This window comes from Halobacillus sp. K22 (assembly GCF_052246795.1).
Classification (GTDB): Bacteria; Bacillota; Bacilli; order Bacillales; family Halobacillaceae; genus Halobacillus.
In genome coordinates this window covers 1-46055 of the sequence record NZ_JBQQCN010000033.1, presented here as the reverse complement: position 1 = coordinate 46055, position 46055 = coordinate 1, and the positions used below count along the sequence as shown (strand labels likewise).

Below are 46055 nucleotides of genomic sequence, written 5' to 3'. Positions count from 1 at the left end.
CTCGAAAACTGACATTTTCCGTTAGATAGCGGTGTACGGCCAAGTGTTTTTCTTGGGAAGTAAGTTTGGACATATGGTGGATCCCTCCTAGGTTTCGTGAGGTGTCCAACATTTGGGGGTCATTACAAGCCTGAGGAGGCTCCGCGCATTCCCGCGGAAAGCGAAATCGTCCCCCGAAGGACCTTCCGCTCAACAATTATCTCGAAATCAAGTCTTACAGAAAAGGGAACTTTACTTTAAATCAACACGGAAGTTTAACAGAGCCAAAAAAGTAAAAAGAGTTATACTAATAATATATAGACCAATTGGTATAATTTAAAGGGTGGTACGTTTATGAGTAAAAAGGAAAATTCCCGGACAAGGTTAATTCAAACAGCTTCAAGATTATTTCAGCTACAGGGCTACCACGGCACAGGTCTGAATCAGATAACAAAAGAGAGTGGGGCCCCGAAAGGATCACTTTATTACTATTTTCCCAGTGGAAAAGAACAGCTGGCGATTGAAGCCGTTCAGCTTACAACAGCTAAAGTAACGGAAAGGATTGAAAGGGGGCTTGAGAAACAGGAGGAGCCTGTAAATGCCATCCAGTACTTTATAAAAGACTTGGCTGATCAAGCCGTGAGGGAAGGAGAAACAAGCGGAGTCCCTGTTGCAGCTGTAGCTCTTGAAACAACCAACGCCAGCGAGCCGATCAGGCAGGCTTGTCACGCGGCTTATGAACAATTCCAGCAAGCATTTGCAAAGAAGTTAAAAAACAATGGATATGCAGAAAAAAGAGCAGAAGAGCTGGGGGTTCTTATAAATTCTATGATTGAAGGAGCATTTTTAGTGTCTTTAACTACAAGGAGTAAAACCCCTCTCCTGTTGGTGGCTGACCAGATCCCCGCTCTGTTGAAGTAATTAGAAAACCTTTACCTGAGAGAAAGGCGTGGAAAACATGACCATTTTAGTGACAGGTTTTACAGGAAAGGTAGGCCAGGAAGTAGCGAAAAAGTTAAAATCCTTCCAGTTATCTATTCGCTGTGCCGTTCGGAATATAGAAAAAGCTAAAAAACAATACGAGGATGAATATGAATTTGTCGAGCTGGACTTATCAAAGCCCGAAACCTTTGCACCAGCCCTAAGCGGTATAGATGGTGTCTTTCTCATGTATCCTCCTGGAGAAGGCATTCAATTTGAACAGTTTGTAGAATCCGCACGTCAGAATAATATCAAGCATATCGTCTATCTTTCTTTAAAGGATGTCCAGTACATGCCATTTGTACCTCATTTTAAGAATGAAAAGACGATCAAGAAATCAGGTATTCCTTACACGTTTGTTCGAGCCGGATACTTTATGCAGAATCTAAATGATTTCCTTCGTAACGAAATCCGGGAAAAGCATCGTATTTTTGTACCTGCCGGAAAAGGAAAAACCAGTTTTGTAGATGCCCGGGATGTGGCTTATATTGCTGCACTTTCCTTGAAAGATTCAGATAAACACCGATTTCAAAAATATGTAATCACAGGGGCTGAAGCTTTTGATTTTTTTGAAGTCGCCTCCCAAATGACCAAAATACTAAAAGTGCCTATTCACTATGACAATCCTACGTTTAAACAATTCAAGAAAACAATGCTCAACCGCGGTGTAGATGAGAAATTTGTGAATGTGGTTATTGGTGTTCATGCTCCGACTAAGTTAGGGCTTGCTGGAGGAATTAAGTATGACTATGAAAAAGTGACCTCCGCGCAGCCAACATCATTACTGCAATATATCATGGACTACCAGTCTCAATGGATGTCTAAGGAGGAGAAATCATGAAAATTATCATTTTTGGTGCAAGCGGCCGGACTGGTCATCCGTTAGTCAGGAAGGCGCTTGAGCGTGGACATGAAGTGACCGCCTTTGTAAGAGGAAAGCACAAATTGATCCACCCTCATGCTGAAAACCTTCAAATCATAGAGGGAAGTGCTCTTACGTATGAGGATGTAGAAAAAGCTGCAGCGGGCCAGGATGCGGTAGTAAGCGTGCTGGGTCATACCAAAAATAACCCTGAAGACCTGCTCACTCAGTCAGCGAAAAACATGACTCGGGCCATGCAGGAACACAGCATCAGGCGAATCATAAGTTTGACAGGTCAGGGATAGCCGTCGAACAGGATGTGAAACAAGGAGCGGTGAGCCGCTTGTTTGGGACAGCATTAAAATGGAGGGCTAGAGACCTATGGCAGGATTCTATGAACCACAAAAATCACCTGGCTCAGACACACTTAGACTGGACCATCATTAGAGCGCCAAGGCTGAAAGAAGGTGAGCTCACTAAACAGTACCAGACAGGCTACTTTAAATTTTCTAAGCCGGTGGTATCAAGAGAGGACATAGCTCATTTCATAATGGAAGAATTGGAGAATCCACAATATATTAAAGAGTATCCGCTGATTGGTTCCAAATAGGGAAGGGCATTAGATTTATGGGAGGTCACCTGGTCTTTTTTCAGCTCAATGTGAAACTCAAAAAGAATTAGAAATTAAAAAATCCGCCTCTTTCCTGAGACGGATTTTTCTTCAATTACAAATGATTTTTAAGCAGGTTCATTTCTTCCAAAATAGTTTCCCATGCAGTAGAGGAAACGTCCGTAAGCATAAAGTGTTCATCTTCTGGAAGTTCTACGTATTTAATAAAGTCACCTAAATTTTCCGTCATCTGGTAGTAGTGATCACTAATACCAACGGGAACATGGATATCAAGTGATCCATGCACAATTACTTGAGGCACATTAAGGGGCAAAAGCTCTATAGGATTGGCTTCCTTAAATCGTGCCGGGTATTCATCGGGAGAGCCTCCAAGCAGTTCCGCAGTTGGATTGGCTGGTTCCAAAGAAAGCGAAGCATCTCTCCTATGATGAACCTCATACATTTTGCGTAAGTCGTTTACCCCTGCTAAACTAACCGCCGCTGCAATCGGGAGGGGAGAACTGTTTGTCACCAGCTCACTAGCTGCAGGGAGGCGATGTCTCCCTGCAAGCCAAAGCGCCAGGTGGCCCCCTGCTGAATGACCGATGGTTACTACTTTTGAGAGATCAAGAGAATGAGAGTTTTTGAGCTGAACCAGGTAGTCGCACGCTTCTGCTGCATCTTTAAGAGTACCTGGCCAGGCCCCGCCTTCCTGCCCAACCCGGCGATATTCAATATTCCAAGTGGCAAAGCCCTGGGAAGTTAAACTTTCAGCGACGTCATTCATGATTTCGAGACCAAAACGATCTCTCCAGAACCCACCGTGGATAACCACAGCTACTGGATGTGGTCCGTCTCCTTCTGGTAAGCGTAATTCCCCAAATTGATTTTCAGTTGTTCCGTAAAATAGTCTTTCCATATGTACACTCCTTCTTAATGGACTACTCTGAAAACTAAAGACCAAAACTCTACTAGTATTTTATTCCATTAAGGGTAAAACTACAAAAGTTTTAGGGGGACGCCTGATACGAGAGATAGTCACCCGCTCGGTTATGATAAAATGAACGTAACCGAATAAAGGGGGAGAAAAAAGGATGTATGAATTAAAAACCAGGGAAAATGATGAAAGTGTACTAGCGTTTATTGAAACCGTGGAGAAGCCTAAAAAACGCGAAGATGCTTACAGGCTCCTGGATATTTTCGCGGAAACCACTGGGTATGAAGCGAAAATGTGGGGGAGCAGTATTATTGGATTTGGGTCTTATCATTACAAATACGCCTCTGGTCATGAAGGCGATGCTCCTCTTGTGGGATTTTCCCCTCGTAAGGCGAAGATCAGTTTATACTTTTCACCGGGAGAGCCCCGCCGGGAAGAATTGTTACAGAAATTCGGCAAACATACGACAGGGAAAGCCTGTGTGTACATTAATAAAGTGGAAGACATTAACCAGGACGTTTTAAAAGAGTTGATTCATGCTTCGATCACCCACCTGCAAAGCCTTTACCCTAAAGAATAATAGTTTGTTATATAAGTAGTTGTGAATTTTAATAAGAGAGTTCTCGAACAATCGGGCCGGATACTGTAAGACTCAGTTTCGAGATATTCTGGTCCGTGGCCATAAAATAACGAGATAACATTTGGAGGAGCGTCCAATTATTATCTCGCTTTTTTATTGGCTATTTCATTTTAAAATGAGCGTTGATCTGTCCTCTCAGCATACGCTCAAACACCTTTTGCTTATCACCGGATCGCTGCATATCTTTTCTGATTTCAAAAGTTTGAACCCCTTCTTCACGCTTGTCTGCAATTTGAAGCAATACTTCAACATCAGCAAAAGAATACTTTCTTGTACCTCTTTTAGTTCTTTCAGGGAAGATTAATTCTCGTTCCTCATAGTATCGTATCTGCCGGAGGGATAAACCAGTTAATTCATTCACTGTCCCTATGGAGATTACTTTTTTATCCTTGTAAGAAGACATCTTTTCTCCTCCTTAAATGTTTATAACCAAAGGACTCCTTCTGAGAATTCAGGGACCAGGCCGATCGAGCCGTTTTACTAACGCTTCCAGTTGAGTTAATGTCAATGATTGTAGAGCCTCATCCGTAGACTGAACCATCCCTGAATTGATTAACTTCTTGATATAGTGCTCTTTCATGGTTTCTACTGCATCGCGTAAATGATTTTTCATAAGGCCCACCTCAACATTCAGATTTAAATTTTTTCAAAGCTATACGGGTGAAAAGAAAAGGCAAATCCACGCCGTCTCCTTTTCATGAATTATCCTTAGGATAAAACATAAAAAATATTTTGTCACTCTTTATGTTAGATAACCTAACATAAATATAAATAAACCACCTAATATGTTAAAAAACCTAACATATAGGATGGTTCTGAAGCTGAATTGAGTCCTCAATTTAACCAGCGGCTAAGTTTCAGATTGATCAGCTGTAACAATTTTTTCAGAAAAATCATGATCTCTGTAAAAAAACCAAATTATTGGAGTTCTTTTTTAATTTAGCTGTTTATCCCGAGCTAAATTAGTGAATGTGTTAAAAGGAAGATAAAGTCAGTAAAATGTCAGGAGAGTGACTATGTGGATTAAGCATCCTTTTTTCAAATATTTAACCGCTATTATACTAGTGTTAATATGTATTTTCTTTTTAAATTTGCTCGAATTCTTTAAACCGATCGCTACAGTCATCGGAACCCTTTTCTATCCATTTCTCATTGCGGGGTTTCTGTTTTATCTGATGCGGCCGTTGGTAGAACTAATATCAAAGCGGAAGTTTTTCCCTCGTCCTGTGGCCATACTAACCGTTTTTGCAGGGATAGCCGGGCTTCTTTATGTAGCTTACACTTTGCTGGCTGAAACGATAAAAAAACAAGTGAACAATATTTCTCAATTGCCTGAGAAAATGAAAAGCGCAGCCAAGGAGGCTGAGCAAAAGATTCAAGAGAATGATATGGGGATGCTTTCTGGTCAATCCCTGACCCATAAGGCTAATCAATTTTTTGGGGATATGATTCAAGGGATTCTGGATAATATTACGGGTATTTTCTCAGCATTCGCAGGTGCTGCAACTGTTTTAATCATTGTGCCTTTCGTTTTGTTCTTTTTGTTGAAAGATGGCCACAAATTAATCCCGTTTATTGGAAATAGGCTGCCCAAAGGACATCAAAAAGAAGGGAAGAAGCTGCTTAGGGATGTCGATCAAACGCTTGCCGCTTACATTATAGGACAGGTGACCGTAGCACTGGTGGATGGTATCCTGTCTTACATTGGGTATTTAATCATTGGGCTTGACTATGCCCTCATCCTTGGTATATTTGTTGCCGTAACAGCTATAGTTCCTTTTATTGGTCCGATTATTGGTGCCATTCCGGCGATTGTCGTTGCTCTCATGCAGGATCCGCAGATGGCTTTGTATGTCATTATTACATTAATTATCGTACAACAGCTGGAAGGGAATCTTGTTGCCCCTGTCGTACTTGGCAGCCGGCTCCATATTCATCCTTTAACTATCATTCTGCTTCTGGTTGTAGCTGCTCCGTTATATGGTTTCATAGGAATGCTGATTGCTGTTCCGTTGTACTCAGTGGTTAAAGTTGTAATAAAAGATCTCTATAAGTTCTATAAAGTGGACACAGGACTTAAAGCATAGCCTCTGCTAAAGTTTGCTGTGGATTTTTCATAATAGGCTTATTACGCAATAGGGCCGGTTTGTGGAAGACTCAGATTCGAGATATTGAGTGGAGAAAGGGGCTCCAGGGAACGGCTCGCTTTCCGCGGGCATGCGCTGAGCTTCCTCGGGCTTAACAGCCCTGCGGGATCTCACCGATCATGTTCATCCCGCAGGAGTCTTCGCCGTTCCCTTCTTTGCGATCATAGAGAGCTCAAAAGTCTTTGCATAAACACCTTCCCATGAACAAGAATCATCTATAATCCACCTTGATTTTTACTGTTTGTTTACGTGTAGGAACCCTGTTATAGAAGCATTTGAGACAGATCCAGCTTGGCTCCTGTCTTCTATAGCAGGGTCCGTTCACTAGCTATCGTTGGGGTGGCGGAGAAAACGATGAGACTCCCAATTTGAAAGCGGAAGCACCTTGGTCAGCGGCGTATGGACTGGACTGAGCTGGCGGAGATAAAGAAAACACGAAGAGCGGAGCGAGGCGATGTTGCCTTATCGTACAGAAGCGAGGGAAGTCTCACTAGCCGCTAGGTGCTGGAGCTGGATAGCACTCCATGCGGTTTAGGCAGTGGCTTATGATTCCATCTGTCGTTAGTGTAAGAACGGGAGAAGGAGCTAGGTGAGACCCCACAAGGAGTGTTAACGACTGAGGAGGCTTATGGTAAAAGAAGGATCGACTAAGATCGCCACGTCCTGTGGCAACGTCGATCGACCCTACTTCGTGTAGGGCCGCAGGAAAGCGAGTTGTTTCCGTAGCCGCCCCATCCTTTTTTGAAAATGGACCCGAGTTAACTCGAAACCGATTCTCCAAGTAATGGGAGCTTTACTTTAATATCAACTTGAAAGTTTAATAGAGCCTGAGCATAAATAAGCCCGATTCCTTGGATAGGAACCGGGCTTATTTTTATTGGCGTTGGACGTTTTTAATAACGAATCCACTTTTCGGTAAGGCTGGCATTTTTCTTAAACTGTAGCTGTAATCCTGTTTCGGCACCTCATAATCGAGATGGTTCGTCATATAACGGAAACTGGTTTTCATTATTTCAATCGTAGGCTGCTCGCCTGGGCAACGGTGCCCTTTATAATAGTCACCGCCTCCCTGAGGAATGAGATCAAATAAACCCCCATTCCAGTTCAGAAAACGATCAGGGTTGAAGTCATCTGGATTTTCCCATAGGCGAGGGTCGTGGTTTGTTCCGTAAATATCAATCATAACCAGCTGGCCCTCTTTGAAATTATACTGCTGCCACGTAAAGTCATGATCGACTCGTGCCCCGAGGAAAGGGACGAAAGGATAGTAACGGCGAATTTCTTGAGTAAATCTCAAAAGGTAGTCATCGTCATTGGCTGCTTTTGCAATCGTTTGAGGGAATTGATAGAAAGCCAAAGCTCCAAAAGTAATAAATTTGGATATAGCAACAAGGGGACGAATGACGTTGATTAGTTCGATGGCAGCCATTCGAGCATCCAAAGGATTTCCGTGCAGGTCTTTATGCATAGCCATTTCGAAGATTGCCGTGCCTTTTTGAGCCGATTGTTTTCCTTCGCGAACGTCGAGAATTAAATCTTCAATCCATTTCTCTGTACGCTTTCGTGCTCTTCGGCTTTCGATATGTTTCGGACCTACAGCGCTAAAACCATCGATCATGTTACTTAAGTCGCGGGTTCGTTTTTCTACTTCTTTTTCCTTTAAAGGTACTCCAGCCCACTCGCAGGCTGTGCGGCATAGTAACTCCCGCGTCTCATCGTAAAGCACCACTTTTTTCTTACCTTCCCATTTACTTGCGAAATGGTCCCAGTGTTTTTCTGTAATGACTTTTAAGGAAGCGAGTGCTTCAGGTGTCATTAAAGACATGAATAAAAGTTTACGGTGAGTGTGAGCTTTTCCATCCATTGTCTGAATAGCGTCTTCTCCAAAGAGTGTTTTCAGCACTCGGCCCGGAAGAGCATTTTTCCGGTTCATTCGACTCGTGTCATAGAAAAGTCTTGCCCCTTCTTCACCGCTGAGAAGCGCGACCTTTTCTCCGAGAACCCTCGTTTCATAAACATCCAGGTGATTGCTTTGCACACGTTTGGAAATGAATTCATAACCATCCTTGAACATTGCAAGGGTATTATCCAATGTCCTGTCTTTCGGAACTTTTACCGTCATATGTAGTCTCCTTTTTTAGTAAGGGTGTAATAGTTAGGATTCCTTTTTATAAGTGAGTGTAAACCAGGAAGAATGACGGAATTTGTGTGAAAGTGGGTAATTGAAGGTTGTTGACTTGACTAGGTGCGGTAAAAGGATAAAATCGTAATCGTTACTATTTAGGTATTGCACTAGGAAGTAGCTGGATCGTAACAGATGCTTAAAGCCAGAAATAATTGAATCTAATAAAATACACTATTTTTTATAAAGAAAGGGTGAGTAAATCATATGGCTAAAAAATCCAAAATCGCTAAAGAGAAAAAGCGTGAAGAGATGGCAGTGTTTTATGCCGAAAAGCGGCGCGAGCTTAAAGAAACAGGGGATTATGAAGCTTTGCGTAAGCTCCCCCGTGATTCATCGCCAACACGTGTGAAACGTCGTTGTGAAATATCCGGCCGTCCTAGAGGGTATATGAGAAAATTTGATATGTCCCGTATTGCTTTCCGCGAACTCGCCCATAAAGGGCAAATTCCTGGTGTAAAGAAAGCCAGCTGGTAATCTAGTGTATATCTTTATAGGAAAAAGGAAGGGCAGGTGTGGGTTAACCAGTACCTGCCTTTCCTCTACATAAACAATTATCCTGCTGACTTATTAAACGGTGGATTTTCCATATCCATTTTTTCTTTGCGCTCAGTTTTTGAGAACAGGCGGTACACCGCAGGGATAAGCACCAGGGTAATTACAGTAGCGAACAGCAACCCGGAAATGATGACAGTAGCCATAGGAGCCTGATAATTTCCGGCAGACCCTGTAGCAAGAGCTAGAGGTAGCATACCGCCGGCCGTCGTGAGGCTGGTCATAAAAATAGGCCGCATTCGATTTTTTCCTGCTTCTATAAGTGATTCTTCAACTCGGTAGCCTTGCCTTCGAAGTTGATTGGTACGGTCAATGTATAAGATGGCATTGTTCAACACGATCCCGATCAACATCACCACACCCATTCCGGACATCACACTCAGTTCACGCTGGGTTAAGAAAAGTCCTAGAATGACACCAACGATGGTCATTGGAATGACAGACATGACGATGAGTGGATGGAACAAATGGTTAAACTGCACAGCCATAACAAGGTAGACAAGAAAGACCGCAATTCCGAGGATAAGGATCATTTCCTGGATTAACTCCTGCTGCTGTTCAAGATCCCCTGCTGCCGAAAGATCGTATCCAGCAGGTGTATTAAAGTTTTCGATTACTTTTTGAACATCTCTGTTTACCGCGCCCAAATCCCTTCCCTCAATGTCAGCAGATACGGATACAAATCGCTCTCCGTCGACGTGGCTGATTTCATTAGGGGTGTCGAAAGGCGTTAATACAATAAAAGAAGACAATTTCCTGTTGCCGTCTTCTGTGGGGATCGTCCAGTCCATCAATGCTTGGCTTGTATCTGCTTCCTCTTGCCAGCGGGCAATGACAGGTACTTGTTCTTCATCGAGCGTTACTTCGGCAATAGATGTATCCAGTAAGGCCTGCTCTATGGAGAGCTTTAATTGCTCAGCTGTCAGGCCAGCATTTTTCACAACGTTTTCTTTTACTTCAACCACTTCTTCCTTAGTGGTGCGATCTATGGAAGTGGTAACCCCTTCCAACCCGTCAATGTCTTTTAACTCATTGGCAAAGTCCTTCGCCAGCAAGTTTAACTCTTCAAAGGAATCTCCTTTAATCTGAACCTCAACAGGGAAACCGCCGCCTCCCGACATTGCACTTTGAACGGACTGGATCGGCTGTGTATCCTGCAGGTCGCGTAAGCTTCGGAATATGTTTTCATTTACAAGTTCCTGATCTTCCGTGATTTCTTTATCTTTCGTCATATTAATAATGGTGTAAAACATACTGCCGTCATCAATAATATAATTGGATTCTACATCTTGAACATTTTTAAGACTGTCATTCATTTGTTGAACGAGCTCTTCTTTATCCTCACTCGCTAATCCTGATTCGAAATCCACAATGACTTCGGCATACCGATTGAACATATCAGGCATGATCGTCATTGGGATTTTAGTGACTAAGAACAGGGAGCCTGCAAACATAAGAATAAAAAGACTGATGACAGCGGCGCTGTAACGCTTTTTCCTGACAATCCACGCTGTCATTTGTCCGTAACCCTTTATCCACGAACTTTCTTTATTAGATTTTTTAGCTCTTTTATGCATTAAGAAACGCTCGGATAAAGCAGGAATAAGCGTAAAAGAAACGATAACGGAACTGATCAGCGTAATGGCCAGTACAATAGAAAGTACGATCATAAATTGACCCATTTCTCCGCCTAGCAGGCCGATAGGCAGGAAGACAACGATGGTGGTGAGCATGGAGGCGAGTACAGCTGTTGCTACTTCTCGGGTTCCCTCTAGCACTGCGGTAATCTGCTCCAGTCCCTGTTCTTTCTTACGGTAAATCGACTCCAGGATAACAATGGAGGAATCGACCATCATACCAATGCCGAGCCCGAGTCCAATCAGGGTAAGAAGATTTAAACTGTAATCTAATATCCAAATGCTTGCCATAGTAAGCAAAATTGAAGTAGGGATCGACACGCCAATAATAATAGTTGCTCGTATGTTCCTTAAAAACAACAGCAGTATCGCAATGGCGATAGCTCCACCAATAAGGATGTTGCTTGTAACCCCGTCTATAGAATCTTTTACATAGTCAGCCTGAGCGACAATTTCATTCACTTGGAAACTCTCCGTCAGACCTTCCTCTTTAATAGATTCAAGCTCACCACGGACAGCTTCTGCCGTTTCAATATCCGTAAAACCATCAGCGCCTCCGATTTGAGCAAAGATAAAGTCTTTAGTGCCATTCTTCCACACGAAAGAAGAGTTTTCTTTAGGCTGTAAGGAGACGGATGCTAGTTTATCGAGCGAGATGAAGCCGTCTTGTGTTGGAATATCTATAGACTTTATATCGTTCAACTGTTCAACAGTGGTATTCCAGCGAAGAGAAGGGGAATCTGTTTCACCGTTTAAGTCTCCTAAAGTACTTTCACTGTTAGCCTGCTGGATAACCCCTGTGACTTGGTTGATATCCAGTCGGTTTTCGTCTAAAGCCTCGCGGTCAAACTCAATCATTACTTCTTGTTCCAGGACCCCTGACAAGTCAACATCTCTCACCTCAGGAAGTTCTTCTAATCTTGGCTCCAAAATATCTTTGGCAAATACCGTCATTTCTTTTAAATCTCCGCCTGATACATCAAGAAAGAATTGATAACTCTGAGTAGTTCCGTATTGACCAGATTCAATCTTTTCTACATCGGGGAGGTCAGGCTTGGAGGCGTTCACTACAGCTTCCACTTCTTTTATGGAATCTTCGCCTTTTCCTTGTTCAAATTCAATTTGCAGGGAACTCTGCCCTGCATAGGTAGTGGAGCTGACTTCTTTAACACCTTCTACACCTTTCAGCTGTATTTCAAGTGGTGTGGTGATCGTTCGTTCCACTTCGGCAGCAGATTGATCACCGGCGTATACGTTGACATAACCCATGTCTACAGTGAATGAAGGGAGAAGTTCTTCATCCAGGTGAAGGACAGCGTAGCCACCAATAAGGACTATAAGTACGGAGAGAAGTCCCACCATAATTTTTCGGCGGATGATGAATTGCAGGGCTTTCATACGGTATTTCCTCCTTTGTTACTGTTTTTTTTGGATTTAGACCTAAAGATAATTATATATCTACCTCATGAAAAAATGAGTGTATTTTCCTCCTAAACAAAAATTTTACAAATTGAATACAAATTCTGATTGCTTTTATCATAGCCTGATTGTACGGTGGCTGACTTTAATCCCTGGACGTATTTTTGATAGGTCTGGAGACGTATTTAATGGAAAAATATCTATACAAAAAAAGCTCCCGTTACTTTAAGACTTGATTTCGAGATAAATTGGGTCCGTTGCTAAAGAAAGGATGGAGTGGCTACGGAAACAACTCGCTTTCCTGCGGCCCTACACGAAGTAGGGTCGATCGACGTTGCCACAGGACGTGGCGATCTTAGTCGATCCTCCTTTTACCACAAGCCTCCTCAGTCGTTAACACTCCATGTGGGGTCTCGCCTAGCTCCTTCTCCCGTTCTTACACTAACGACAGATGGAATCATAAGCCACTGCCTAAACCGCATGGAGTGCTATCCAGCTCCAGCACCTAGCGGCTAGTGAGACTTCCCTCGCTTCTGTACGATAAGGCAACATCGCCTCGCTCCGCTCTTCGTGTTTTCTTTATCTCCCCCAGCTCTGTCCAGTCCATACGCCGCTGACCAAGGTGCTTCCGCTTTCAAATTGGGAGTTTCGTCGTTTCCTCCGCCACCCAACGATATCTAGTGAACGGGCCCTGCTATAGAAGACAGGAGCCAAGCTGCATCTGCCTCAATTGCTTCTATAACAGGGTTCCTACACCTAAACAAACGGTGAAAATAAAGGTGGGTTATAGATGATCCTTGTTCATGGGAAGGTGTTTATGCAAAGACTTTTGAGCTCTCTATGATCGCAAAGAAGGGAACGGCGAAGACTCCTGCGGGATGAACATAATCGGTGAGATCCCGGAAGGCGAAGCCTGAGGAAGCTCACCACAAGGGATGTTCGACTAAGATCGCCACGTCCTGTGGCAACGTCGAACGACCCTGCGTCGTGCAGGGCCGCGGAAAGCGAGTCGTTCCCTGGAGCCCCTTTCTCTACAAAATATCTCGAAACTGAGTCTTAAAGTAAACGGTCCGATTGTTTAATAAGTCACAATAAACATTAAACAACCTCTTTCAACATAGATAACTGGAAAATAGAGCATAAAAAAATCCCAGGTAAGCTTAGGTTTGCTTACCTGGGAATACGTATAACTAGGTTTAAGAAGTGGCGCTCATTTTTCTGGATTTCGTTTTATTATTCTCAGCAGATGCTTCTCTGCTGGCTTCTTTAAAGAAAGAGGCTCCCATCATGAGTAGGACAATAGAGAATGGGAGGGCAGCTATAATTAACATATTTTGCAGTCCCTGGGTTCCTCCAAAATAGATGATAATACCAGCCATGGCGGATAAAGCAAGACCCCAGGTAATTTTAACAATTCCTGAAGGGTTTATAGCTCCTGAAGTGGATAACATGCCTAACACAAAAGTTGCTGAATCAGCTGACGTTATAAAGAAAATTGCGATGACAAAAATAGTAATAAACGACATCAGTACACCTAAAGGATATTCTTGCAAAACAGCGAAAGTAGCCGTTTCCAGAGAATAATCCGATATAGTTGCAATCCCATATTGTTCAAGGTTGAGCGCTGACACGCCGAAGACGGTAAAGAAAACGAAACAGATCAGCGAAGGTACCAGCAGCACCCCTGCCATGAATTCACGGATAGTGCGCCCGCGCGAGATTCTTGCAATGAAGATCCCGACAAACGGTGACCACGACACCCACCAGGCCCAATAAAAGATGGTCCAGTCATTAATCCATGTGCGGTTCCCTTCATTGAGAGGGGCAATATTGAAACTCATGGAAATGAAATTGGTAATATAACCGCCAAGCGTATTGGTGAACATATTTAAAATATACTGAGTTGGCCCTACAATAAATAATAAGATTAATAGAATAACCGCAAGGACCATGTTGATGTTACTTAAATATTTAATACCTTTACTAATTCCGCTCCAGGCAGAAAAAATAAATAAGGCAGTGGAGACTGTAAGAATAATTAATTGATAAGTAAAGTTTGCAGGAACATTGAACAAAAAGGAAAGCCCCTGATTAATTTGAGCCGTCCCAAAACCAAGCGTAGCAGCAACACCGAATACGGTAGCTACTACTGCTAATGTATCGATTGCCTTTCCTGGTATTCCTTTCATGCTTTTTTCACCGAGCAAGGGAATGAGGGTCGCGCTTACGAGACCGGGAAAACCTTTATGGAATTTGAAATAGGCGAGGACAAGCGCTACTAGTCCATAAACAGCCCAGGCACTGATACCCCAGTGAAAAAAAGAGTACTGCAGTGCTTCCTTTATGGCTTCATCAGAACCAACTTCAGCTTCAGGTGCATTTTTAAAAGCGTGTGCAATGGGTTCAGATGTTGTCCAGAATACAAGCCCCATGCCCATCCCCGCACTGAAGAGCATAGCAAACCACGTGGGAAGGGAAAACTCAGGTTTTTCGGTCTTCTTCCCTAATTTCAGGTGTCCAATTTTAGAAAAAGTTAAAAAGACACAAAACAGAAAAATGACCATAACAATTAATAAATAATACCATCCAAATCGATTAGCAATAAAACTAGTCGTTTCGGTAGTTACTTCCTTCAAATTTCCAGGAGCAACGGAACCCCATCCTACCACCAGGACGCATATAGCAAGGGCGCTCCAAAATACAGTTGTTACGTTTTTCATGTCGTCACCTCGTATGTAATGATATTTGTAAAAGCGAATATTCAACCTTGATATTATATAAGTATATCTGTCGCTTCCCTTAGGCTTTCCCTCTCAAACCACGTAATAGCCGTTACCAGACTGGTAGATGAAGGAAAATTTTCGTGTTACATTAGTAAAGATAGTTTGTACTCCATATTTTAGGAGGTGGATTGATTGCCGGAAACTGTGCAACTTGTAGACATCCAAGAATCCCACTTGCAGCCTATGTATTTATGGGAACTTGATAAAGAGATTCAGAGAAATGCAGGGATTGAACATCCGAGAACCTATGAACACTTTCTAAATTCTTTTTCAGAATACTTTCGTGGAGATAAACCTCAATACTTTTTGAAAGCGGTGGAAGTCAATGGGTTGCTTCTTGGGAAAATAGAGCTTTTCTTTGATGGAGAGAAGAATTACCTTGGAATCGTATTAGCTTCTCAGAGAAACCAGGGGATTGGAACCAAGGCTTTGAATCTGTTTTTAAAGGAACTCAAACAGCGTAAGTACGTCAATCAGGTATATGTGGAAGTCTACGATGATAATGAAAGAAGTTTACATTTCTTCCAGAAGAACCAATTCGTTTACACGGGGGAGTCTTCGGTTGAATGGTATAGAAATCGGCAGCGAACACTAGTAACTCTTGTGCGTGATTTATAATATTAAATCAAACTCTGCCCCATATAACGGCTTCATGAGACAGAGGATCCATTTATTTTGAAAGGTTCAATTCCTGCAAATCGACTCGTCTATTTCTTTTTTGTGATAAAGCAGCTCCCTGATTGATTAAAGTTAAATTCCATGCATCAGTCCTGGTGATGGAAGGACTTGTTCTTTCTTCAATCGATGCTGCCCACTGGTGAATAGGAAGGGGGAGTGACTCAGGAATGTCGGCAGGGCTCGTCCACTCTTCTGTGTCCATTTTTGTGCTCTTGATTCGGATTTCCCGATTTTCGATCATCAATGTACCTTCCGTTCCGTATAACTCGAGCTGGAACGGGCTTTTTGAAGAAATAAAACTGGTCTCAAGAACGGCCATAGCCTGGCTGGTATATTCAACTACAGCAACCGATTGGTCATCCACACCCCGGTCTGTTACTTGCTGCAGAGGTCCGGTAACAGTGGAAGGTGTACCTAATAAACGGTTAGCAAGATAAATGGGATGGGCACCGAGATCAATCATAGCCCCACCTCCGCATTGGGCGGGGTTAAAGAATGTTTCCGGAAGCCAGCCTAAAGGGGCTGTGTCAGTAGGAACAGCTCCGTTGTGAGCTGCCCGGCATCTTACCATCGTTATTCGGCCAAGCAGCCCTTGCTTGACGGCTTCCTCTGCGTAGATAAAGTAGTCATCGGTCAGACGAGGGAGGGAAACCATCAGTTCAACGCCTGCATTATCTACAGCGGAGAAGATTTGTTCACAATCTGCTACGGAAAAAGCTAATACTTTTTCTGTGAATATATGCTTCCCATGTTTAGCAGCCGCTAAAATCAGGTTCTTGTGCTGGTTTGTAGGGGATGCGATAATCACTGCATCAATGCTTGAATCAGAAAGAAGGGTGGTAAGATCCTGGACGAATGGAACTCCCAATTCCTCTGCCCACTCTTTCCCTCTAACGGGATCCTCATCCCAGACGGATGAGATTGTAATCCCGGGATTTTCTTGAGCCTGTGCCGCATAGTCGGCAGCGTGAACATGCCATTTACTCAGTAGAGCCACTCTTATCATATTTCCTCTCCTTACTCTTCAGAATTTTTTTAATCTCCTTGGTTTATTGATTCAAGCGCCTGACGAAGATCGCTGTAGGTTTCCAACTGATCAAAATTCATTCCTGCCTGAATGGCGGCCATTGCCATTTCGGTGCGGATACCTGTTAAAACAGTGCGAGTGCCTAGAAGTTCAATTGTCCTGGTTAAATTAAATAGATCGTTGATAAAGATCGTATCAAAGTCTGCAATACCGGAAAAATCGATGAAAAGAATATGGAGACTGTGTTCTTTAACTTTATGTAACGTTTGGTCCATAACTACCTCGAACCTGTCCTGTGAGAATTCTCCTACAAGTGGAAGGACGGCTTGATGATGGTTGATTAGAACAACAGGGGTAGAGATCGCATTTAAATGTTTTTCCATTTCAGCATGTTCTTTTTCTTTTGTTTTATTATAATTTTCAGTGGTTGCCCGAATGGCTGCATCAAAGGCATACACAATTTGTTCGGAAACAATAAATCCTTCTTCTACTCTTCCCTCACTGACCAAGTCGGTTTTGCGCATATGTTTAAGTAAAGAAAGGCGGAAAACGCTGAGGACATCGATGGTTTGTTTTAATAGCACGCCTTTTTGGTAGAAGTAGTTTTCGGAATCATAACCGATTTCCGCAGCGGTTGTCTCTTCATTGGTCCTCAGTAAGCTTTTAGCTACACGGTCTAACAGCTTGCGAAGCATATCATAATGATAATTTAAATCTCCATCAGAATAGTCAATCTCAAGTTGGTCAAGTGTGCGAGGTAAAAGTTCGTTGACGAGTATAGTTTGATGTTCTTTGAAGTAATCGGCCATTTTTTCATTCAAATTTGCCATGTCGGTATCCTCCCATGTGGAAATAAAATAAGTAACGTATAATGCTGCGAAAAAAAGGGGCATTTACACCCCATTCACACCAGGCACAGCCGCATACTGATTATTAAGAAAAGGTGAGAAAAATCCATTTCTAAAAGCCAAAGGTGTCTGAATCAGTCCGAGTTGGTCCGCATTATATCTGCCGACGACTCGCTGCAAGGCATACAGTTCATAGACACCATTGCCATCAAAATCAATGGGATAGAGTTGATTTAAGCCCGAAACCCATCCGTTCAAAGGCTGTTTTAGTGTTCCGTTCTCGTTATAGATTTCTGCTAAATATTCTGAATCACGGTTGCTGAGGTCGATTAAAAAAGTTAGCTGAAGCGTTTTATTTTCAACTTCTACTCTAAATTGATCTTTGTAGGTAACTGTATAATCATACCATTCATTAAAATTCTCATAATCAAATAACAGGACAGCTTGATTGTTCACGAAGGAATAGAGGTAGTAATAACCGAATCCTCCGCTGCCGCCGGAGTTAATACTTATTAAGATATCGTCTATTCCATTACCTGTGAAATCCCCCAGAAAAATCCTGGGCTGGTAACCCTGACCGTTTGGGAGGGGGATGTAGTAAAACTGGTCGGAAAATCCGTCCTGAATTACTAAAGTAATGTGAGTAACATAAGGGCTGCTTTCCACCTTTTGTCCTGTCACGTATATGTGATCCTGGACCTTGTCGCCATTGACATCACCATGAGCATAAGCTTCGATAAAAATTCCAGTACCTCGCTGCCATTCGTTCTGGTTATACAAGAAATTATTCATCTGCGCCTCCATTTTTTGGGTCTCCTAACTGAATGTAAGATAGTGTATGCCCAAGAAAACAGAATTGCGATCGCGGGTGGGCAGCATATGCCCTCAGTTTCAGATACCCATCTTACAGGCGGCTGAATCCTTCTTGCTCTAAAAAGTTCACAGCTTCTTCGTAGGAGTTGAAAGTACCTTCAAGCTGTTCTTCTGCGTACACGTTATAACCATCATCTTCCCTCATAAGAATGAGGGCCTGGTCGTGCTGATTTAACCATTCTTCCATAACTGGATTTTTTTCTGCCTGAGTCAGCGAAAGAGAGTCAATAGAGTGCCGGATAATGGTCCTTAAGTCATCCGCTTCGTAATCTTTAATATTGGTCATCCCTTTTTGATCCGTCGGATAATCCTCTAATTCTCCCGTATATACAAAACCATTTCCATTCGGGTGAAGGCGGTAGACGACGATTTTTTTATCATATTTACTTTCCTCAAAATGATAATTTAACCGTCCTAGTGATACTTCTTTTCTATCCAATTCTTCAAATTCTTCTATAATCGATATTTTTTCTTCAAATGTTAGCATGAGAGCCTCCTGAACCATGTATTAATTTGTTTAGTATAGCATATGAGGTGGTGTCAAAGCACGGCTATTGTAATAATAGGTGATCAGTGGTATAGTAGTATTGCGATGAGCTGTTTGCGTAAGACGAAGTATGAGCTTAAGAGCTAAACGACGAATGTGGTCGTCGGTACATTCGCGGCAATATATCAGAAAAGCCTTCCCATTTAAGTGGGAAGGCTTTTTTAGTGTTTTATTTTCTTTTACCAAAGCTCATATGTTCGTAGCGTCCTCGTATGATCTGGTAAATTCCGTAAAGGATTAGTCCTGCGGCCACTACACCCAGAATCCATTGACCGAACGGGGTCTGAGCTACTTCAGACAGAGCTCCGTCAAGCCCTTTTGCCTGATCCGGATTGGAAGTAAGGGCGGTTTGTACGAAGAAATACCCAATGAGACCGAGAACAGAACCACGTGCGATTAGTCCTGCGGTACCTGATTTTCTAGCCACATTGTATTCGTGGTGATCCATTTCTCCGGTTCTGAATTTCTTAAGGAACTTCTGCGTGGCACCGCCAATCAATTCATAAAGACCATATCCAATAATAATGACTCCAACAGCTCCTATAATCCAGGCTCCAAATGGTTGTGCGAGCAGTTTAGCAGACATTGTCTGCTTGGAACCTCCACCGCCGCTGCTGCTTCCAGCATTTGAAGCAATATTGATTGCATTGAGGGCCAGGGCTCCATATACGACACCGCTCACCATATAACCGATTCTGGAAATAATTCCTTTGGCACCTGTGCCCTCATTTGTAGGATCTTTGATAGCCTTTATAAAAACCCAGACAATATAACAGATAAGTCCAATTCCAATAATCCATAAAATGATATTGCCTGTGGGGACGCCGGCTAATGATCTCAGCATGCCGGAGGTGCCTGTCGTCTTACCGCCCACGCCGATAGCAGCCATAAAGGCCAGGATTCCTACCAGGGCATAAACAACACCTTTGGCCATATAACCGAAACGTGCCAGCCGTCTGATCCACGGTTTAATTTCCTCTTTGGCATCTTTTGCTTTTTGTGCACCAGAAGATGCATTAGAACTCATGATCCAACACCTCACTTAGTAATTTTTCTCTAGGTTCAAATAAGAGTTTCCCTGTTATAGTAATATAGAAACTAAATCATGTGATAAAAATAAATATTAATATTTGGAAATTCGACTTGCTTGCTCATCCTATAAATCAGACGAGCGGTGTAAACAGGAAATACAGGAAGTGCGGCTAACTCCTCAGTCTCGTCTGGAAACATTGAACACTCTACGTCGCACATTTTGTGTGGAAAAGGAGACGTATAATAAATAAGCAGTGAGATGTAACAGAACCATTCCTGAAAAAATGCGGATATAGGTTATGATTTTCCGTTCGTTATTTTATAATGAAAGGAGAGAAAAGAAGGTGGAAAAGTGTATTTAACTATAATTGAAACAGCAGAGTTTTTGGATGTACCTGAGGAGTATGTGAAGAAAATGATTAGAGGGAATAAAATACGAGCTGTCTATGATGGTGAACAATATCTTATTAATAAGAACCAATTCAGTACTCACCTGGAACAGATGGAGAAATACCGGGCAATGATTCAGGATTATTTAAGTGAACCTATCCCGGACGACCCTGACGTTAAAGATGAGGATTAAAAAAGCAGAGCTTCGAGAGCTCTGCTTTTCCTTTTATTGGCGGGAAGCAATGGCTTCAATTTCTACTTTGGCACCTTTGGGAAGTTTGCTGACTTCAACGGCAGCACGTGCCGGGTAAGGTTCGCTTAAGTAACTGGCATAGATTTCATTAACAGTGGCGAAATCATCCATTGAATCCAGGTAAATATTCATTTTAACTAAATTTTTATATGACAATCCTGCTTCTTCTAATATGGCTCCAATGTTCTTCATTACTTGATGAGCCTGCTCTTGAACATCATCCGATACAAATTCCATAGAAGCAGGGTCAAGGGGAATTTGTCCTGAGATAAATACTAAATTACCGAGATCGCTAGCCTGAGAATAAGGTCCAATCGCGGCTGGTGCGTGTTCTGTCTGAACGGGCTTAAACATAAAAGTCACTCCTAACTATATAGTTGAATCTATCCTAACATGAGATGAAAAAAATCAGAAACAGAGCTATTTATTCCCTGGGCAATAATCGACAATTTTTACATCGTCCTTCTGGAGGATTGAACGTCATCAATTTTAATATGAATCCTTCAAGAACAAGTTTAAGGGGAAGTACCGGGGGAAAAATAATTCCAGAAGGGAGTGGAAGTGTGGATTACAAAGCACGCTTAGAGAAGCAGATTGAGGAACTTAGAATTCGGATGTATGAAATATATAATCAGAATCCTACCGACGAAGAACTTGTTCAAATTTCGCAAGAGCTGGATGAACTATTAAATAAATTCGGGAAGTATAAACGGAGTCTTCCATCCAAGCAAAACTAGGAACCTTTTCTTATTCTACCGGCTTGATGTACAGAATAAGCTGTGGTAGGTTTAGGTTAATGCCACTTCAATAATCGTATAAACGACTGCGGGAAACTTAACCATTTTCCATTGAAGTGGCAGTTTTTAAAGTTATGGACCATCCTTTCCATTTTGGAAAGGATTTTTTTATGAGCAAATCCAAGATGTTCATAGTACATATTTGTGAAAAAACAGTCTTAGATAAATCTCCATGTTAATTTTACAGAAAAGCTCCCGTTTCTGTAAGACTCAGTTCCGAGATATTTAGGGAGAGAGTTAGGTCCTGCGGGGAACGACTCGCTTTCCGGCCCTGCACGACGCAGGGTCGTTCGACGTTGCCACACGACGTGGCGTTCTTAGTCGAACCTCCTCTTCTGTGCTGAGCCTCCTCAAGCTAACGCTTTCCGGGGTCTCACCGATCATGTTTATCCCACAGGAGTCTCCCCGTTCCCCTCCGGACCTGGCCGAATGAGAAACTCGAAACGGCTTCATCCTTCACCCGCTTGAGAAGAAATAATCACATGGGCGTAGATACTATTCCAGTCTGGAACTGTGCGGGATAGCCTATTATATAAGCAGTCAGGCGGGGTAAGGAGTAAAGGATACTCTCTTTTCAGAGGGTCCGGTTATTCTCCCGTGACTGGGTTGGTGGGGAAATGGCGAGACTCCCAGCTTGAAAGTGGAAGCACCTTGGTCAGCGGCGTATGGACTGGACTGAGCTGGCGGAGATAAAGAAAACACGAAGAGCAAAGCGATTCGATGTTGCCTTATCGTACAGAAGTGAGGGAAGTCTCACTAGCCGCTAGGTGCTGGAGCTGGATAGCACTCCACGCCGTTTAGGCATTTGCTTATGACTCCATCGATCATGAGTGTAAGAACGGGAGAAGGAATCAGGTGAGATCCCGCAGGGAGTGAAACGAGCGAGGAAGCTCACCGTTCCCCCATAGGAAAGTGTTCAAATGTGCAGTCACCCCGAAAGACACGAACAGCATAAGCCGAGCATCAAAAGGATGGCGGTTTTTCCATCCGTTGATGAACGGCTTATGTCTCGAGTGTCTGGGTGATGGAACAAGCCGAGTTATTTCCCCACCAACCCTATACCTTTTAAGTAACGGACCACGATTTACCTCGAATTCGAGTCTTAACTAACCGGCCCGATTGTTGAATAAATCTCTGATAATAAATCAACCACAACATTTAACAGAGACAAGCAGTAAAATAATCGGGCAACCTTTGAGAATCTAAAGGTTCTACCTGAAATACTGAGGCTTGAGCAGTGAAAAAATTTTCCATAATTGGAAGCTTTCTTAGTAGATGGATATTACGAACACTAGCTAATGATCTAAGTGGAAAAATCCCCCTCAATTCCCTGTAAGATGGGCAATCAGCAATGTAAACGCTTTAGAGATAAGAAAAAAAAGAGAAAAAAATAAATTTTCGGAATTTGGGTTGTCTTTCCTTGATGGTCTAGCTAGAATACTCCTTACATTCATTTTTGAAAGGAGGCTCAGCGATGGTCACATTTATCGCTTCCATCTTATTACTTATTGTCGGTTACATTGTATACGCGAAGGTGGTGGAGCGAATTTTTGGTATAAATGATCAGCAGGAAACGCCTGCCTATACCAAAAATGACGGCTTCGATTTTATGCCTATGAGCTGGTGGAAAGCGAGTTTAATCCAGCTGCTTAATATTGCAGGTCTGGGTCCGATTTTTGGCGCCGTATTAGGAGCTCTGTACGGTCCTGTAGCATTTATATGGATTGTTGTAGGTTCCATATTTGCAGGAGCGGTACACGATTATTTCTCCGGGATGCTTTCCCTTCGCCATAGAGGCGCTCAATATCCAGAATTGGTCGGCAAATATTTAGGCAAGCCGGTGAAAACCGTTATTAATTTACTTTCTATTGCTCTTATGGTGCTCGTCGCTGCAGCCTTTACGGCAGGACCGGCCCAGTTAATGGCCGAGGTAACGCCGCTAGGATTCTTAACATCGATTATTATTATCTTTGCTTATTTTTTGGTAGCCACCTTGCTGCCTGTAAATAAAGTTATTGGAAAAGTATATCCGATCTTTGGTGCTGTATTGATCTTTATGGCCGTCTCTATAGGGATTGGAATTTTCTTTTTCGACCAATCGATTCCAAACCTTACACTAAGCAACCTGCATCCTCAGGAACTGCCGGTTTGGCCTATGCTGATGGTCACCATTTCCTGTGGTGCAATCTCAGGCTTCCATAGTACACAAAGTCCGATCCTCGCTCGTACGCTGAAAAAAGAAAGCGAAGGGCGCAAAGTGTTCTTCGGTGCTATGATTGCTGAAGGGATTATTGCTCTAATCTGGGCAGCCGCTGGGATGACGTTTTTCGGAAGCACTGGGGCTCTGCAAGCTGCACTGGATGCAGGTGGGCCAGCCGGTGTCGTAAACGAAATCAGCAGTACAACACTTGGTACCTTTGGTGGGGTTCTTGCCGTGCTTGGTGTAATTATTCTGCCGATTACCACGGGAGATACCGCGCTGCGTTCTTCACGGATGATGCTGGCAGATGCAGTGAAACCTCTTCTTAGCAAAGAGCTGAATGGAAAATGGGTGCCAGTTCTATTTGCCATTCCTGTAGCCGTTCCAGCTTTCTTGCTTACTCAGATGGATTACAGTTTTCTTTGGCGTTATGTAGGATGGTCCAACCAGGTTGTGGCTACCGTTATGTTGTGGACAGGGGCTATGTATCTGCTTAAAAACCAAAAATTTCATTGGATTTGCAGTGTGCCTGCCTTATTTATGACGGCCGTAGTGAGTTCTTACATTTTCTACGCTCCGGAAGGTTTTGGACTTGCTTACTCAAATTCCATGATTATTGGTGCGGTTATATGGACGGCCGTGGCCTTATGGTTTGTCAGACAGCTAATTAAACAAAAACAAATGATAAATAAAGAAGTGGTGGCTAAAAAAGCCGGATAATTTAACAAAGAGCCGTTCCTACCCAAATAGGAACGGCTCTTTTAATGGAATATTTTCACTTAAGGTTTTTTCTTATATACTGGATGATTTTACGGAGTTCCTTTGGATGCGGACGGCCGAAAGGACTCGTCTGACGCTGCTGATAAAGGAGTTTCCCATCTCCATCGGTTAAAAAATAAGCAGGTTCGCCATGGGTCCCATGATCTTCATAAGGACTGTTTTCATCATGATAGTGAATACCATATTGCTTCAAAACATCGAGTTCTTGATCAGCTAAAACCCGGAAGGAAAGCCCGTGTTTCTTCACCATATTCTGAAGACTGTCCTTATGATCTGCCGATATGGTTGTAAGGCGCACCTGATGTCTATCGAAATATTCTTTGCTTTCTTCTAAACCTTTCAACTCTTCTATGCAGGCCGGGCACCAGGAGCCCCTGAAATAAATCAGCAAGTGCCAGTCATCTCTGTTTTCATTAAGGAAATTCTTAAAGGAAAATTTATTTCCGGAAACGCCAGGCAAGGTAAAATCAGGAACTTGTTCGTTTAAGTTCAATGGACTCATGAGATGACCTCCTTATTTTTCTTTCCTTATCAGTACCCTTTCTTACGGAGCCTCACACAAGGTTTGTTATAAAATGGAAGTGGGAATGTGTAATAAGGATAAGAAAGAAGGAGGAATAATCATGAGTAAATTAAAAGCTTTGTTCATCAATACTTCTTTAAAGAAGTCTGAAGAACCATCCAATACGCAGGCACTTTGGGAAGAAGTAGGAAAAATCTATGATAGAAAAGAAGTCGAATATGAATCTCTTCGTTTGGCAGACTACCATATACCACCAGGTATCAGCGCAGACTTAGGCGGCGGAGATGAGTGGCCGCAAGTATTAGAAAAGATAAAAGCTTCCGACATTTTAATCGTTGGATCGCCTATTTGGCTTGGACAGCAAAGCAGTATTGCTACCAAGCTAATTGAACGGTTGAACGGCAGCGGAAGTGAGACCAATGAAAAAGGTCAGCCTATCTTTTATAACAAAGTGGCTGGAATGGTCATTACCGGAAATGAAGACGGTGCGAAGAAAGTGGCAGAAAGTATTCTTTACCGACTTGCAGCTCTTGGGTTTACTATTCCACCAAACGTAGATGCTTATTGGGTAGGAGAGGCAGGCCCAGGCCCATCCTATATGGAAGCGGAAGGCATACAAAATGACTTCACGAAAAGCCAAGTCACGAAGCTTGGATACAATACTACTCACCTGGCAGAAATTTATCGCAATCATCCTATTCCTGCAGAAGGAAACACGACAGAGTAAACTAGTAATTATGAAAAGCAGTGCCGTTAAAGTGCCCACAACTGTTGGACGAATGTTAACGGCACTGCTTTTTTGTAGAATCGTCTGCTTTTTAGAGCCGGAAGAAACTTGTGGTATTTTGATAAATAGTGCGGTACACGGTTTGTAAAGGAAGTTTTTTAATTTCACTAATCTTGGAGATCGAGTCATGTATCATTTCAGGATGAGTGATCCTGCCCTTAAACGGTCCTTCAAACGGCCACGGGCCATCCGTTTCGACCATGATTCGATTCAGCGGGTATACCTCAATTAACTTCTGAATTTTAGACTTGTAGACACAATCAGGGGTAACGGATATATAATAGTTATTCTTAATCAGGGAATGAACCGTTGCGGAACTTCCTTTGAACCAGTGGAAGTGTGCATCTTTCACTCCATGTTTTTGTAACAGACCGCAAACGAGATCGGCATCTTCGTAGATGGCATGTAAAACAATAGGTTTGTCTAGCTCTTTCGCAAGCTTAATAAAATGTTCAAGCAGTGTTACATAAGATTCCAAGTCTATAGACGGATCTTCTTTTCTGGAATAATAGGGGAGTCCGACTTCTCCTATGGCTGCAATGCTGTTTTTATACCTTCGAGCCAAAGAAGAGATTTCATGAATTTCATCTTTAGAAGGAAGCGGCTGCTCCGGATGATAACCAAGAGCCGGTTTAATTCTTTGATCGTCCAGAGCGAGCTCCAGATTCGTCATTCCAGATTCAAGATGACTGGATACGCTAATCATGGATGATATGCCTGTGGCCGCTAAACGTTCCAGTATCTTCAATCGATCTTCCTTATGGTAGAGATCAAAATGTATGTGAGCATCTATGATCGAAGCAGTCATACCAATACCCTCAATTCTTCAAAGATTTCTTTCTTCCATTTTAAAAATTCACGAGTCAGCATAAGAGAAGAATGCCGGGGTCTGTCAAATGGAATGGTGAACTCTCTCTGGACCTTTGCCGGCCGGTCTGATAATACAATAACCCGGTCTGATAGAAATATAGCTTCCTCGATGTTATGGGTAACAAATAGAACAGACCGCCGATGTTCCGTCCAAATAGACAGCAGCCATTCCTGCATGTCCATCCTGGTGAACTCATCTAAAGCGGAGAAAGGCTCATCTAAACAAATTAAGGATTGCGGACTGAGTAAGCTTCTTATGAAGGAAGCCCTTTGTTTCATCCCTCCGGATAATTGGGATGGATAGGCATGTTCATAGCCTTCAAGTCCTGCCTGTTGAATCATGTGGAGAGCATTCGATTTATTTGGTTGTTCAATAATTTCGCTGCCAAGGACGACGTTCTCCAAAATGGTTCGCCATGGAAGGAGAGAGGGACTCTGAGGCATATAACTAATCCTGCCTTTTTCACCCGTGGTCCGCTCTCCATTAATATAAATTTCCCCTGAATCGGGCGGATAGAGCCCGCCGATTAAATGAAACAGCGTACTTTTCCCACTGCCGGAAGGGCCTAGTATGGAAACAAATTCTCCTTCTTGAATGGAGAAGCTCACATTTTGAAGAATAATAGAGGAATCAAAGGATTTCGTCAGCTGATCGACAACTAATTTATTCATGAGTACCACTTCCTTTCCTTTGCCAGTTTGTGAGTCTCTTTTCCAGTAAGTTAATAAGTAAGAAAAAAAGAAGACTTAACCCCATAATTAAAAAAATGGCTACAAAAACCCGATCTGTACGGAAAGAGGAAGAAGCGAGTGTCATATAAACGCCTATGCCTTTATTGGCCCCCAGCCATTCCGAGATTACAGCGCCCATGACACTATAGGCCGCTGAAATTTTCACTCCGGAAAAAATGGATGGCAGGGCGCTTGGCCATTCCAGTTTCCTGAAAATCTGGCTTTTTGTCGCACCCGCCATTTTCATATAATGCATCCATTCAGGGTTTGTCTGTCGCAGACCATCCATGGCTGCTATGGCAATGGGGAAAAAGCACACAAGCACGATAATAATCAATTTAGGTAAAGCCCCAAATCCAAACCATATAACAAGTAAGGGGGCAAGCACGATAATAGGGATGTTTTGTGACAAGATCAATAAAGGATAAAGGGCTTCTCTTACTGACGGAAGCAGGTGAAGCAAGACCGCGAGTAACAGTCCGAAGCCAGCCCCAATCATAAAGCCGAAAAAAGTTAAACGAATGGTTGAAAAGAGGTGTGGAGCGTAATCTGCCCAGCTGTTTATTCCAGTTTCTATAATTAAGCTTGGCGGAGGTACAAGCCACTCAGGTACTTCAAACCACCGACTGCCGAGCTCCCATAAAAGAATGAAAAGGAGGAGGACTGAAGCAGGCCTCCATCCTTTGATGATTCTTTGGGTCATGTTCGATATTTCGATGTTAAATCATCCATCGAAGCTCCTGATGGCTGATAAAGCACTTTAATTTGAGAAATGACGTTCCTGCACCCTTTTTCAACCATAGCCTCGTTCATTTGTTCGATTAAAGAAAAAATTGTGGGAAGCTCTCCTTCTATTGTTGTTTCCAGAGGATGGACTTCGTATTTCAGTCCGGAATTTTCAATTAGTGATATCGCATGATCTACATAAGGGATAACATCCTCGTTTTTCTCGGTTTTTGGGATGATTTGAATGCTGACAAGTGAATTAGCCAACTCATTTTCCTCCTTTTGGTTCTGGTAGAAATTCATTCGTGAATGCTTCTTCAGCATTCAGCTTTTCATCAAGCAAGTCATGATTGTACATCCATTCAGCGTAGTTCTTCCAAATTTTCTCCTTTTGGACGCCCCATTTATCCGCGTCTTCCTTATATTTAGGCGACAGCCATTTTTGACTGGCTTTTACCAACTCTGGATCAAGGTCCGGTACAGCTTCAATAAGAATATCAGCCGCCTGTTCCGGTTTTTCGATTGCATATTCGTACCCTTTTGATACGGCAGCCATAAATGCTTGTACAGTTTCAGGATTTTCATTAATCATCATTTCGCTCGTTGTTAATACAGGCGTATAATAATCCAGTTTCTCAGAGTAGTCCGTTAAATATTGCATATTAAGCTCCTGTCCTCGAAGTTCGGCTTCCACACCTGTCCACCCGTAATAAATCCACGCAAAATCGATATCCCGTTCCACGGCTGTGAAAAAGTCCGTATTTCCCATATTGACAATCTCAACCTCGGATACATCAGCATTTTCTTTTTGCATGAGAGAAGAGAGCACCGCTTCTTCAACTGGAGCTCCCCAGCCTCCGTACGTCTTTCCTTCGTAATCAGCGGGCGAGGTAATATCTTTGTCTTTAGGAGAGGCAAAACCTGAGGTATTATGCTGAATAATAGCTCCGATCGATACCACAGGAATATCCTGAATACGAGCTTCCGTCAATGTTTCCTGAGCACTGATCCCGAAGTCGGCCTTCTGGGAAGCAACGAGCTGATCAGCACCTGCTTCACCTGGAAGCATGATTTCTACATCCAGACCTTGTTCCTTAAAAAAACCTTCTGCCTGGGCCACATAGATCCCGGTATGATTGGTATTAGGAGTCCAATCGAGTACCAGCTGAACCGAATTCATTTCCTCTTGATTGGCTGCAGCTTCTTCACTCTTGCCGTTATTGGATGAGCATGCCGTTACTAACAAAGCTGCAGTTAAAATGGTGATTATTTTTTTCAATTGCTTCCCTCCCAATTATATGTCCATCAGAGAGATTAATAGAAAAGAGGGGGAACCGTCTGAGGTAATAAGAGCTTAATCCATACAAAAAAGCACCCTGGTACCATAACCTAGGGTGCATATATAGTAAACGATCAGAATATCGGCTACTTATGTTTCCTACGCTGGTATCAACCAGTTCAGGTTCTAAGGGTCAGTATCATAAAAGGATACAATCTCAACCAGCTATACTGGTCCCCCTACATTCAAACTATTCAATTTGATGAACAACGTTATAATTTTACTCTGCCATAACGAAGTAGATTTAGCAAGTATCATAATCTTATTCCTAGTAAACAGATAGGTTTTTTATGTTAAGATAAAAGAAATTGTTATTACAGAAAGGGAGTTCCTTTTTATGAGCAAAATTTATGTACTCCACGAGAACGATGAGTGGACCGTTCACTTAACAGAACGTTTAGAAGAATTAGAACTGCCATATGAATTATGGCACCTGGATCAAGGTACATTAGACTTAACAGAAGAGCCGCCGGAAGGGATTTTCTACAATCGGATCAGTGCATCCTCTCACACGAGAAACCACCGTTATGCTCCTGAATTTGCGGGGGCGGTTCTTTCCTGGCTGGAACGCCACGGTAGAACTGTCGTAAATGGAACAGAAGCGTTGAACCTTGAAATAAGTAAAGTAAATCAATACATGGCACTGAATCAACAAGGGATCCGCACTCCAAAAACTATCTCCGCTGTTGGGAAAGAGAATATTTTGCAAGCTGCAGATCAGCTGGGAATGAATTCATTTATCACGAAGCATAACCGTGCTGGTAAAGGACAGGGCGTGCAGCTGTTTCACTCTAAAGAAGCACTTAAAGAATATGTGGAAGGCTCAGGATTTGAAGAACCTGTCGATGGAGTCACGTTAATTCAACAATATATCGAAGCACCCGAGCCGTATATCGTACGTCATGAGTTCATAAACGGGGAGTTTCTCTATGGAGTGAAAGTGGACACTTCCGAAGGATTTGAATTGTGTCCAGCTGATGCCTGCTCAATTGAGGATCAATTCTGCCCAACCGACGCAGAAGAATCACAGGAAAAAGCAAAATTTGAAATTCTGGAAAATTACCGTCCAGCCATTATTGACGACTTCGAAGCTTTTCTCCAGGCGAATAATATCCAAGTTGCCGCTATTGAAGCTATTCAAGATCAAAAAGGGAACTTATACGCTTATGATGTAAACACGAATACGAATTATAATTCCGATGCAGAAGAAAAAGCCGGCGTGTACGGGATGCTTGAGCTTGCTAAGTATTTAGGGCGACTGCTGGAACCAGTACGCGTTTAATAAAGAAAGCCATTTTCCTCAGTGGAAAATGGCTTTCTTAAATAGAAATTAGTTTAGTGGCGTTTGCTTAACCAGAGGACTCCTGATTTGGCAAGCCTTGGTAAAACTCCGGTCATCGGTTTTTGCAGCATGTTGCCAAAGCCATCATTCTTACCAAGAGAACCTAAAGCGCCTTTTAGTTTAACCTCACCAGGAGGTTCCGGCACACGGTTTTTAAGAAAGGCCAATATGACTTCCGCTACTTTTTCTCCTTGTTGCCCTGCTAATTGAGCACTTGGAGAGTGTTCGGCAGATGCGCAGTCCCCGATTACGTAAACGTTTTGATAGCTTGGAACTTGATAGTAATCATTAACAATGATCTTATTTTGAACATCTTTGTCAAAAGGAAGTTCTCTAACCAAGTAATTCGGCTGTACGCCTGCTGTCCAGACAGTGACGTCATTCATATAGCAGAGTCCGTTATTACATACACCATCTCGTTCAACGTATTCTACATTTGCGTTGTGAATAACTTCAACATCGTGCTCATGGAACCATTTTTCCACGTACTTCTGAATCTTATGATCGAATGCTTTCAGTACTGTCTCACCACGATCGAGTAAACGAATGTTTAAATCAGAACGGCTTTCACGTACTTCAGAAGCTACTTCAATACCACTTAAGCCTGCCCCGACAATCGTGACTTTACCGTAGGCTCCCAAATTATTAATAGAATAGCCTGCACTTCTGGCTTGTGAAAAAGATTGTACACTTTCGGTAAATTCCCTGGCACCTTCAATTCCGTGATAGTTGTCTTCACATCCAAGTCCAATTACAAGGTAATCGTACTCGATGTCATAGGCGAAGTTTTTCATTAATACCTTTTCGTTTTCAATATCAATTTTTTCAATTTCATCGAAGACGTACTCTACTTGATCATGTTTAGGAAAATCCACACGGGCATGACGATCTGATTCTGTACCGGCAGCGATCGTGTAAAATTCAGTTTTTAGTGAATGGTAGGGGTTACGGTCCACAACAACGATATGTACATCTTTTGGTAAATCATCTAGAAGTCCATGTAATATATTGAGGCCACCGTACCCGCCGCCTAATATGACTAACCGTTTCATGCATCAACACCACCTTTTTAAATTCATTCTCAGCTGCTCACATTTAGGTGCATCACCGATTTATGTCGAAAACGCTTACGGTTTTCTTACTATTTTAAGATTATCAAAATTCTCTCTGAAAAACTAGAAGAAGTGAGCAATTCGTGACAAGTTTCACGAGTTTCTCCTATTTTGTGAGGATACCCCAAAAATATCAGAGTAATTATTAAGATCCCTTAACTCAGCAGGGGCATGTTAAAGAAAAGCTCCCTTTTCTTTAAGACTCAGTTTCGAGATAAATGGGCCCGTTACTCTAGATGGAAAAGGGTTGGTGGGGAAATAACTCGCTTTCCTGTGGGGGAACTGGCAAGCCTCCTCAGTCGCTATCGCTCCTTGTGGGGTCTCGCCTAGCTCTTTCTCCCACGGGAGTCTCTTCATTTCCCCACCAACCCAGCCATTTCTTGTGAACGGACCCTGCTATAGGAGATAGAAGCCATTCTGAATCTGCCTCAAAATGCTTATATAACAGGGTTTTTACAGTTATACCCTCGTAGGATCCTAGGTTATACTTGTTCATTGGAAGGCGTTTATGCAGAGAATTTTGAGCTCTCAATGATCGCAAAGGGGCGGAAGGGAACGGCGAAGACTCCTGCGGGATGAACATGATCGGTGAGATCCCGGAAGGCGAAGCCTGAGGAAGCTCACCACATGCCCGCGGAAAGCGAGCCGTTCCCTGGAGTCCCTTTCTCTACAAGATATCTCGAAACTGAGTCTTCAACTAACCGGCCCTTTAGTGTAAGGACTTTTTTACTGCTAATTTAGCTCTTTGTCAAGCTATGGTGCAAATATCTTTATGGCAGTGAAAAGAAAATGGTAAAGTGACTACATAAACCATCGTAGAAAGGAATTCTGAATGAAAAACGTACATAGTGACATCATACAATTTCGCGGCAGTCATTATAATTTTGGCTATTATCAAGGTGAATTATTACGAAATTCGTGGTCTGTTAAAAATAGAGAAAAACAATGGAAAGTAAGAAAACCTCGTTTTACAGTCGAAGCCCAGGAGGTAAAAGAAGCCATCACCCGTTTTGCGCCAGGTTTGTGGGATGAACTCCTTGGGCTGAGAGATGCTCTCGGCTGGTCGATGGAACGCATCATGAAAGAGTTTGGCGGCTATCGCATAGACTACAAACGTTCCGGCTGTTCCATCATGACCGGGGAAGGTTATTTCATTCGGAATTATGACTATATGCCGAAAACCTATGAAGGACGCTACAGTCTTTTTCAGCCAACCGATCAAGGATACGCTATTATCGGACCGACCCAGAGAATTACAGGAAGAATGGACGGCATGAATGAAAAGGGGCTTGTGCTCGGATATAATTTTATGCACAGGAAACGTCCGGGAGATGGGTTTATCTGCTGTGCGATCGGGCGGCTCGTGCTCGAATCCTGTGCCAGTGTTGAAGAAGCGGTGAATATGCTCAAACAAATTCCTCACCGCCATTCGTTCAGCTATACCGTTTTTGATAAGAGCAACCAAACATTTGTAATTGAAGCTTCCCCAAGAGGGGTAGAGGTGAGAGAATCGAATGTTTGCACCAATCACTTTGAGATTCTGACCAAAGAAAATCGGAACCACCTTGTTGATTCTAAAAAGCGGGAAAGCGCGATCAATACAAACCGCAGTTCCTTGCAGAATGCGGAAGAAGCGTTTGAATTCATGAATGGAACTACAAGAGGCGTGTTTTCTAAACTATACAGCAGCTGGGCAGGTACGATTCATACGGCTGGCTACCTGCCTCAGGAAATGAAAGCGTGGTTTGCCCTCGGAGGAGATCAGCCGCCTGTAGAATTTGATTTTAATCAATGGCTGAGCGGTGAAGATATCCAACAGGAAAAGATTACAGGACTTGTCGATACTGATATTCCGTTTGCCCATATGGAGGACGGTGCTTACTGGACGGGTAAAAAATAAACTAAGCCTTCTGCTCACAAAAGGGCAGGAGGTTTTTTATTATATTTTCATCCGCTAAACTTAAAGAAAGTAGAAAAGGAGAGAGTCTATGAAGAATGTAATCGTGTCCTGGAGTGGAGGTAAGGACAGCTCCCTTGCACTATTCAAATTGTTAAATGATCCAAATGTTAAAGTCAAAGGTTTATTTTCCACCGTTTCTTCTGAGAGTGACCGTCTGCCGATGCATGAAGTGAAGCGAACTTGGCTTGCTAGGCAAGCGGAAGCCATCGGTCTGCCTCATTACGAATTAGAATTGCCCTCGCAGGCATCGAATGAAATTTATGAACAGGAACTTCAAAAGTTGTTCGAAGAGTTTAAGAAGCAGGGGATTTACACGGTTGTCTATGCTGACCTGTTTCTGGAAGATATACGCACCTATCGTGATGAAATGTTGGACCGGCTGGGGATGGAAGGTTATTACCCGCTCTGGAAAGCTGATTCTAGAATAATTGCCAATGAATTTATTAATAGTGGATTTATGGCAATCGTGACCACAGTTGATACCGATCAGCTTTCCCCGGATTTTATGGGTGAAGAATATTCGAATGACTTCTTAAACCGTCTCCCGTCTTCTGTTGATCCTTGCGGGGAACATGGGGAATTTCATACTTTTGTCTTTGACGGTCCCATTTTTCGCCAGCCGATTTCAGTAATAACAGGAAAGTCTTTTTCGACTATGAACAAACGCTTTGTTCATATAGAGCTAAAAAGGTCATCTAACTAAAGCTTTGGCTCTGTTAAAGTTTATTGTTGATTTTTCATAAGTGACTTATTACTCAATAGGGCCGTTCACTTTAAGACTCGGTTTCGAGGTATTGGTTATGAGGAAGGTCCGGAGGGGGACGATTTCGCTTTCCGCGGGCATGTGGTGAGCTTCCTCGGGCTTAACAGCCCTGCGGGATCTCACCGATCATGTTCATCCCGCAGGAGTCTACATCTTCCCCCTCCGGCCCTTGCCAAATCAGAAGCTAAAAACACTTCAAACATCACCTGCGTGATGAGGAATTAGACCATGTGGTTTTCTACTTATATTAAGGAACCCGCAATAGCCTGCCACAAACGAATTTAATCCAGATTAAGTAGGAGAATCTTTCTCTTCTAGAAGGGTCCGTTTTTCTTAAACATCTTGGGTTGTTGGGGAAATGATGAGACTCCCATGGGAGAAGGAACTAGGTGAGATCCCGCAGGGAGTGAAACGAGCGAGGAAGCTCACCGTTCCCCCATAGGAAAGCGAGTTATTTCCCCACCAACCCTTTCCATCTTACGTAACGGACCTAACTATCTCGAATTCAAGTCATCCAGAAAAGGGAGCTTATCTGTAAAATCAATACTGAGATTTAATAAAGCCAAAGCTTTAGGAAATGGTAGCCGGAAAACTATCACGGAAATTGTATTTAAGGCGTTTTTACCTTTCATTAGATCCAGATCAGCGTTGAATTTTAGAAGTGGTCTATTGTAAATTAAGTAGCCATCATTCATAACCATTCAGTAAATAGCCTCACATAAATTATGATAGGATGGTAATGATATCAGTTATTAATAACGTTTAATGGAGGTTCATATGGAAGATTTACTAAAGATGGCAGGCAAGAATGTAGTGATCATGGGTGTAGCGAATAACCGCAGTTTGGCTTGGGGTGTCGCTCAGTCCCTATATAAAGCAGGGGCAAACCTTATTTTTACATACAGGAAAGATCGTTCTTATACAAAATTAAAAAAGCTGCTGGATGAGAATGAAATGATAGCAGAAGCGGTCGTTCCCTGTGATGTTAATAGTGATGAAAGTATTCAGGAAGCTTTTCAGGGGATTGGAGAAAAAGTGGATTGTATTCACGGGGTGGTACATTCCATCGCCTTCGCTCACGCGGAGGATTTAAAAGGCGAATTTCTTAATACTTCAAGAAGCGGCTTTGCCTTTGCTCAGGATACAAGCGCTTATTCACTAATTGCGGTTGCCAAAGCTGCCCACCCATATATGAAAGAAGGAGGCGCAATAACAGCAATGAGTTATCTCGGTGCTGAGCGCGTTGTGGAAGGATACAATGTGATGGGAGTGGCCAAAGCATCACTAGAATCTACTGTAAAATATTTAGCAGCAGATCTAGGGAAGCATAATATCCGTGTGAACGCTCTTTCAGCGGGAGCAATCCGCACGCTTGCAGCAAAAGGAGTGCCTTCATTTAATGAAATACTCCACAAGATTGAAGACACTGCCCCGCTTCGCAAAAATGTAACCAAGGAAGAAGTTGGAGATATGACGCTTGCCATGATGAGCCACCTTTCCAGAGGAGTTACAGGTGAAATTGTATATGTAGATTCAGGTTATAACATACTTGGATAGCTAGGAAGAGTCCGATTCTCCTTGGAGAGTCGGGTTTTTTTAACCCCAAATGCTTTAGAATTCAAGAGAAGTTATTTCTTGGAAAGAAAACGTTTCATACTTCAAAATTAGGGAAAGAAAGCATTAGACAAGGAAATAAGACGCAGGACAAAAAGTACAGAATGGAGGATCAGAAAGATGCAAAAACAACAGACCATTATTGAAGAATCAATGAAAGCTTTAATGGAAGATGAATCGTTCCTGCCTGATCTCCAGGCGCAGACACGTGAACAGGCTTTTAAATCACTGGTGGCTTTACTTTCCACCCCCAATCATATACATAAATCCTTTTTGAGGGTGACGCTGGATGACAACACCATTGTCCGTATTCCGGCATTTCGTGTACAGCACAGTGATACAGTGGGGCCCTATAAAGGCGGGGTAAGATTCCACGAATCCGTGAACGAAGGAGAAGTGTCCAATCTGGCTAAGCTGATGACCTTGAAAAATGCACTGCATGAGCTTCCTTTTGGCGGCGGAAAAGGCGGCGTGGTTATCAAACCCGAGGAGTACAATATTAAAGAGCTTAATTTGATATGTAAGAAATATGTGCAGTATTTTGATGATATCCTTGGTCCCGATAAAGACATTCCCGCACCGGATGTAGGAACAGGAGAAAGAGAAATGGACTGGATGATGGGTGAATTCAAAAACATTCATCCTGGCGAGCCTTACCGAAATAGCTTTACAGGAAAAAGTGTGGTTAACGGCGGATCGCTTGGAAGACGTGAAGCTACCGGTAAAGGAGTTTATTTCACCTTTCGTTATATGATGTACAATTTCTTAAATGAAAATAGAAAATGGTTGTCAGAAACCGAGAATATTTTTGCTCAAACAGCTTTGAACCATCAGGATCGAAAGCTCAGTGTGGCGGTTCAAGGGTTCGGGAACTTGGGTTCTGTCGCTGCGCTTGAAGCTTATCAATGCGATTATCTTCAAAACAAAATCGTAGCGGTCAGTGACCATAATGTCATGCTTTACAATAATGATGGGCTGGATATCCCTGCCCTTATCAAGTTCACGGAAGAGTCAGAAGGAGAACTTCCAACGACGGAAGAAGAATTGGAAGAGCATGAAATTAAAGCAGAGATCAGAGAGCGTGATGAACTGCTGGAAATGGATTGTGACGTTCTTCTACTTGCTGCGCTTGAGGATCAAATTCACGAAGATAATATGGAACGGATTCAGGCTTCTATGATAATAGAAGGCGCAAACGGCCCGATTACAGAAGATGCTGATCGATACCTTGCTGACAAAGGTGTATTAATTGTACCGGATATCCTTGCGAACGCAGGCGGGGTTATTGTTTCCTACTACGAATGGATTCAGGGACGTGAAGCGCAGTTTATGACAGAGGATCAGGTTTATGAGCGCTTATTTGATAAAATGAAATATACAATGGACACGATTTTACCACAATTCTTTGGAGATCCATTCCCGCTTAGGCAGAATTGCTATATTCATTCGGTAATGAAATTATCCACGATTATGTATCGCCAGGGAAAACTGTATTAATTTGTGAGAAAAACCAGCCAATCTCTTGGCTGGTTTTTTTAATAAAAATGAAACTAATAGACAGTGGGAGACGTATAGCTACATATAACGATAGGGAAAGCCTGTTAGGTTTCGAACAATTAGAAATTTTACGGATTCCTATAGAATAGAATATAGTTAGTCCATAGGATCTTTTGGCTCACTGCGTTTTTATTGAAGAAACAGGAGAGGCATGTCCTGAATAGACTTGGAGGAGGAGAAAGTTGGATAAACAGACAAATAATATTCGACCACTGCAGAATAAGAAGCAAAAGAAATACCTTGGCTTAGCAGGGAAAATTTTCGGAGTTTTGGTCGTACTTGCCTTTCTTTTATGGATTACCCTGAGTTGGATCACCGATTACATTTGGATGGACTCTCTTGGATTCGAATCAGTGTATACGACAATTTTCAGTACGAAGATCTTGCTAGGTATTATTGGATTCATTGTTTATTTTGTTCTCACATATGTAACTCTTTCCCTGATCAGAAAAGGGTACATTCGCTATTTTGAAAGGGATGAACTGCCATCCGTAATCCGGGATAAGAAGTGGGGCCGTCTCATCAGTATTGGAGTCTCGGCCTTAGTTGGCTTGTTCGGTAGCAGTATTGTTCAAGGTATAGGCTGGGAGCTGTGGCTGAAGTTTTTAAACAATACTTCCTTTGGGGTGAATGACCCTCACTTCTCCATGGATATTTCTTTTTATATGTTTGAACTGCCATTTATTAATTTTGCTGTAAATACTCTAATGGGCTTAGGAATTTTCTTGCTTCTTGTTGAAATCGGCTTTTATTCCGCTTTTAATATGTACCGAAAAAGTCGCTTTGCCCAGCTTCATATGGGCGGAACCCTGGCAGTAATAGCACTGCTTTTGGCTATGCAACATGTATTAGCGCCATTCGGCACGCTCCTGACTAATGAAGTGAATGTTTTTCAAACCAGCGTGGTGCATGGGTTAAGTTATACAGATGATGTAATTAATATTCCTGCCTCCTATGGTTTAGCCGGTGTAGCTATTATCGGGGCAGTGTGGATGATTATTGCTTTGATGCGAGGCAAATATAGAGCCATGCTGATTCCTGTAATTGCTTATATAGGAATAGCCCTGTTAAGCCAAGCTGCCTCTCTCATTGTCCAGAACTATGTAGTATCACCAAATGAATTCTCAAAAGAGAGTCCTTATCTTGAGCATAATTTAAATTTCACTAGGGCTGCATATGATCTGGACACGATTGATGAACGGCAGCATCCAGGCAATGAAACACTGGATCAATCGTTGATTGAAAGCAACCAGCTGACTATTAATAACGTCCGGATTAACGATGCTAGACCGATTCTTGATATTTATAATCAACTTCAAACATTCAGAACCTACTATGAATTCAATGATATCGATATCGACAGATACCAGGTGGATGGAGAATATCAGCAGGTATTCCTTGGAGCTAGAGAATTAAACACGGAGGACCTTCCGTCCCAGGCTAAAACATGGGTGAACGAAAACTTAAGATATACCCATGGTTACGGTATAGCAATGAGTGACGTAAATAAAATCACGGCTCAAGGGCAGCCGGAGTATATGCTGAAAAATCTTCCTTCTCAAGGGGTCATGGATATCACTCGTCCGCAAATTTATTTTGGTGAAGAGAACTACCAAAATGTGATTGTGAACAGTGGAGTAGATGAATTTGATTACCCTTCCGGTGAGGAAAATAAGTCCACACGCTTTGAAGCAGATACGGGTATCCCGCTCTCAGGTCTGAACCGGGCGCTTTTCAGTTTAGAAGCAGGATCCTTCCGAATGTTTGTATCGGATCAGGTGACCGGGGACAGTCAGCTGCTGGCCGAACGAAACATTATGGATCGAGTGGAAAAAATAGCTCCTTTTCTGCAATATGATGAGGACCCATATATCTTTGTTCGTGAAGATGGCAGTCTTTCCTGGATGCTTGATGCATACTTAACGGCAGAACGATATCCTTACTCAGAGCCGCACAGTGGGGAAGAAAATTACGTCCGAAACTCTGTAAAAGTAACGATTGACGCTTACACAGGTGAAGTAAACTTTTACGCTGTTAATGCCGATGAGCCTCTGCTTCAAACATATCAGAAAATGTTTCCAGATCTCTTTACAGAAGATATCCCGTCCGATGTGCAGTCTCATTTCCGTTATCCCGTGGATCTGTTTAAAATACAAGCATCCATGTATGGTACGTATCATATGACAAACTTGGAAGTATTTTATAACCGGGAAGACTATTGGGAGTTTCCAACAGAAAAATACTTTGATGAAGATATAGAAATGGAACCATATTACATCACCATGAAACTCCCTGAAAGTGATGAGGAAGAATTCGTGCTTATGACACCTTACACACCAAGAAATCGTCAGAATATGATTGCCTGGATGGGTGTAAGAAACGATGGGGAGAACTACGGAGAAACATTTGTTTACCGTTTTCCTAAACAAGAAAATGTTTATGGTCCGCAGCAAATTGAAAATAGAATTAACCAGGACAGTAACATTTCTCAGCAATTAAACCTCTGGTCTCAGGGCGGTTCGGAAGTTATTCGAGGTAATCTGCTTGTCATTCCAATTCAGGATACGGTATTGTACGCTGAGCCGATCTACATTGAATCTTCCAACGAAACGTCCCTTCCTGAAGTGAAGCAGATAATTCTTGCTTACGGGGATCAGATTGTAATGGAACCTACATTTGACCAGGCTATCGAAAGTCTTCTTGCTCGAACCGATCCAGACGTTGAACCGAGCGAAGGAGAAGAAGAACAGCCTGAAGGAAATGAAAACACTCAAGACTTGTTAGAATCAGAGCAAAAACTCCAGGAGATTTCTACTTTATTTGAGGAATATCAAAGTGCATTATCCAATGGAGATTGGGAACAAGCAGGCTCGATTATGAGTGAAATAGAAGGTATGTTAGGTGAAAATGAATAACGATTAATTACACGAAAAGGTGCTTTCCATTTAAAAGGAAGGCACCTTTTCGTTTTACTTCTACGTTCCTTGTTGATTTTCACGGATAAGCTCCCGATTGTATAAGAACGGTGTCGTTTATTTTGTGTGGAGGAACGAAACCATCCTTGCATATGCATAAAGGAAGTGCTTTCGAAAAGCTTATACCATCGGTGTTTGAACAATATTTCAGTTAGTTTAATAGGATGAGATCTAAGCCTTTCCAAAGAAACTTATATCGCTGGGGGCAGAGGGGAACGGCGAAGACTCTCCTGCGGGATAAGTGGTTTAAGTGAGACCCCGGAGAGCTTTAGCTCGAGGAGGCTCAACAAACGCCCGCGGAAAGCGAGTCGTTCCATAGAGTCCCTTCACCCACTTCATACCTCGAAACTGAATCTTCATTAATCCGGCCTTTTAGTGGGGAAACAATTGGAAAAATACTAAAAAGGATGGAGAATTCCGTCCCTTTAACTAATCTTTTCCTGGGGCTGATCTTTATAAAACTGCCAGTTCACTCCGTCCTGCCATAATTCTTCAAACACTGAACTCAGCTGACGCCCCATTCTTTCATCGTCCACCCTCAGCAGGATTTCATCATTCTTCCGTTCGGCATTATAAGTGAAATTATAAGAACCAACTAAAGCATGCTTCTGGTCAGCAATCAGCATTTTAATATGCATTGTCCCATCGTGGGTATTCGTACGGACAGCAACCCCGTGGTCCGTAAGTTCCTTAATGTTTTTAATCTGTGCTGCAAACAATTTTACCTGTTCGCGGTCAGTAAATACTCGCACTTTAACTCCGCGTTTAGAAGCTTGAATCAGCTCAGCCGTTATATTGTGGTTGGAAAAAAGAAAAATCGCTACATCAATGGTTTTCCTGGCATTTTGAATGGTTTCTATGATCTCTTTCAAAGGAGAGCGATCCGTTTTGGATAGAAAATAAGCGAGGGAATACGTCTCTTTTTTTTGCTTCATAGTCCATTTATAAGTAATATAGGAGCTTGCCAAGATAGAGCATCCAGCGGTTATTAGAATTTCCATAGGGTTCCTCCTATCCTTAATCCAAGTTTATGTACATCCATTTTTGTCCTATTCGCCCCGTATTACATGAGTGGATGAAATCATATCGATGTATCCTTCATGAGAATAAATTCTTCCGCTTACACTCAAGTTAATAAAAAAGGAGGAAGTGTGTATGTCGAAGGATTCACAAAATGTTCACTCTGAGGTTTCACCGCACCCTGATGGGAAGCAGGAAGGAGTAATCAATGATTCTAAAGGATTGCAGACTGGTGTTACCGTGGATGCGAAGAGGTCTTGGAAAGGAAAAGAGAAAGAATTAAACTTGCAGCCGGATGAAAAAATAAAAGAGTTTAAACAGCATATGGAAAACATAGCAGGTAAGGAAGATTAATCGTTTAGAAATCCTCAAAAAAAGCTCACAGCCATAAGCTGTGAGCTTTTTTATAAGATATAAGGTTCTGAATCAACCTGTATTACGAAGGCCAGCTGCAATACCACTGATGGTCAGCAGGACTTCGGTTAATAGTTCATCATCTTGATCTTCCGATGCGCGCAGCTCTTTAATCAGCTCCACTTGAAGGAAGTTCAGCGGATCGACGTAAGGGTTACGCAGTCGTACGGACTCTTTAATCGTTGGCTGGTGAGTGAGCAATTCTTCGTCCCCAGAGATTTTCAGGAGAATTTCTTTTGTTCGCTCGTATTCATCAACGATGTTGTTGAAAATTCGTTCGCCAAGCTCTTGATCATTAACCAGCTGCGTATATTCCTGGGCTGTTTGAATATCCGCTTTAGTAAGGGCCATCTGCAAGTTGTTGATGGTGGAGCGGAAGAACGGCCAGTTAATATACATTTGCTGAAGCTGTTCAAGTCTATCGTTATTATTTTCAGCGTAACTCGCGAGACCAGAACCAGCTGCATACCAGGCAGGAATCAGTTGGCGGTTCTGAGACCAGGCGAATACCCATGGGATCGCACGCAGGTTTTCAAACTTGGAACTGTCTTTACGCTTCATTGGACGTGAGCCAATGTTCAGTTCGCTGATTTCTTTTAATGGCGTAGCTTCGTTAAAATAGGTCAAGAAGTCTTTGTCGCCAAATACTAAGGATTGATACTTCTTCAAGGAAGTTTCAGCAATTTCTTCCATTGCCTGTTCCCATGCATCTTCACGGTTATGCGCTTGCTCTGATTCCTGGGATACGTTGGCTGCCCCTTCGAGTAAGGTGGATGCACCTTGCTCGAGACTACGGTACGCAATATCTTTTATCAAATAGCGTGAGGAAAGAACTTCCCCTTGCTCAGTAATTTTCACACCGTCACCCAATGTTTCTTCCGGCTGAGAAAGAAGGCTTCGGTTTAGTGGACCGCCGCCGCGGCCTAAGGAGCCTCCGCGCCCGTGGAAGAACTTCAGTCCGATATTATATTCGCGGGCCATTGTATGGATTTCCTGCTGGGCTTTATATAGTCTCCAGTTAGCTGTCAATGTACCGCCATCTTTACTGCCGTCTGAATAACCAAGCATGATTTCCTGGTGGTTATTCCGGTGCTCAAGATGTTTGGCATATACATCCATCTCAAATAACGTCTTTAAGATTTCTGGTCCAGCTACGAGATCATCCACAGTTTCCAGGAGGGGAGCAACGTTAATATTGCTTTCCACAGTTCCGTCGGCGTGCAGACGGTAAATGCCAGCTTCTTTAGCAAGGACGAGCACTTCTAACAGGTCACTTGCGGATTCTGTCATACTGATCAGGTAAACTTCAATGGAACGTTTCCCGAACTCAATATGTGCATTACGGATCATTTGGAAGACGGTAAGCATTTCCTGGGTACTGTCCGAATAATCTTCGTTTAATAATGAGATAGGACGTGGATCCTTCAATACACTTTGCAGAACCTCAATTTTCTTGTCTTCAGAAAGCTCACTGTAGTTGTCTTCAATACTTACTTTGCGCACCAGTTCGTCCACTGCCGACTCATGTTCTCCACTATGATTTCGGATATCGAGCGTTGCTAAGTGGAAGCCGAACAATTCAACCTGGCGAATCAGTTTGCGCAATTTCTTCAATTCGCGTCGGGCCGGCTGGTGAGTTTTGGCGCTTGCCTGAATTTGATGAAGATCTTCAAGCAGCTCATCCGCATAATTGTAGCCAAAATCTGATTGACCGACCTGGCGCAGACGCTCCAGAACGATAGCGAATTTACGGCGGTAAACTTCTTTTTCCACGCGCCATTTCTTCCCTTTTGGAAGGAGCGGTTCTTCTTCCTCTATGGATTTCATTAATTCGTCTGTAACGGTTACTTGAGCAGAAGAATGACTGAAACGCTTCATTAACTCAACAAGCACTTCTTCATACTTGTTCAGTACAAGGTTACGCTGCTTCTGTAAAGTCTGCCATGTAATGTCAGGGGTTACGTTCGGGTTTCCGTCCCGATCGCCTCCAATCCATGAACCGAAGCGAAGAAAATTAGGCACATCCCAATCTTCTTCCGGATAGTTCTCCGCGAGACAATATTCCAGTTCCTGATGGATTTCTGGAAGCACATCGAAAAGCGTCTCATCAAAGTAATAGAGACCATTTCGCACCTCATCCATTACGGTTGGCTTGCGATCGCGCAGTTCATTGGTCTGCCATAGAACACTGACTTCGTTTTGAAGGCTGTCCAGCAAACTCTCTCTTTCGTTTTTGGTAAGCTGAGGATTATCCAGCTGTTGTAAAATAGTTGCGATTCTCTTCTGGATTTCCAGAACAGTACGTTTGGTGGCTTCCGTTGGGTGTGCAGTAATAATCAACTCAAGTGAAAGATCATCCAATACCTTTTGAATTACATCTTTTGAGAAATTATTTTTCTTTAAATTTAGTACGGCGCTTTCGAGAGAGAAAGGCTGAGCTCCGTGGTCTTCTCTCAGTTGATACTCGCGGCGTCTGCGAATACGGTGGTTTTGTTCAGCTATGTTAACGAGGTGGAAATAAATTGAGAAAGCCCGGATTACTTGGGATCTCATAGGAGGCTTGAGGCTTTGGATTTCTTCTTTCAATTGATTGTAAGTAGATGAACTATGATTACTTCGAAGATCCTTCGTCAATTGACGAATCGTTTCAACTTTGTTTAGTAACTCTTCCCCGCCATGATGAACAAGTAAATTACCAAGCATTTTACCCAGTTCACTAATATCCCGGCGTAAGGGAGTTGTATGATCATTTGTTTTTGGTTGATTTGTCACACTTTCACCTTCCTGTAATTACATTTATTTTGATAGTTACTTGAAAGTTTCCCCTATGTTTTCATAATGTTATCAGAATAATGTGTATAGTCAAATACATCGAATCGTAATGAGGACAGGATATCGAGCGATTTTTAACAGGTGCGCATGTAAACATTGTATAGAATATAAGCAATGTAAGCGCTAACTATTAGTAGGAGGGACGGATGGCCTATTTCTGTAATTTTTTTTAAGAATGAGTTACAAATGGTTTGCTTATCGTTAAAAAAAGGAAAGAAATGTTATTATAGTAGCAATCAAATTATAGGAGGATATCCATGTCTATACAATTAGTACTTGATTCTAAATCAACATTAGGTGAAGGTCCAAGCTGGGACTCAGAGAAGGAAATTCTGTATTGGGTGGATATTGTCGAGAAAAAGATTCACCGATATGATCCTGTCCAGCATGAAAATATGACGGTAGAGTTAGAACAGTATCCTGGTACAATTCAACCGCGAGAGGATGGCGAAGTCATTCTTGCGCTTCAAAATGGTTTTTACTTTTATAACTGGATGTCAGAAAACCTGGAGCCTATCACCGATCCGGAAAATCATTTGCCAGGTAATCGCTTTAATGACGGAAAATGTGATCCTGCAGGAAGGTTTTGGGCAGGGACTATGAATTTAGAGGAAGAGCAGGAGAAAGGAGCGCTCTACCGGCTCGATACAAATCTTGAAGTTACAGAAAAGCTGAATGGACTCAGCATCTCAAACGGGTTGGCATGGTCACCTGATCATTCTTATATGTACCATATTGATACTCCCACCAAACAAGTGGTGCGATACGACTTTAATATGGAGACAGGGGAAATCACCAATCCGAAGACCGTGATTACCATTCCGGACGGTCAGGGAGCACCGGATGGAATGACCATTGATGAAGAAGGGATGCTATGGATCGCTCATTTTGGTGGAGCAGGCGTTTCCAGATGGGACCCTGAGAACGGAGAGCGGTTAGAATTCATCGAAGTTCCGGCTGTCAATGTAACTTGCTGTGTCTTTGGCGGTAAAGATATGAATGAACTCTATATCACTACGGCCAGAAAAGGTATGAGTGACGAGGACTTAGAGAAGTATCCGGAAGCAGGAGGGCTGTTTAAATTAAAAACAAAAGTCCGTGGCCTTCCGTCGTATCCATTTAAAGGATAAAGGCTTAAATTAATGGTTCTGCTAAAGTTTATTGCTGATTTTTTATAAAGAGGCTTATTACGCAATAGGGCCGTATAGTTGAAGACTCGATTTCGAGATAAATGGATCCGTTAATCAAATGGTGAGAAGGGCTGGTGGGGAAATAACTCGTCTTGTTCCATCACCCAGACACTCGAGACATAAGCCGTTCATCAACGGCTGG

At 42.6% G+C, this 46055-nt stretch carries 41 protein-coding genes and 1 riboswitch; of the genes, 20 read left to right on the top strand and 21 right to left on the bottom strand.

The genetic code is table 11. From position 1 onward, the window contains the following. The first annotated feature begins 333 nt into the window (after window positions 1-333). The 4 genes from ACTWPM_RS18555 (at window position 334) to ACTWPM_RS18540 (ending at window position 2432) form a co-directional block, all read left to right on the top strand. Window positions 334-900 (top strand): TetR/AcrR family transcriptional regulator, encoded by a 567-nt coding sequence (locus ACTWPM_RS18555; protein ID WP_443134472.1) that lies wholly within the window; start codon window positions 334-336, stop codon window positions 898-900. Between the two features lie 37 nt (window positions 901-937). Next, complete coding sequence (locus ACTWPM_RS18550) at window positions 938-1801, top strand: SDR family oxidoreductase (RefSeq protein WP_443134471.1); 864 nt, start codon at window positions 938-940, stop codon at window positions 1799-1801. After that, on the top strand, window positions 1798-2127 hold the full coding sequence (locus ACTWPM_RS18545) for an NAD(P)-dependent oxidoreductase (RefSeq protein ID WP_443134470.1): 330 nt from the start codon (window positions 1798-1800) through the stop codon (window positions 2125-2127). Before ACTWPM_RS18550 ends, ACTWPM_RS18545 begins: the two co-directional genes overlap by 4 nt. A gap of 89 nt (window positions 2128-2216) precedes the next feature. Next, the gene (locus tag ACTWPM_RS18540) at window positions 2217-2432 is read left to right on the top strand and encodes an NAD(P)H-binding protein (protein WP_443134469.1); all 216 of its coding nucleotides are present in this window, start codon (window positions 2217-2219) and stop codon (window positions 2430-2432) included. A gap of 115 nt (window positions 2433-2547) precedes the next feature. Here ACTWPM_RS18540 and ACTWPM_RS18535 read toward each other — a convergent pair whose 3' ends face one another. Beyond that, window positions 2548-3351, bottom strand: a complete 804-nt coding sequence (locus ACTWPM_RS18535; RefSeq protein WP_443134468.1) for an alpha/beta hydrolase family protein — start codon at window positions 3349-3351, stop codon at window positions 2548-2550. Window positions 3352-3526: 175 nt separating this feature from the next. Here ACTWPM_RS18535 and ACTWPM_RS18530 point away from each other — a divergent pair, with 175 nt between their 5' ends. Continuing rightward, window positions 3527-3949 (top strand): DUF1801 domain-containing protein, encoded by a 423-nt coding sequence (locus tag ACTWPM_RS18530; protein WP_443134467.1) that lies wholly within the window; start codon window positions 3527-3529, stop codon window positions 3947-3949. Between the two features lie 160 nt (window positions 3950-4109). Here ACTWPM_RS18530 and ACTWPM_RS18525 read toward each other — a convergent pair whose 3' ends face one another. Together ACTWPM_RS18525 and ACTWPM_RS18520 are read right to left on the bottom strand one after the other, a co-directional pair. Continuing rightward, on the bottom strand, window positions 4110-4412 hold the full coding sequence (locus ACTWPM_RS18525) for a MerR family transcriptional regulator (RefSeq protein WP_443134466.1): 303 nt from the start codon (window positions 4410-4412) through the stop codon (window positions 4110-4112). A gap of 48 nt (window positions 4413-4460) precedes the next feature. Then, window positions 4461-4622, bottom strand: coding sequence for a Fur-regulated basic protein FbpA (locus tag ACTWPM_RS18520; protein ID WP_443134465.1), 162 nt, complete (start codon window positions 4620-4622; stop codon window positions 4461-4463). Between the two features lie 403 nt (window positions 4623-5025). On the opposite strand from ACTWPM_RS18520, the gene ACTWPM_RS18515 reads away from it, so the two are divergent. Further along, window positions 5026-6096 (top strand): AI-2E family transporter, encoded by a 1071-nt coding sequence (locus tag ACTWPM_RS18515; protein WP_443134464.1) that lies wholly within the window; start codon window positions 5026-5028, stop codon window positions 6094-6096. A gap of 934 nt (window positions 6097-7030) precedes the next feature. Here ACTWPM_RS18515 and ACTWPM_RS18510 read toward each other — a convergent pair. Next, the gene (locus tag ACTWPM_RS18510) at window positions 7031-8278 is read right to left on the bottom strand and encodes a cytochrome P450 (RefSeq protein ID WP_443134463.1); all 1248 of its coding nucleotides are present in this window, start codon (window positions 8276-8278) and stop codon (window positions 7031-7033) included. 267 nt (window positions 8279-8545) lie between these two features. Between ACTWPM_RS18510 and rpsN the strand changes: the two genes are divergently transcribed. Then, a complete protein-coding gene (gene rpsN / locus ACTWPM_RS18505) occupies window positions 8546-8815 on the top strand; it encodes a 30S ribosomal protein S14 (RefSeq protein ID WP_443134462.1) in 270 nt (89 codons plus the stop codon). Window positions 8816-8892: 77 nt separating this feature from the next. Here rpsN and ACTWPM_RS18500 read toward each other — a convergent pair whose 3' ends face one another. Continuing rightward, window positions 8893-11928 (bottom strand): efflux RND transporter permease subunit, encoded by a 3036-nt coding sequence (locus ACTWPM_RS18500; protein WP_443134461.1) that lies wholly within the window; start codon window positions 11926-11928, stop codon window positions 8893-8895. 1217 nt (window positions 11929-13145) lie between these two features. Next, window positions 13146-14669 carry a BCCT family transporter gene (locus ACTWPM_RS18495; protein ID WP_443134460.1) on the bottom strand — a complete coding sequence of 508 codons (1524 nt, stop codon included), beginning with the start codon at window positions 14667-14669 and terminating at the stop codon, window positions 13146-13148. A 195-nt stretch (window positions 14670-14864) separates the two neighbouring features. Here ACTWPM_RS18495 and ACTWPM_RS18490 point away from each other — a divergent pair, with 195 nt between their 5' ends. Continuing rightward, the gene (locus tag ACTWPM_RS18490) at window positions 14865-15350 is read left to right on the top strand and encodes a GNAT family N-acetyltransferase (protein ID WP_443134459.1); all 486 of its coding nucleotides are present in this window, start codon (window positions 14865-14867) and stop codon (window positions 15348-15350) included. Window positions 15351-15402: 52 nt separating this feature from the next. Here ACTWPM_RS18490 and ACTWPM_RS18485 read toward each other — a convergent pair whose 3' ends face one another. The 5 genes from ACTWPM_RS18485 to ACTWPM_RS18465 form a co-directional block, all read right to left on the bottom strand. Then, on the bottom strand, window positions 15403-16416 hold the full coding sequence (locus ACTWPM_RS18485; protein WP_443134458.1) for a Gfo/Idh/MocA family protein: 1014 nt from the start codon (window positions 16414-16416) through the stop codon (window positions 15403-15405). Window positions 16417-16445: 29 nt separating this feature from the next. Then, window positions 16446-17267: an STAS domain-containing protein gene (locus ACTWPM_RS18480; protein WP_443134457.1), complete on the bottom strand. Its 822-nt coding sequence runs from the start codon at window positions 17265-17267 to the stop codon at window positions 16446-16448. A 63-nt stretch (window positions 17268-17330) separates the two neighbouring features. Continuing rightward, window positions 17331-18089: a VCBS repeat-containing protein gene (locus tag ACTWPM_RS18475; protein ID WP_443134456.1), complete on the bottom strand. Its 759-nt coding sequence runs from the start codon at window positions 18087-18089 to the stop codon at window positions 17331-17333. Between the two features lie 100 nt (window positions 18090-18189). Continuing rightward, entirely contained in the window at window positions 18190-18645 is a 456-nt protein-coding gene (locus tag ACTWPM_RS18470; protein ID WP_443134455.1) for a hypothetical protein, read from the bottom strand. A gap of 229 nt (window positions 18646-18874) precedes the next feature. Then, window positions 18875-19732: a DUF1206 domain-containing protein gene (locus tag ACTWPM_RS18465; protein WP_443134454.1), complete on the bottom strand. Its 858-nt coding sequence runs from the start codon at window positions 19730-19732 to the stop codon at window positions 18875-18877. A 357-nt stretch (window positions 19733-20089) separates the two neighbouring features. On the opposite strand from ACTWPM_RS18465, the gene ACTWPM_RS18460 reads away from it, so the two are divergent. Beyond that, window positions 20090-20320, top strand: coding sequence for an excisionase family DNA-binding protein (locus tag ACTWPM_RS18460; RefSeq protein WP_443134453.1), 231 nt, complete (start codon window positions 20090-20092; stop codon window positions 20318-20320). Between the two features lie 33 nt (window positions 20321-20353). Here ACTWPM_RS18460 and ACTWPM_RS18455 read toward each other — a convergent pair whose 3' ends face one another. Continuing rightward, window positions 20354-20734 carry a RidA family protein gene (locus ACTWPM_RS18455; protein ID WP_443134452.1) on the bottom strand — a complete coding sequence of 127 codons (381 nt, stop codon included), beginning with the start codon at window positions 20732-20734 and terminating at the stop codon, window positions 20354-20356. A gap of 209 nt (window positions 20735-20943) precedes the next feature. Here ACTWPM_RS18455 and ACTWPM_RS18450 point away from each other — a divergent pair, with 209 nt between their 5' ends. Both ACTWPM_RS18450 and ACTWPM_RS18445 read left to right on the top strand, forming a co-directional pair. After that, window positions 20944-21117, top strand: a complete 174-nt coding sequence (locus tag ACTWPM_RS18450; protein ID WP_443134451.1) for an aspartyl-phosphate phosphatase Spo0E family protein — start codon at window positions 20944-20946, stop codon at window positions 21115-21117. A gap of 1534 nt (window positions 21118-22651) precedes the next feature. Beyond that, window positions 22652-24097, top strand: coding sequence for a carbon starvation CstA family protein (locus tag ACTWPM_RS18445; protein ID WP_443134450.1), 1446 nt, complete (start codon window positions 22652-22654; stop codon window positions 24095-24097). 55 nt (window positions 24098-24152) lie between these two features. Here the strand turns inward: ACTWPM_RS18445 and ACTWPM_RS18440 are convergent, their stop codons facing one another. Next, window positions 24153-24659: a peroxiredoxin family protein gene (locus tag ACTWPM_RS18440; RefSeq protein WP_443134449.1), complete on the bottom strand. Its 507-nt coding sequence runs from the start codon at window positions 24657-24659 to the stop codon at window positions 24153-24155. A 121-nt stretch (window positions 24660-24780) separates the two neighbouring features. On the opposite strand from ACTWPM_RS18440, the gene ACTWPM_RS18435 reads away from it, so the two are divergent. Beyond that, complete coding sequence (locus ACTWPM_RS18435) at window positions 24781-25407, top strand: flavodoxin family protein (protein ID WP_443134448.1); 627 nt, start codon at window positions 24781-24783, stop codon at window positions 25405-25407. A 91-nt stretch (window positions 25408-25498) separates the two neighbouring features. On the opposite strand, the gene ACTWPM_RS18430 is transcribed toward ACTWPM_RS18435, so the two are convergent. The 5 genes from ACTWPM_RS18430 to ACTWPM_RS18410 are packed head-to-tail and all read right to left on the bottom strand — an operon-like array spanning window position 25499 to window position 29074. Beyond that, window positions 25499-26275: a TatD family hydrolase gene (locus ACTWPM_RS18430; protein WP_443134447.1), complete on the bottom strand. Its 777-nt coding sequence runs from the start codon at window positions 26273-26275 to the stop codon at window positions 25499-25501. Beyond that, the gene (locus tag ACTWPM_RS18425; protein WP_443134446.1) at window positions 26272-27009 is read right to left on the bottom strand and encodes an ABC transporter ATP-binding protein; all 738 of its coding nucleotides are present in this window, start codon (window positions 27007-27009) and stop codon (window positions 26272-26274) included. The genes ACTWPM_RS18430 and ACTWPM_RS18425 overlap by 4 nt, the downstream gene beginning before the upstream one ends. Further along, window positions 27002-27772, bottom strand: a complete 771-nt coding sequence (locus tag ACTWPM_RS18420; RefSeq protein ID WP_443134445.1) for an ABC transporter permease — start codon at window positions 27770-27772, stop codon at window positions 27002-27004. The genes ACTWPM_RS18425 and ACTWPM_RS18420 overlap by 8 nt, the downstream gene beginning before the upstream one ends. Then, a complete protein-coding gene (locus ACTWPM_RS18415; protein WP_443134444.1) occupies window positions 27769-28062 on the bottom strand; it encodes a thiamine-binding protein in 294 nt (97 codons plus the stop codon). Before ACTWPM_RS18415 ends, ACTWPM_RS18420 begins: the two co-directional genes overlap by 4 nt. A 1-nt stretch (window position 28063) precedes the next feature. Beyond that, window positions 28064-29074 (bottom strand): ABC transporter substrate-binding protein, encoded by a 1011-nt coding sequence (locus ACTWPM_RS18410; RefSeq protein ID WP_443134443.1) that lies wholly within the window; start codon window positions 29072-29074, stop codon window positions 28064-28066. A gap of 139 nt (window positions 29075-29213) precedes the next feature. After that, window positions 29214-29325, bottom strand: a riboswitch (TPP riboswitch). A gap of 146 nt (window positions 29326-29471) precedes the next feature. Here ACTWPM_RS18410 and ACTWPM_RS18405 point away from each other — a divergent pair. Further along, a complete protein-coding gene (locus tag ACTWPM_RS18405) occupies window positions 29472-30416 on the top strand; it encodes an ATP-grasp domain-containing protein (protein ID WP_443134442.1) in 945 nt (314 codons plus the stop codon). Window positions 30417-30469: 53 nt separating this feature from the next. Here the strand turns inward: ACTWPM_RS18405 and ACTWPM_RS18400 are convergent, their stop codons facing one another. Further along, window positions 30470-31528 carry an NAD(P)/FAD-dependent oxidoreductase gene (locus ACTWPM_RS18400; RefSeq protein WP_443134441.1) on the bottom strand — a complete coding sequence of 353 codons (1059 nt, stop codon included), beginning with the start codon at window positions 31526-31528 and terminating at the stop codon, window positions 30470-30472. Between the two features lie 892 nt (window positions 31529-32420). Between ACTWPM_RS18400 and ACTWPM_RS18395 the strand changes: the two genes are divergently transcribed. The 5 genes from ACTWPM_RS18395 (at window position 32421) to ACTWPM_RS18375 (ending at window position 40397) form a co-directional block, all read left to right on the top strand. Further along, window positions 32421-33488, top strand: coding sequence for a C45 family autoproteolytic acyltransferase/hydolase (locus tag ACTWPM_RS18395; protein ID WP_443134440.1), 1068 nt, complete (start codon window positions 32421-32423; stop codon window positions 33486-33488). 88 nt (window positions 33489-33576) lie between these two features. After that, window positions 33577-34251 (top strand): diphthine--ammonia ligase, encoded by a 675-nt coding sequence (locus ACTWPM_RS18390; RefSeq protein WP_443134439.1) that lies wholly within the window; start codon window positions 33577-33579, stop codon window positions 34249-34251. A gap of 837 nt (window positions 34252-35088) precedes the next feature. Then, window positions 35089-35868: an enoyl-ACP reductase FabI gene (locus ACTWPM_RS18385; RefSeq protein ID WP_443134438.1), complete on the top strand. Its 780-nt coding sequence runs from the start codon at window positions 35089-35091 to the stop codon at window positions 35866-35868. Window positions 35869-36045: 177 nt separating this feature from the next. Continuing rightward, on the top strand, window positions 36046-37422 hold the full coding sequence (locus ACTWPM_RS18380) for a Glu/Leu/Phe/Val family dehydrogenase (RefSeq protein ID WP_443134437.1): 1377 nt from the start codon (window positions 36046-36048) through the stop codon (window positions 37420-37422). A gap of 242 nt (window positions 37423-37664) precedes the next feature. After that, window positions 37665-40397, top strand: a complete 2733-nt coding sequence (locus ACTWPM_RS18375) for a UPF0182 family membrane protein (protein WP_443134436.1) — start codon at window positions 37665-37667, stop codon at window positions 40395-40397. A gap of 485 nt (window positions 40398-40882) precedes the next feature. Here ACTWPM_RS18375 and ACTWPM_RS18370 read toward each other — a convergent pair whose 3' ends face one another. Continuing rightward, window positions 40883-41458, bottom strand: a complete 576-nt coding sequence (locus tag ACTWPM_RS18370; RefSeq protein ID WP_443134435.1) for a phospholipase D-like domain-containing protein — start codon at window positions 41456-41458, stop codon at window positions 40883-40885. Between the two features lie 154 nt (window positions 41459-41612). On the opposite strand from ACTWPM_RS18370, the gene ACTWPM_RS18365 reads away from it, so the two are divergent. Next, complete coding sequence (locus tag ACTWPM_RS18365) at window positions 41613-41831, top strand: hypothetical protein (protein ID WP_443134434.1); 219 nt, start codon at window positions 41613-41615, stop codon at window positions 41829-41831. Between the two features lie 72 nt (window positions 41832-41903). On the opposite strand, the gene ppc is transcribed toward ACTWPM_RS18365, so the two are convergent. Next, entirely contained in the window at window positions 41904-44663 is a 2760-nt protein-coding gene (gene ppc, locus ACTWPM_RS18360) for a phosphoenolpyruvate carboxylase (RefSeq protein WP_443134433.1), read from the bottom strand. A gap of 317 nt (window positions 44664-44980) precedes the next feature. On the opposite strand from ppc, the gene ACTWPM_RS18355 reads away from it, so the two are divergent. Then, a complete protein-coding gene (locus ACTWPM_RS18355) occupies window positions 44981-45853 on the top strand; it encodes an SMP-30/gluconolactonase/LRE family protein (protein ID WP_443134432.1) in 873 nt (290 codons plus the stop codon). Window positions 45854-46055: the final 202 nt, after the last annotated feature.

What these genes read in the sequence shown, in the direction of transcription:
- ACTWPM_RS18395 (WP_443134440.1), top strand. Translation starts at nt 32,421, where the DNA reads ATGAAAAACGTACATAGTGACATCATACAATTTCGCGGCAGTCATTAT.
- ACTWPM_RS18405 (WP_443134442.1), top strand. Translation starts at nt 29,472, where the DNA reads ATGAGCAAAATTTATGTACTCCACGAGAACGATGAGTGGACCGTTCAC.
- ACTWPM_RS18540 (WP_443134469.1), top strand. Translation starts at nt 2,217, where the DNA reads ATGAACCACAAAAATCACCTGGCTCAGACACACTTAGACTGGACCATC.
- ACTWPM_RS18545 (WP_443134470.1), top strand. Translation starts at nt 1,798, where the DNA reads ATGAAAATTATCATTTTTGGTGCAAGCGGCCGGACTGGTCATCCGTTA.
- ACTWPM_RS18370 (WP_443134435.1), bottom strand. Translation starts at nt 41,458, where the DNA reads ATGGAAATTCTAATAACCGCTGGATGCTCTATCTTGGCAAGCTCCTAT.
- ACTWPM_RS18510 (WP_443134463.1), bottom strand. Translation starts at nt 8,278, where the DNA reads ATGACGGTAAAAGTTCCGAAAGACAGGACATTGGATAATACCCTTGCA.
- ACTWPM_RS18390 (WP_443134439.1), top strand. Translation starts at nt 33,577, where the DNA reads ATGAAGAATGTAATCGTGTCCTGGAGTGGAGGTAAGGACAGCTCCCTT.
- ACTWPM_RS18385 (WP_443134438.1), top strand. Translation starts at nt 35,089, where the DNA reads ATGGAAGATTTACTAAAGATGGCAGGCAAGAATGTAGTGATCATGGGT.
- ACTWPM_RS18425 (WP_443134446.1), bottom strand. Translation starts at nt 27,009, where the DNA reads ATGAATAAATTAGTTGTCGATCAGCTGACGAAATCCTTTGATTCCTCT.
- ACTWPM_RS18475 (WP_443134456.1), bottom strand. Translation starts at nt 18,089, where the DNA reads ATGGAGGCGCAGATGAATAATTTCTTGTATAACCAGAACGAATGGCAG.
- rpsN (WP_443134462.1), top strand. Translation starts at nt 8,546, where the DNA reads ATGGCTAAAAAATCCAAAATCGCTAAAGAGAAAAAGCGTGAAGAGATG.
- ACTWPM_RS18445 (WP_443134450.1), top strand. Translation starts at nt 22,652, where the DNA reads ATGGTCACATTTATCGCTTCCATCTTATTACTTATTGTCGGTTACATT.
- ACTWPM_RS18455 (WP_443134452.1), bottom strand. Translation starts at nt 20,734, where the DNA reads ATGTTTAAGCCCGTTCAGACAGAACACGCACCAGCCGCGATTGGACCT.
- ACTWPM_RS18535 (WP_443134468.1), bottom strand. Translation starts at nt 3,351, where the DNA reads ATGGAAAGACTATTTTACGGAACAACTGAAAATCAATTTGGGGAATTA.
- ACTWPM_RS18480 (WP_443134457.1), bottom strand. Translation starts at nt 17,267, where the DNA reads ATGGCAAATTTGAATGAAAAAATGGCCGATTACTTCAAAGAACATCAA.
- ACTWPM_RS18435 (WP_443134448.1), top strand. Translation starts at nt 24,781, where the DNA reads ATGAGTAAATTAAAAGCTTTGTTCATCAATACTTCTTTAAAGAAGTCT.
- ACTWPM_RS18400 (WP_443134441.1), bottom strand. Translation starts at nt 31,528, where the DNA reads ATGAAACGGTTAGTCATATTAGGCGGCGGGTACGGTGGCCTCAATATA.
- ACTWPM_RS18440 (WP_443134449.1), bottom strand. Translation starts at nt 24,659, where the DNA reads ATGAGTCCATTGAACTTAAACGAACAAGTTCCTGATTTTACCTTGCCT.
- ACTWPM_RS18530 (WP_443134467.1), top strand. Translation starts at nt 3,527, where the DNA reads ATGTATGAATTAAAAACCAGGGAAAATGATGAAAGTGTACTAGCGTTT.
- ACTWPM_RS18465 (WP_443134454.1), bottom strand. Translation starts at nt 19,732, where the DNA reads ATGAGTTCTAATGCATCTTCTGGTGCACAAAAAGCAAAAGATGCCAAA.
- ACTWPM_RS18355 (WP_443134432.1), top strand. Translation starts at nt 44,981, where the DNA reads ATGTCTATACAATTAGTACTTGATTCTAAATCAACATTAGGTGAAGGT.
- ACTWPM_RS18430 (WP_443134447.1), bottom strand. Translation starts at nt 26,275, where the DNA reads ATGACTGCTTCGATCATAGATGCTCACATACATTTTGATCTCTACCAT.
- ACTWPM_RS18420 (WP_443134445.1), bottom strand. Translation starts at nt 27,772, where the DNA reads ATGACCCAAAGAATCATCAAAGGATGGAGGCCTGCTTCAGTCCTCCTC.
- ACTWPM_RS18470 (WP_443134455.1), bottom strand. Translation starts at nt 18,645, where the DNA reads ATGCTAACATTTGAAGAAAAAATATCGATTATAGAAGAATTTGAAGAA.
- ACTWPM_RS18525 (WP_443134466.1), bottom strand. Translation starts at nt 4,412, where the DNA reads ATGTCTTCTTACAAGGATAAAAAAGTAATCTCCATAGGGACAGTGAAT.
- ACTWPM_RS18520 (WP_443134465.1), bottom strand. Translation starts at nt 4,622, where the DNA reads ATGAAAAATCATTTACGCGATGCAGTAGAAACCATGAAAGAGCACTAT.
- ACTWPM_RS18365 (WP_443134434.1), top strand. Translation starts at nt 41,613, where the DNA reads ATGTCGAAGGATTCACAAAATGTTCACTCTGAGGTTTCACCGCACCCT.
- ACTWPM_RS18515 (WP_443134464.1), top strand. Translation starts at nt 5,026, where the DNA reads ATGTGGATTAAGCATCCTTTTTTCAAATATTTAACCGCTATTATACTA.
- ACTWPM_RS18495 (WP_443134460.1), bottom strand. Translation starts at nt 14,669, where the DNA reads ATGAAAAACGTAACAACTGTATTTTGGAGCGCCCTTGCTATATGCGTC.
- ACTWPM_RS18485 (WP_443134458.1), bottom strand. Translation starts at nt 16,416, where the DNA reads ATGATAAGAGTGGCTCTACTGAGTAAATGGCATGTTCACGCTGCCGAC.
- ACTWPM_RS18380 (WP_443134437.1), top strand. Translation starts at nt 36,046, where the DNA reads ATGCAAAAACAACAGACCATTATTGAAGAATCAATGAAAGCTTTAATG.
- ACTWPM_RS18500 (WP_443134461.1), bottom strand. Translation starts at nt 11,928, where the DNA reads ATGAAAGCCCTGCAATTCATCATCCGCCGAAAAATTATGGTGGGACTT.
- ACTWPM_RS18550 (WP_443134471.1), top strand. Translation starts at nt 938, where the DNA reads ATGACCATTTTAGTGACAGGTTTTACAGGAAAGGTAGGCCAGGAAGTA.
- ACTWPM_RS18555 (WP_443134472.1), top strand. Translation starts at nt 334, where the DNA reads ATGAGTAAAAAGGAAAATTCCCGGACAAGGTTAATTCAAACAGCTTCA.